This is a genomic window from Comamonas sp. Z1 (assembly GCF_008121555.1).
GTDB lineage: Bacteria > Pseudomonadota > Gammaproteobacteria > Burkholderiales > Burkholderiaceae_C > Comamonas > Comamonas thiooxydans.
In genome coordinates this window covers 1-53,989 of record NZ_VOQT01000016.1, presented here as the reverse complement: position 1 = coordinate 53,989, position 53,989 = coordinate 1, and the positions used below count along the sequence as shown (strand labels likewise).

At 61.8% G+C, this 53,989-nt stretch carries 54 protein-coding genes and 1 riboswitch (1 of these 55 cut by a window edge); of the genes, 25 read left to right on the top strand and 29 right to left on the bottom strand.

What is annotated here, in order from left to right:
• Positions 1 to 877, top strand: the 3' portion of a protein-coding gene (locus FSY45_RS21895) for an SLC13 family permease (protein WP_046461548.1). Its footprint begins 533 nt before the window's first position; the window shows 877 of its 1,410 coding nt (coding positions 534-1,410); the start codon falls outside the window, past its left edge; its stop codon occupies positions 875 to 877.
• Between the two features lie 34 nt (positions 878 to 911).
• Here the strand turns inward: FSY45_RS21895 and kynU are convergent, their stop codons facing one another.
• The 5 genes from kynU to FSY45_RS21870 all read right to left on the bottom strand — a co-directional run bounded on the left by kynU (position 912) and on the right by FSY45_RS21870 (position 6,025).
• The gene (kynU, locus tag FSY45_RS21890; protein WP_046461549.1) at positions 912 to 2,219 is read right to left on the bottom strand and encodes a kynureninase; all 1,308 of its coding nucleotides are present in this window, start codon (positions 2,217 to 2,219) and stop codon (positions 912 to 914) included.
• A 140-nt stretch (positions 2,220 to 2,359) separates the two neighbouring features.
• Entirely contained in the window at positions 2,360 to 2,992 is a 633-nt protein-coding gene (gene kynB, locus FSY45_RS21885) for an arylformamidase (RefSeq protein WP_003067185.1), read from the bottom strand.
• Positions 2,993 to 3,113: 121 nt separating this feature from the next.
• Entirely contained in the window at positions 3,114 to 4,493 is a 1,380-nt protein-coding gene (locus FSY45_RS21880; protein ID WP_046461550.1) for an amino acid permease, read from the bottom strand.
• Positions 4,494 to 4,587: 94 nt separating this feature from the next.
• A complete protein-coding gene (locus tag FSY45_RS21875) occupies positions 4,588 to 5,388 on the bottom strand; it encodes an AraC family transcriptional regulator (protein WP_003067091.1) in 801 nt (266 codons plus the stop codon).
• Between the two features lie 10 nt (positions 5,389 to 5,398).
• Entirely contained in the window at positions 5,399 to 6,025 is a 627-nt protein-coding gene (locus FSY45_RS21870; RefSeq protein WP_003067092.1) for a LysE family translocator, read from the bottom strand.
• Positions 6,026 to 6,253: 228 nt separating this feature from the next.
• On the opposite strand from FSY45_RS21870, the gene FSY45_RS21865 reads away from it, so the two are divergent.
• Entirely contained in the window at positions 6,254 to 6,985 is a 732-nt protein-coding gene (locus tag FSY45_RS21865) for a Stp1/IreP family PP2C-type Ser/Thr phosphatase (protein ID WP_046461551.1), read from the top strand.
• A 22-nt stretch (positions 6,986 to 7,007) separates the two neighbouring features.
• Here FSY45_RS21865 and FSY45_RS21860 read toward each other — a convergent pair whose 3' ends face one another.
• The gene (locus FSY45_RS21860) at positions 7,008 to 7,328 is read right to left on the bottom strand and encodes a YkgJ family cysteine cluster protein (RefSeq protein WP_034353576.1); all 321 of its coding nucleotides are present in this window, start codon (positions 7,326 to 7,328) and stop codon (positions 7,008 to 7,010) included.
• Between the two features lie 257 nt (positions 7,329 to 7,585).
• Between FSY45_RS21860 and FSY45_RS21855 the strand changes: the two genes are divergently transcribed.
• From FSY45_RS21855 to FSY45_RS21845, 3 genes are read left to right on the top strand one after another with little or no spacing between them, the layout of a single operon-like run.
• Entirely contained in the window at positions 7,586 to 7,912 is a 327-nt protein-coding gene (locus FSY45_RS21855) for a FeoA family protein (protein WP_003067096.1), read from the top strand.
• Complete coding sequence (locus FSY45_RS21850; RefSeq protein WP_046461552.1) at positions 7,909 to 9,843, top strand: ferrous iron transporter B; 1,935 nt, start codon at positions 7,909 to 7,911, stop codon at positions 9,841 to 9,843. The genes FSY45_RS21855 and FSY45_RS21850 overlap by 4 nt, the downstream gene beginning before the upstream one ends.
• A gap of 13 nt (positions 9,844 to 9,856) precedes the next feature.
• Complete coding sequence (locus tag FSY45_RS21845) at positions 9,857 to 10,051, top strand: hypothetical protein (protein ID WP_003067100.1); 195 nt, start codon at positions 9,857 to 9,859, stop codon at positions 10,049 to 10,051.
• 153 nt (positions 10,052 to 10,204) lie between these two features.
• Here FSY45_RS21845 and FSY45_RS21840 read toward each other — a convergent pair whose 3' ends face one another.
• The 4 genes from FSY45_RS21840 to FSY45_RS21825 all read right to left on the bottom strand — a co-directional run bounded on the left by FSY45_RS21840 (position 10,205) and on the right by FSY45_RS21825 (position 13,306).
• Positions 10,205 to 10,570, bottom strand: coding sequence for a YkgJ family cysteine cluster protein (locus FSY45_RS21840; RefSeq protein WP_003067102.1), 366 nt, complete (start codon positions 10,568 to 10,570; stop codon positions 10,205 to 10,207).
• A 122-nt stretch (positions 10,571 to 10,692) separates the two neighbouring features.
• The gene (locus FSY45_RS21835) at positions 10,693 to 10,956 is read right to left on the bottom strand and encodes a hypothetical protein (RefSeq protein WP_003067103.1); all 264 of its coding nucleotides are present in this window, start codon (positions 10,954 to 10,956) and stop codon (positions 10,693 to 10,695) included.
• 214 nt (positions 10,957 to 11,170) lie between these two features.
• Positions 11,171 to 12,091, bottom strand: coding sequence for an ornithine carbamoyltransferase (argF, locus tag FSY45_RS21830; protein WP_012839458.1), 921 nt, complete (start codon positions 12,089 to 12,091; stop codon positions 11,171 to 11,173).
• 18 nt (positions 12,092 to 12,109) lie between these two features.
• Positions 12,110 to 13,306, bottom strand: coding sequence for an aspartate aminotransferase family protein (locus FSY45_RS21825; RefSeq protein WP_003067105.1), 1,197 nt, complete (start codon positions 13,304 to 13,306; stop codon positions 12,110 to 12,112).
• Positions 13,307 to 13,542: 236 nt separating this feature from the next.
• On the opposite strand from FSY45_RS21825, the gene FSY45_RS21820 reads away from it, so the two are divergent.
• Positions 13,543 to 13,869 (top strand): DUF3579 domain-containing protein, encoded by a 327-nt coding sequence (locus FSY45_RS21820; protein WP_003052588.1) that lies wholly within the window; start codon positions 13,543 to 13,545, stop codon positions 13,867 to 13,869.
• Positions 13,870 to 14,099: 230 nt separating this feature from the next.
• Here FSY45_RS21820 and FSY45_RS21815 read toward each other — a convergent pair whose 3' ends face one another.
• The 3 genes from FSY45_RS21815 to rpsT all read right to left on the bottom strand — a co-directional run bounded on the left by FSY45_RS21815 (position 14,100) and on the right by rpsT (position 17,753).
• Complete coding sequence (locus FSY45_RS21815; protein WP_223305678.1) at positions 14,100 to 15,329, bottom strand: MATE family efflux transporter; 1,230 nt, start codon at positions 15,327 to 15,329, stop codon at positions 14,100 to 14,102.
• 112 nt (positions 15,330 to 15,441) lie between these two features.
• Positions 15,442 to 17,136, bottom strand: coding sequence for a malate dehydrogenase (quinone) (gene mqo, locus FSY45_RS21810; protein ID WP_046461553.1), 1,695 nt, complete (start codon positions 17,134 to 17,136; stop codon positions 15,442 to 15,444).
• Between the two features lie 323 nt (positions 17,137 to 17,459).
• Entirely contained in the window at positions 17,460 to 17,753 is a 294-nt protein-coding gene (gene rpsT, locus FSY45_RS21805) for a 30S ribosomal protein S20 (RefSeq protein WP_003052598.1), read from the bottom strand.
• Between the two features lie 236 nt (positions 17,754 to 17,989).
• On the opposite strand from rpsT, the gene murJ reads away from it, so the two are divergent.
• Positions 17,990 to 19,555 carry a murein biosynthesis integral membrane protein MurJ gene (gene murJ / locus FSY45_RS21800; protein ID WP_012839454.1) on the top strand — a complete coding sequence of 522 codons (1,566 nt, stop codon included), beginning with the start codon at positions 17,990 to 17,992 and terminating at the stop codon, positions 19,553 to 19,555.
• Between the two features lie 104 nt (positions 19,556 to 19,659).
• Complete coding sequence (locus FSY45_RS21795) at positions 19,660 to 20,508, top strand: SirB1 family protein (RefSeq protein WP_046461554.1); 849 nt, start codon at positions 19,660 to 19,662, stop codon at positions 20,506 to 20,508.
• 24 nt (positions 20,509 to 20,532) lie between these two features.
• Here FSY45_RS21795 and FSY45_RS21790 read toward each other — a convergent pair whose 3' ends face one another.
• Positions 20,533 to 21,591 (bottom strand): AI-2E family transporter, encoded by a 1,059-nt coding sequence (locus tag FSY45_RS21790; RefSeq protein ID WP_046461555.1) that lies wholly within the window; start codon positions 21,589 to 21,591, stop codon positions 20,533 to 20,535.
• A 37-nt stretch (positions 21,592 to 21,628) separates the two neighbouring features.
• Entirely contained in the window at positions 21,629 to 22,681 is a 1,053-nt protein-coding gene (purM, locus tag FSY45_RS21785) for a phosphoribosylformylglycinamidine cyclo-ligase (RefSeq protein ID WP_034380447.1), read from the bottom strand.
• A 357-nt stretch (positions 22,682 to 23,038) separates the two neighbouring features.
• Here purM and hda point away from each other — a divergent pair, with 357 nt between their 5' ends.
• From hda to folK, 4 genes are read left to right on the top strand one after another with little or no spacing between them, the layout of a single operon-like run.
• Complete coding sequence (gene hda, locus FSY45_RS21780) at positions 23,039 to 23,737, top strand: DnaA regulatory inactivator Hda (protein WP_003070849.1); 699 nt, start codon at positions 23,039 to 23,041, stop codon at positions 23,735 to 23,737.
• A 57-nt stretch (positions 23,738 to 23,794) separates the two neighbouring features.
• Positions 23,795 to 24,496 (top strand): HAD family phosphatase, encoded by a 702-nt coding sequence (locus FSY45_RS21775; protein ID WP_046461557.1) that lies wholly within the window; start codon positions 23,795 to 23,797, stop codon positions 24,494 to 24,496.
• Entirely contained in the window at positions 24,493 to 26,058 is a 1,566-nt protein-coding gene (gene pcnB / locus FSY45_RS21770) for a polynucleotide adenylyltransferase PcnB (RefSeq protein ID WP_034353547.1), read from the top strand. Before FSY45_RS21775 ends, pcnB begins: the two co-directional genes overlap by 4 nt.
• Positions 26,051 to 26,563, top strand: coding sequence for a 2-amino-4-hydroxy-6-hydroxymethyldihydropteridine diphosphokinase (gene folK / locus FSY45_RS21765; protein WP_046461558.1), 513 nt, complete (start codon positions 26,051 to 26,053; stop codon positions 26,561 to 26,563). The genes pcnB and folK overlap by 8 nt, the downstream gene beginning before the upstream one ends.
• A gap of 113 nt (positions 26,564 to 26,676) precedes the next feature.
• Here folK and FSY45_RS21760 read toward each other — a convergent pair whose 3' ends face one another.
• The gene (locus tag FSY45_RS21760) at positions 26,677 to 27,645 is read right to left on the bottom strand and encodes a tripartite tricarboxylate transporter substrate binding protein (RefSeq protein WP_012839449.1); all 969 of its coding nucleotides are present in this window, start codon (positions 27,643 to 27,645) and stop codon (positions 26,677 to 26,679) included.
• 120 nt (positions 27,646 to 27,765) lie between these two features.
• Positions 27,766 to 28,812, bottom strand: coding sequence for a CDP-6-deoxy-delta-3,4-glucoseen reductase (locus tag FSY45_RS21755; RefSeq protein WP_012839448.1), 1,047 nt, complete (start codon positions 28,810 to 28,812; stop codon positions 27,766 to 27,768).
• 109 nt (positions 28,813 to 28,921) lie between these two features.
• Here FSY45_RS21755 and FSY45_RS21750 point away from each other — a divergent pair, with 109 nt between their 5' ends.
• A complete protein-coding gene (locus tag FSY45_RS21750) occupies positions 28,922 to 29,869 on the top strand; it encodes an SDR family oxidoreductase (RefSeq protein WP_046461559.1) in 948 nt (315 codons plus the stop codon).
• A 119-nt stretch (positions 29,870 to 29,988) separates the two neighbouring features.
• Here the strand turns inward: FSY45_RS21750 and FSY45_RS21745 are convergent, their stop codons facing one another.
• Complete coding sequence (locus tag FSY45_RS21745; RefSeq protein WP_003069066.1) at positions 29,989 to 30,672, bottom strand: DUF4124 domain-containing protein; 684 nt, start codon at positions 30,670 to 30,672, stop codon at positions 29,989 to 29,991.
• Positions 30,673 to 30,759: 87 nt separating this feature from the next.
• Positions 30,760 to 31,350: a hypothetical protein gene (locus tag FSY45_RS21740; RefSeq protein ID WP_046461560.1), complete on the bottom strand. Its 591-nt coding sequence runs from the start codon at positions 31,348 to 31,350 to the stop codon at positions 30,760 to 30,762.
• 247 nt (positions 31,351 to 31,597) lie between these two features.
• A riboswitch (FMN riboswitch) is annotated at positions 31,598 to 31,766 on the top strand.
• Between the two features lie 90 nt (positions 31,767 to 31,856).
• Between FSY45_RS21740 and FSY45_RS21735 the strand changes: the two genes are divergently transcribed.
• Together FSY45_RS21735 and FSY45_RS21730 are read left to right on the top strand one after the other, a co-directional pair.
• Positions 31,857 to 32,399, top strand: a complete 543-nt coding sequence (locus tag FSY45_RS21735) for a 6,7-dimethyl-8-ribityllumazine synthase (RefSeq protein ID WP_003069072.1) — start codon at positions 31,857 to 31,859, stop codon at positions 32,397 to 32,399.
• A 240-nt stretch (positions 32,400 to 32,639) separates the two neighbouring features.
• Complete coding sequence (locus FSY45_RS21730) at positions 32,640 to 33,776, top strand: branched-chain amino acid ABC transporter substrate-binding protein (protein WP_003069075.1); 1,137 nt, start codon at positions 32,640 to 32,642, stop codon at positions 33,774 to 33,776.
• A gap of 150 nt (positions 33,777 to 33,926) precedes the next feature.
• Here FSY45_RS21730 and FSY45_RS21725 read toward each other — a convergent pair whose 3' ends face one another.
• Positions 33,927 to 34,838 carry a LysR family transcriptional regulator gene (locus tag FSY45_RS21725; RefSeq protein WP_003069076.1) on the bottom strand — a complete coding sequence of 304 codons (912 nt, stop codon included), beginning with the start codon at positions 34,836 to 34,838 and terminating at the stop codon, positions 33,927 to 33,929.
• A 108-nt stretch (positions 34,839 to 34,946) separates the two neighbouring features.
• Here FSY45_RS21725 and FSY45_RS21720 point away from each other — a divergent pair, with 108 nt between their 5' ends.
• The 3 genes from FSY45_RS21720 to FSY45_RS21710 all read left to right on the top strand — a co-directional run bounded on the left by FSY45_RS21720 (position 34,947) and on the right by FSY45_RS21710 (position 38,065).
• Positions 34,947 to 35,606, top strand: coding sequence for an NAD(P)-dependent oxidoreductase (locus tag FSY45_RS21720; RefSeq protein WP_046461561.1), 660 nt, complete (start codon positions 34,947 to 34,949; stop codon positions 35,604 to 35,606).
• 129 nt (positions 35,607 to 35,735) lie between these two features.
• Positions 35,736 to 36,944: a sugar transporter gene (locus FSY45_RS21715; RefSeq protein ID WP_046461562.1), complete on the top strand. Its 1,209-nt coding sequence runs from the start codon at positions 35,736 to 35,738 to the stop codon at positions 36,942 to 36,944.
• 71 nt (positions 36,945 to 37,015) lie between these two features.
• Positions 37,016 to 38,065: a porin gene (locus FSY45_RS21710; protein WP_046461563.1), complete on the top strand. Its 1,050-nt coding sequence runs from the start codon at positions 37,016 to 37,018 to the stop codon at positions 38,063 to 38,065.
• Between the two features lie 121 nt (positions 38,066 to 38,186).
• On the opposite strand, the gene FSY45_RS21705 is transcribed toward FSY45_RS21710, so the two are convergent.
• From FSY45_RS21705 to FSY45_RS21695, 3 genes are all read right to left on the bottom strand, one after another.
• A complete protein-coding gene (locus FSY45_RS21705; RefSeq protein ID WP_003069084.1) occupies positions 38,187 to 39,155 on the bottom strand; it encodes a tripartite tricarboxylate transporter substrate binding protein BugE in 969 nt (322 codons plus the stop codon).
• 112 nt (positions 39,156 to 39,267) lie between these two features.
• Entirely contained in the window at positions 39,268 to 40,530 is a 1,263-nt protein-coding gene (locus tag FSY45_RS21700; protein WP_046461564.1) for a CaiB/BaiF CoA-transferase family protein, read from the bottom strand.
• A 252-nt stretch (positions 40,531 to 40,782) separates the two neighbouring features.
• Entirely contained in the window at positions 40,783 to 41,973 is a 1,191-nt protein-coding gene (locus tag FSY45_RS21695) for an acyl-CoA dehydrogenase (protein WP_003069087.1), read from the bottom strand.
• Positions 41,974 to 42,170: 197 nt separating this feature from the next.
• Here FSY45_RS21695 and FSY45_RS21690 point away from each other — a divergent pair, with 197 nt between their 5' ends.
• From FSY45_RS21690 to FSY45_RS21680, 3 genes are all read left to right on the top strand, one after another.
• Positions 42,171 to 43,136 (top strand): LysR family transcriptional regulator, encoded by a 966-nt coding sequence (locus tag FSY45_RS21690; protein WP_003069089.1) that lies wholly within the window; start codon positions 42,171 to 42,173, stop codon positions 43,134 to 43,136.
• Positions 43,137 to 43,262: 126 nt separating this feature from the next.
• Positions 43,263 to 43,934 carry a thiaminase II gene (gene tenA / locus FSY45_RS21685; RefSeq protein ID WP_003069091.1) on the top strand — a complete coding sequence of 224 codons (672 nt, stop codon included), beginning with the start codon at positions 43,263 to 43,265 and terminating at the stop codon, positions 43,932 to 43,934.
• A 378-nt stretch (positions 43,935 to 44,312) separates the two neighbouring features.
• Positions 44,313 to 44,783, top strand: coding sequence for a hypothetical protein (locus tag FSY45_RS21680; protein ID WP_046461571.1), 471 nt, complete (start codon positions 44,313 to 44,315; stop codon positions 44,781 to 44,783).
• A 9-nt stretch (positions 44,784 to 44,792) separates the two neighbouring features.
• On the opposite strand, the gene FSY45_RS21675 is transcribed toward FSY45_RS21680, so the two are convergent.
• Entirely contained in the window at positions 44,793 to 45,737 is a 945-nt protein-coding gene (locus FSY45_RS21675) for a LysR family transcriptional regulator (RefSeq protein WP_046461565.1), read from the bottom strand.
• A gap of 87 nt (positions 45,738 to 45,824) precedes the next feature.
• Here FSY45_RS21675 and FSY45_RS21670 point away from each other — a divergent pair, with 87 nt between their 5' ends.
• Complete coding sequence (locus FSY45_RS21670; protein ID WP_122975085.1) at positions 45,825 to 46,775, top strand: DMT family transporter; 951 nt, start codon at positions 45,825 to 45,827, stop codon at positions 46,773 to 46,775.
• A 39-nt stretch (positions 46,776 to 46,814) separates the two neighbouring features.
• Here the strand turns inward: FSY45_RS21670 and FSY45_RS21665 are convergent, their stop codons facing one another.
• Positions 46,815 to 47,555: an LrgB family protein gene (locus FSY45_RS21665; RefSeq protein WP_003069102.1), complete on the bottom strand. Its 741-nt coding sequence runs from the start codon at positions 47,553 to 47,555 to the stop codon at positions 46,815 to 46,817.
• On the bottom strand, positions 47,552 to 47,941 hold the full coding sequence (locus tag FSY45_RS21660; RefSeq protein WP_003069103.1) for a CidA/LrgA family protein: 390 nt from the start codon (positions 47,939 to 47,941) through the stop codon (positions 47,552 to 47,554). Before FSY45_RS21660 ends, FSY45_RS21665 begins: the two co-directional genes overlap by 4 nt.
• Before the next feature lie 199 nt (positions 47,942 to 48,140).
• Between FSY45_RS21660 and FSY45_RS21655 the strand changes: the two genes are divergently transcribed.
• Positions 48,141 to 48,359, top strand: a complete 219-nt coding sequence (locus FSY45_RS21655) for a hypothetical protein (RefSeq protein WP_003069105.1) — start codon at positions 48,141 to 48,143, stop codon at positions 48,357 to 48,359.
• A gap of 1,249 nt (positions 48,360 to 49,608) precedes the next feature.
• Here FSY45_RS21655 and FSY45_RS27900 read toward each other — a convergent pair.
• Both FSY45_RS27900 and FSY45_RS28340 read right to left on the bottom strand, forming a co-directional pair.
• Positions 49,609 to 50,349 (bottom strand): hypothetical protein, encoded by a 741-nt coding sequence (locus tag FSY45_RS27900; RefSeq protein ID WP_171832543.1) that lies wholly within the window; start codon positions 50,347 to 50,349, stop codon positions 49,609 to 49,611.
• A gap of 76 nt (positions 50,350 to 50,425) precedes the next feature.
• A complete protein-coding gene (locus FSY45_RS28340) occupies positions 50,426 to 51,049 on the bottom strand; it encodes a hypothetical protein (RefSeq protein WP_223305646.1) in 624 nt (207 codons plus the stop codon).
• Between FSY45_RS28340 and FSY45_RS21635 the strand changes: the two genes are divergently transcribed.
• Complete coding sequence (locus FSY45_RS21635) at positions 50,967 to 51,146, top strand: hypothetical protein (protein WP_223305645.1); 180 nt, start codon at positions 50,967 to 50,969, stop codon at positions 51,144 to 51,146. The two genes, FSY45_RS28340 and FSY45_RS21635, sit on opposite strands and share 83 nt — an antisense overlap.
• A gap of 482 nt (positions 51,147 to 51,628) precedes the next feature.
• A complete protein-coding gene (locus tag FSY45_RS21630; protein ID WP_039049092.1) occupies positions 51,629 to 52,396 on the top strand; it encodes a response regulator transcription factor in 768 nt (255 codons plus the stop codon).
• 434 nt (positions 52,397 to 52,830) lie between these two features.
• Here FSY45_RS21630 and FSY45_RS21625 read toward each other — a convergent pair whose 3' ends face one another.
• On the bottom strand, positions 52,831 to 53,682 hold the full coding sequence (locus tag FSY45_RS21625) for an AlpA family phage regulatory protein (RefSeq protein ID WP_046460927.1): 852 nt from the start codon (positions 53,680 to 53,682) through the stop codon (positions 52,831 to 52,833).
• Between the last annotated feature and the right edge of the window lie 307 nt (positions 53,683 to 53,989).

The window sequence follows — 53,989 nt, the reverse complement described above, 5'->3', positions numbered from 1 at the left end:
CCTGGTCAGCGTGATTCCGTTTGTCATCACTGGCATGGCGGCGGCGGCTCTGGCGAGTGCGCCGGGCCGTCGCTGGCCGGCTCTGCTGCAGGGCCTGCTGTCGGGCTTGTCGCTGACGGCGGCCGTGGCTCTGATGAATACCCTGGCAGGCACGGCGCCAGCGGGGGCACTCGGTGCCTTGCTGGTGGTGGGCTGGCATCTGCTGCGCCTGCGCGTGTCGCAAGCGGACGCGGGCAAGCCGCCCCTGAGCGCACCGGGGCGGCGTGCGCTGGCGGCCTATGCGCTGCTGCTGGGTGGCGTGCTGGCGGCCGCAGCGCTGCTGCGTACCCTGGATCTGCCCGCTGCTTGGCATGGGCTGGCTTCGCCGGGACTGTGGCTGCTGGTGGCGGCGGTTTTTTTCACGCGAGGCCGGCCGGCGCGCCCATCACTGGCAAAGGTCTGGCGCTCCTGGCTGCAGGTGGCGCCGGTCACGGCGCTGTTCATTGTGCTGGGCGTGCTGATGGCGGTTTCGGGCATGGCCGCGCAACTGGCCCAGGCGCTGGCCCGCAGCGGGCCGCTGTATCTGCTGGCCGCACCGTTTGTGGGAGCGCTGGGCGGCTTCGTGACCGGCTCCAATACCGGGGCGAATGCCATGTTCGCGGCCACGCAGGCCGAGATAGCCCATGCGCTGGGCGCGCCGCTGCTGCCATTCATGGCGGTGCACAACGTCAGTGCCTCGCTGCTGCTCATGGCTTCGCCCGGCAAGGTGGAGATGGCGGTGCAGTTGCTGGCGCAGGGGGCTGACCAGCGGCGCTGGGTGCAGCAAAGCGTGCTGATGCTGGACCTGGCCGCCGTGGCGCTGATGGGCGTGCTCAATTGGAGCTGGGCGCGGGCCTGACCGGATGCCGGCCGGCCCGCCCCCGGTGCCTGCCTCAGGTCACGGCGTGCACGGTATTGAACTCGGGCCGTTGCCATTCGCCCGATTCCAGCACCTGGCGCAGATGCTCGACGGCGTTCCAGACATCGGCAAAGCCCACATACAGCGGCGTGAAACCGAAACGCAGAATGTCCTTGTGCCTGCCCGTGCCGCCGTCGCCCTTGCGGAAGTCGCCGATCACGCCGCGTGCAATCAGCGCCTGGACAATGGCGTAAGCGCCGCTGCCCTGGCCATTCACGCCCAGGCCTTCTTCCCGGGTCAGGCAGACCTGGGAGCCGCGTGCCACATGCTCGCGCGGTGTCGCCAGACCCAGGCCGTGGCCCTGGCAGCGCTCTTCCACGAGCTGGATGAACAGATCGGTCAGCGCCAGCGATTTCTTGCGTAGCGCGGCCATGCCGCCGAAAGCCTCGGCCTCGGTGTAGATGTCGATGCCGCATTGCAGCACGCTCATGCTGATCATGGGCTGGGTGCCGCAGAGATAGCGCTGGATGCCATGGGCGGGGTGGTAGTCGGGCACGAACTTGAAGGGCTCGGCGTGGCCGAACCAGCCCGACAGCGGTTGCCAGAAACGGTTGATCAGACGCGGATGCGCCCAGACAAAGGCCGGCGCGCCGGGGCCGCCGTTGAGGTATTTGTAGCTGCAGCCCACGGCGAAGTCGGCATCGGCGCCCTTGAGGTCCACGGGCACGGCACCTGCGCTGTGGCACAGATCCCAGACGCAGAGAATGCCTTTGGCATGGGCGGCGGCCGTGACGGCTGCCATATCGTGCATGGCACCCGTGCGGTAGTTGACATGGGTGAGCATCGAGATCGCCACATCGGTCTGCAGCGCGCCGGCGATTTCCTCGGGCTCGAGCAGCACCAGCTCCAGGCCGTATTCCTGGCAGACGGACTGGGCGATATAGAGATCGGTGGGGAAGTTGCTGCGCTCGCTGATCAGCTTTTTGCGGCCGGGCGCATCTTCGCGGGCGATGCGTGCAGCAGCGCTCAGCACCTTGTAGAGATTGATGGAGGTGGTGTCGGTGAACACCAGCTCGCCCTGGCCCACGCCCAGCCAGGGTGCGAACTGGTTGCCAAGGCGCTCGGGCAGCGTGATCCAGCCCGCCTTGTTCCAGGAGGTGATGAGGTCCTGGCCCCATTCCTGCGTCACCACTTCGGCCGCGCGCGCGGCGGCGGCCTTGGGCTGGGCGCCCAGGGAATTGCCGTCCAGGTAGATCATGCCCTGGGGCAGGGCAAAGCGTTCGCGCAGCGCGCGCAGCGGGTCCTGGGCGTCCAGAGCCTGGCAATCTTGCAAAGTGGTCATTGTCTTCCTTCTCTCATTTTGATAGCTACTGACGATGATTGTGTCTACGCCAGAGCCGGTTCTGATTCAAATATGGCTGGACTCGAATTCGCCCATTGTGTCCGAGACCGGGGCGGCCCCGCTGCCTCGCACCAAGCGCATCAGAGCAGGCTGCGCAACACGGCACGCACCGGCGAGGCATCGGCTTCCGTGAGCTTGAGCGGCAAGGCGATCAGCTCATAGTCGCCTTCGCTCACTGCATCGAGCACCAGGTTCTCGAGCACGCGCAGGCCGCGCTGGCGGATCACCATATGGCTGTCCAGGCTCTTGCTGCTGGCGGGGTCTATGCTGGCAGTGTCTATGCCGATCAGCTTGACGCCGAGGTCGGCCAGCTTTCGCACGGTTTCGGGGGCATAGGCGGCGAGGTCGGCGTCCCAGCCGGTGGGCGCTTTCTCGTAGGTGCGCACCAGCACGCGCGCGGGCAGGCCGGCATCGATGGCGTGCGCTATGTGACGCCATTCGATCAGCGGCCCGCAGCCCATGGCGTGGATCACGCGGCAGGGGCCGAGAAAGGCATCCAGATCGACAACGCCAATGGCCGCGCCCTGCGCATCGTAGTGCAGCGGCGCATCGGCATGCGCGCCCACATGGGGCGAGAGATGAATGGCGCTGACATTGACCGGGCAGCCCGGGCCAATGCTGGCCACCCATTCCTGGCTATAGGGCGTGTCGCCCGGAAACACCGGTGCGGCAGGATGAATGGCAGGAGAAATATCCCAGATCTGACGTGTCATGGTGTGTATGAATGGGTTCGGTCGCTCTTGATCGATAACAGGCCCGAGTGCGGGACAGCCAGCAAGGGCCGCCCCGCAGCAAAGGCTGTCGTCCCCCTTTGGGGGAAGGCGCGCTAGCGCCTCAGGGGGACACCTTCTTCTTCCTATACCAAAGAGCATAGACCAGTACCAGCACGATCAGAAACGGCACGCCCACCAGCACGGTGGTGTGGAACTCCTTGGTAAACAGCGTGGTGACGATCACGCCCGCCATCAGCAAGGCGCCTACCAGGGTCAGCACGGGAAAGCCCCACATGCGGAACTCCAGCCTCTGGCCCGGATGCTCGCGCTGCCAGCGCGGGCGGAAGAACAGATGGGTCACGAACACCATGAACCAGGCAAACATGGCGCCGAACATGGCGATCGACATCATCAGCTCCAGTGACTGCTCGGGCTTGAGCACGTTGAGCACCATGGCCACGGCCATGCCCAGGCAGGAGACGGCAATCGCGCCCAGCGGCACGCCGCTTTTGCTGAGTTTGCTCAGACCCTTGGGGGCATAGCCGCCGCGCGAGAGGCTGAACATCATGCGCGAGGTGACGTAGAGCTGGCTGTTCATGGCCGACAGCGAGGCCAGCAACACCACGAAGTTAAGGGCCGCGGCCGCGCCGGGGATCTGCAAAATCTCCATCACCTTGACGAACGGGCTCTTGTCCGTGCCCGCATGGCTCCAGGGTACGACGGCCAGCATCAGTGCCAGCGACAAGAGATAGAACAGCACCAGGCGCAGCACCGTGGTGCGGAAGGCGCGGGTCACGGCCTGCTTGGGGTTCTGGGCTTCGCCGGCCGCAATGGCAATGGATTCCAAGCTCAGATAGCTGAAGATGGCCACGATCACGCCCACCCAGGTGCCCCACCAGCCGTTGGGGAAGAAGCCGCCATCGACAAAGTAGTTGTCGAAACCCACGCCCTCGGGTCGGGTGCCGAAGACCACATAGGCAGCGATCAGGATGAAGGCCACGATGGCAATCACCTTGACCATGGAGAACCAGTACTCGACCTGGCCGAAGGCCTTGACGCTGGTGGCATTGACGGCGGCCAGCAGGACCGAGAACAGCGCCACCCAGATCCATGGGTCCACCGTGGGGAACCAGTAGGCCATGTACTTGCCCACAGCCGTGACCTCCATGCCCACGGCCAGCACCACGGCCCCCCAGTAGGCATAGCGCACCACAAAGCCGGCCAGCGGACTGATGTAGTGCTCGGCGTAGGCGCCGAAGGAGCCCGAGGTGGGGTGGGCCACGGTCATCTCGGCCAGGCATCCCATGAGCAGCAGGCCGATGAAGGCGCCGATGGCGTAGCTGATGAGCACGCTGGGACCGGCAAAGCCGATGGCAAAGGCGCTGCCCATGAAGAGACCGGTACCGATGGCGCCACCGATGGCGATCATGGTCATCTGGGCCGAGTTCAGGTGCTGCTGCAAGCCTGTCTCGCGTTGCTGAATACTGTCAAAGTTGGCCATTGCTGACTTGCGCGTGCGAAAAATCGAAGCGGCAAGTATCCCGCGAATAACCGGCTGCGGCGGCGTGGCGGCGAATGTCCCTGACCCAGCCGGCTTAGCGCTGCGTGCCGGCGTAGTTGCCGGGCGTCAGCGCATGATGGGCCTTGAAGGCGCGCTGCATATGGGCCTGATCGGCAAAGCCCATCTGGTGAGCGACCGAGGCCAGGGGCTCGCCCTGGGCCAGCAGGTGGCGCACGCCATTGAGGCGCAGGTTGAGGCGGTAGGCCCCGGGCGTGACGCCGGTGACGGCCCTGAAGCGGCGGATGAAACGGCTGGGGCTCATGCCGCAGCGCAGGGCCAGGGCCTGGACGCTGGTTTCGTCTTCGGGGCTGCGGTGCATGTGTTGCAGCGCAGGCAGGACGGCATCGGGCGGCTGGGGCTCTGGGGCAGGGGAGTCGGCGGCACGGCCCAGCAGCTGCAGGAAATCCGTCAGCGATTGCTCGTGCTGCCGCAGCTGCGCATCCGTGGCGCTGCCGGCAAGCGGCTGGCAGAGACGGTCTGCCCAGCGCGAGATTTCTGGCTTGTGCAGCGCGCGCCGTGCAAAGCGCAGGCCGCCGACGCCGAGCCGCTCATGAACCCAGTCGGCCTGCACGAACAGCATGCGGTAAGACCAGGGCTGCAATGTCTCGGGGTTGCAGGCATGCCAGTGGCCGGGCTCGATCAGCACCACGCTGCCAGCACTCAATGCTTCGGGGCCATCGTCATGCAGAAACAGGGTCTCGCCCTCATCCACGATGCCTATGGAGTACTGCGCGTGCGCATGCAGCCGGTAGCTGTAGCAGGACTGGCGGCTGATGCGCAGCTCGGCCCAGGGCAGGGCCGGGTGGCGGTGGAAATGGTGGCTGGGGGCTGGCATGACGGCCTCATCATGCCAGCATGCTGACCACGCTTGCCACCAGCACCATGGCCAGGGCCTGGTTCAGCCGCCGCTGACGCAGGGGCGTGCTCAGCCATTGGGTCAGTGCATGGCCCAGCGCGGCCCAGCAGCCAACGCCGAGCAGGCAGGCCAGCAAGGAGACGGCGCAAAACAGCAGCAATGCAGCAGACAGCGAGACCTGCTGCGCCGCCAGAGGGGCCACAAACATGCCGATGCCCGAAAGCGCCACCAACCAGGCCTTGGGGTTGAGGCTCTGAATGGCAATGCCTTGCACGAACGCTCCGCCTGGACCGGCCGGCAGTGACGAGGGCACGCTTTCCCTGGCTGCCCGGCCATGGGCCCCGGGGGCATTGGCCAGCTGCCAGGCCAGCCAGAGCAGATAGAGAGCACAGACACGCGGCGCCCAGCGCAGCAGCTCGGGCTGCTTGAGCAGCCATTGCCCGCTCTGGCCCATCAGCCAGACGATGACGGCGTAGCTGACGCTGGCTCCCAGTACATAGCAGAAGGCGGCGCCAGCGCGGCCGTTGCCATGGCGCAGGGCCAGCACGTTCACCGGCCCTGGCGTGATGGCGCCGGCGAGTGCAAATCCGGCCATGGCCAGAACAGAAGAAAGCATGGACAAACCTGAAACAAGAGGTCGCCAGTCTGAGTCCTTGGCCTTTCCAGGTATTGAACAAAATTGCGCCTTTGCTTGGTTAACAAGTGCAAAACGGTGTCTTTTTCAGACAAGGAGCGAAGCTAACTTGCGTTACGCTTGAATGCTTTCGCGAACCTGACCCCCGTCCCATCTTCCATGTCATCCGCAGCAGCTTCTAGCCCATCCCGAGTCTGGCCGGCCGTACGCATGGTGGGGCGTGCCGACATGGGTCGCCAGCGCAGCAATAACGAAGACTCGGTGGGGCTGGAGCCGCAGGCCAGGCCCTGGCCGGTTGCAGTGCTGGCCGACGGCATGGGCGGCTATAACGCGGGCGAGGTGGCTAGCGTCATGGCCGTGGAGCTGATCACGACCAGCGTGCAGCACGGTCCGGTCGCCGATGAATCCATGCTGGCAGCACAGTGCGAGCTGACGGACTCTCTGCACATGGCCAATACGGCCATCTATGCCGCCGCGCAGTCCACGCCCGGCTGCAGCGGCATGGGCACCACGGTGGTGGCCGCCCTGGTGCTGGCGAGCGAAGTGCTGATCGCCCATCTGGGCGACTCTAGGGCCTATGCCTGGCGTGCCGGCCGGCTGCAGCGCCTGACGCGCGACCATTCGCTGGTGCAGCAGGATATCGATGCCGGCCTGATCAGCGAGGCCGATGCCAGGACCTCGCGCTACGGCCATCTGGTGACCAGAGCGCTGGGCGTGATGCCCCAGGTGGAGCCGGAGCTGAACCACTGGCCGCTGCAGCAGGGTGACCGCATTCTGCTGTGCTCGGACGGCCTGACCGATATGCTGAGCGACGCCAGCCTTGCCTCCCTGTTCGAGGAAAACCTGCCGCTGGAGCGGTTGCAGGAGGCCTTGATCGAGGCGGCCAATGCCGCGGGAGGCAAGGACAATATCGGCGTGGTGCTGATTGAGCAGGGCGCCTGATCCCCGGATCTGACCGGGACTCTTAGATCAGACCGCTTTCCAGCGGAGGCAGCTGATGGCGCTGGCGCACGCGGTTGCAGGCGTCCGAGCCCGCGGCGAACTCCCGGCAAGGGGAGGGGCGCCATTCATAAATGCCGCAGTACGCCTTCTCTCCCACCTTGCCCACCAGAGCTGCACAGCGTGGCCTGGCCCAGTCCGTGCCACGCATGCGGCAGGTGTAGTCGGTGACTTCCTCAACCAGCCCTGCGGGGACACTGCCCCCATGCTCCTGGGACTCGTGCACGGAAAAATCGACACGAAAGGACGCACAGCAGGCGCCGCAGCTAAGGCAGGGATGGGTCATGGGAAGGCGGAGTTTTTCCGGTGGGGCGGCGATTTTCGCAGCTGTGCAAATCCTTTGGTTGTGCCGGGCCGCAGATTTGTCAACCGCGCCGTTCAATACCCGCCCAAAAGTCCATGCTGCTGGTGCCAATTCGCCACCGTTGTGCACCAATCGCCTACAGTAAATGGAAAATGAGAATCAAAATCAATTAATAATGCGCTATGAGTTCTTTGCAGTCCCCCTCGGCGAGGTCTGAGGCAGTGTCAGTTACTTCGTCCATGAATGCTCTTTCTGTTCAAGCGTCTGAATCCGGCGTGCCATCTTCCAGCGCTGCCGCCACGGCCACCGGGCCCATCATGGGCCTGGATCAGCTGGTGGTGAATCAGCCGGCCCGGGTGGTGGATCTGGCTTCCTCCGAAGGCGAGGATGAAAGCCTGTTGCTCAGACTCATGGAAATCGGCTTTCTGCCCGGTGAGTCCGTGCGCGTCGTTGCCACCGGCTTTCCCGGCCCCGACCCGCTGGCCGTGCGCATAGGCCAGGCGACGTTTGCTCTGCGCCGCCACGAGGCGTCCCAGGTGCTGGTGCAGCTGGAGGCCGCAGCATGAACGCGCGCGAATCCCAGATCACCATGATGAGCCCTCAAGCCGCGGAGCAGGCGCCCCTGCGTGCTGCGCTGCTGGGCAACCCGAATTGCGGCAAGACGGCGCTGTTCAATCTGCTGACCGGCGCGCGCCAGAAGGTGGCCAACTACGCGGGCGTGACCGTGGAGCGCAAGGAAGGCTGGCTGAGCACGCCCGGCAAGCGCCGCGTGCGCGTGCTGGACCTGCCCGGCACCTACAGCCTCGATGCGCACAGTGAGGACGAGCGCATCACGCGCGACATCGTCAAGGGTCTGCATCCGCGCGAAGCGCCGCCCGAGCTGCTGGTCTGCGTGACCGATGCCACCCATCTGCGCCTGAACCTGCGTCTGGTGCTGGAAGCGCGCGCTCTGGGCCTGCCCATGGTGGTGGTGCTCAATATGAGCGATATGGCGCGTCGCCAGGGCCTGGTCATCGACAAGGCCAGGCTCAGCGAGCTGCTGGGCGTGCCCGTGGTGGAGAGCGTGGGCGTGCATCTGTCCGGCGCCAAGGATTTGCTGGCCTGGCTAGACAGCGATCAGGCCAGGCAGCTCAAGGCGCCGACGCTCGAAGGTCAGTTCAAGCCCGTGACGGGCAGCAATTCGCGTGCCCAGCTGCTGGCCCTGCACCAGCAGGTGGCCGAGATCATGCGCCTGACCGTGCAGGAGCCCGCGGCTCCCAAGCAGCGTGACGATCGCATCGACTCCGTGGTGCTGCACCCGCTGTGGGGCACGCTGCTGCTGGTGGTGACGCTGTTCCTGATGTTCCAGGCCGTGTTCAGCTGGGCCGAGCCCCTGATGGACGGCATCGAAGGCCTGGTCAGCGACTTCGGCCAGTGGGTGCATGGCGTGATGCCCGATGGCGTGCTGCGCAGCCTGCTGGTGGACGGCGTGATTGCCGGCACCGGCTCGGTGGTGGTCTTTTTGCCGCAGATCCTGATTCTGTTCTTCTTCATCCTGGTGCTGGAAGACTCGGGCTATCTGCCGCGCGCCGCCTTCTTGCTGGACCGCATCATGGGCAGCGTGGGCCTGTCCGGACGCTCCTTCATCCCGCTGCTGTCCAGCTTTGCCTGTGCCGTGCCCGGCATCATGGCCACGCGTTCGATCTCCAGCTGGCGCGACCGTCTGCTGACCATCATGATCGCGCCGCTGATGACCTGCTCGGCACGCCTGCCCGTCTACACGTTGCTGATCGGAGCCTTCATCCCAGAGCAGACCGTGGCCGGCTTCTTCAATCTGCAGGGCCTGGTGCTGTTTGCCCTCTATGTGGGCGGCATCGTCAGTGCCATGGCCGTGGCCTGGGTGGGCAAGCTGGCCACCAAGGTCAAGACCCGCACGCCGCTGCTGATGGAACTGCCTTCCTACCGCATCCCCAGCCTGCGCAGCCTGGTGCTGGGCCTGTACGAGCGGGCCATGATCTTCCTGCGCCGCGTCGGCGGCATCATCCTGACCGTCAGCATCGTGCTGTGGTTCCTCTCCAGCTACCCAGGTGCTCCGGAGGGCGTGACCGAAGGCGCGATTCGCTACAGCTTCGCGGGCCAGATCGGCCGTGCGCTCGAAGTGGTGCTGGCACCCATCGGCTTCAACTGGCAGATCGCCATTGCGCTGGTGCCCGGCATGGCCGCACGCGAGGTGGCCGTGGGTGCGCTCGGTACGGTGTATGCGCTGTCGGCCGTGGGCGATGACGCCATGGCCCAGCAGCTGAGTCCGCTGATCGCCAGCAGCTGGTCGCTGGCGACCGCGCTGTCGCTGCTGGTCTGGTTTGTGTTTGCGCCCCAGTGCATCTCCACGCTGGCCATGGTCAAGCGCGAAACCAATGGCTGGCGCTATCCACTGCTGATGGCCGGCTATCTGTTTGCTCTGGCCTATCTGGCCAGCTTTGTGACCTATCGCGTCGCCGTGGCCCTGGGCTGGGGCTGAGAAAGGATTGTCTATGTGGCAGGAACTGATAGTGGGCGCCATCGTGCTGGTGGCCGCCGTGTCGCTGGCCTGGCGTTTCATGCCCGCCGGTCTGCGCAGCAAGCTGACTCGGGTTCATCCTTCGCTGGCGCCGGCGGGCAAGAGCGGCAGCTGCGGCGGTTGCAGCGCCTGTGGTGGCGACAGCTGCTCGGATACCCGCAAGGCCTGAACACAGACGAAGCCAGACCGCATCAGCTAAAAATATAGCTGCCTGCGATTGTCATCTATGCATTTCAGATGCTTTTATATCTGAAGTCATTGATTGGAAAGCGCAGGCAGCTTTTTATTTGATAGCAATAGTGCTTTCCGGTTTGTCGAAAGCTCAGGCGGCTTCCAGCCAGGGCTGGACTTCTTCCTCGCTCAGTGCCGACAGGCCGAACTTCTCGCGTGTGTCATGGCAGCCGTAGGAGGCAAACGGAAAGTCGCGGCAGGGGCGCGAGCGCTGCTCGTAAATGCCGCAGCCTATGCAGCCCGCGCCGACCTCGGGCAGCTCGCGCAGCGCCACGCAGCGCACCGGGTGGCGCTCCGTGCCGTTCATGCGTGCGCGATTGCCTTTGCCGGGCACTTCATGGGCAAGCTCATCGGGGACGGTGCCGCCCATGGATTGCAGCTCGTAAATGGAAAACTCAACGCGGTAGTTCTGGCAGCAGGCGCCACAGCTCAGGCAGGGGTGGACGGATTCGGACATCGGGTTTCTTCAAGGGTTCAGGCATCGGGGTCGCGCCGTCCTCCTTGGGCAAGGACGGCTTTTTGAGGTCTGGAGGAGAAGCCGGCACGCAGGGCGGCCTCCGGCTTCCGGTGCCTGGGCCACTAGGTATGGCCTTGAAGAAACTTCAGATAGAAGGTGTGGATGCGTACATAAAGCGCACGCACGCGCGCGGCAAAGGATTTGCGCGGGCCGAAGAAGGAAGGCACGCGCGTGTGGCGTGCCATATGCGGCTGGCGCAGCGCCAGCAGGCCGCCGCGCTGGCCGTAGCGGGCGTCGCCCTGGGTGGGGCGCAGCGGAAACAGAAACACCGCCAGCTGGCGCAGGGCCCGCTGGCGGTGTGGGGATGTGATGTGGCTCAGGTGCATGGGTGTGGTGGTATGCAGATGAGCCCGGACGTGCCGAATCAGCCTGGCTGGCGGCCCAGCAGCAGGTACTCCATGAGCGCCTTTTGCACATGCATGCGATTTTGGCTTTGGCACGTGGCATGCTGCCGCTTCACACCCGCGAAGCGGGTATGAGCCTGCGCCCGAATCGCATGCTGGCTCTGGCGAGCCGTCGCGTGCACCGATGTCTTCGCCATCAGTCCACGCGACCCAGCAAAAGGTACTCCATGAGCGCCTTTTGCACATGCATGCGATTCTCAGCCTCGTCCCAGACCACGGATTGGGGACCGTCTATGACTTCGGCTTCCACTTCCTCGCCGCGGTGGGCGGGCAGGCAGTGCATGAACAGGGCATCGGCCTTGGCCGAGGCCATCATCTCGGCATCCACGCACCAGTCGGCAAAAGCCTTCTTGCGCGCCTCGTTCTCGGCTTCGTAGCCCATGCTGGTCCAGACATCGGTGGTGACCAGATCGGCGCCCTTGCAGGCTTCGAGAGGGTCCTTGAACACCTTGTAGCAGCCGGGGTTGACGGGCTTGCCGTTGAAGGCCAGCTGCTCGTCCACCTCGTAGCCGCCGGGTGTGCTGACATGAACTGTGAAGCCCAGCAGATCGGCGGCCTGCAGCCAGGTGTTGGCCATGTTGTTGCCGTCGCCCACCCAGGCCACTACCTTGCCCTTGATCGAGCCGCGGTGCTCGATGAAGGTGAAGATGTCGGCCAGGATCTGGCAGGGGTGGAACTCGTTGGTCAGTCCGTTGATGACGGGCACGCGCGAGTACTGGGCAAAGCGCTCGATCTTGTCCTGACCGAAGGTGCGGATCATGACCAGATCGGTCATGCGGCTGATGACGCGTGCGCTATCTTCAATCGGCTCGGAGCGGCCCAGCTGGCTGTCGCCCGTGGTCAGGTGGACCACGGAGCCGCCGAGCTGGTACATACCGGCTTCGAAGCTGACGCGGGTGCGCGTGCTGGCCTTCTCGAAGATCATGGCCATGGTGCGGTCGATCAGCGTGTGGTGCTTCTCGTAACCCTTGAACTTTTTCTTGATCAGGGCGGCACGTTCCAGCAGGTAGTCGTATTCATCTGCCGTGAAGTCGCTAAATTGCAGGTAATGCTTCATGCGGAATTCCTTGGAGGATCAGGCAGCCAGAATAGCTTGAACCAGGGGCTTGAGCCTGGCGACGATTTCGTCGGCTTCGGCCTTGCTCAGGATCAGCGGCGGCACCAGGCGAATCACGGTGTCGGCGGTCACGCTCAGCAGCAGGCCGGCTTCTGCGGCCTGGCCAATCAGCTCGCCACAGGGCTTGGTCAGCTCCACGCCAATCATCAGGCCCTGGCCGCGCACTTCGACGAAGCCTTCGAGGCTGCCCAGTTCAGCCTGCAGTTTAGCTTTCAGATATTCACCCACTTCAGTGGTATGAGTCAGCAGGCCGTCTTCCTCCATGATGCGGATGGTTTCCACCCCGGCGCGCATGGACAGAGGGTTGCCGCCAAAGGTGGAGCCATGGTTGCCTGCCTTGAGCACTTCGGCAGCCGCCTTGTGCGCCACTACGGCGCCCACGGGCACGCCAGAGCCCAGTCCCTTGGCCAGGGTCATCACATCGGGCGTAATGCCGGCCCACTGGTGGGCAAACCATTTGCCGGTGCGGCCCATGCCGGCCTGAACTTCGTCCATGATCAGCAGCCAGCCCTTGGCATCGCACAGCTCGCGCACCTTCTTGAGATAGTCGGCGCGCATGGGGTGCAGACCGCCTTCGCCCTGGATGGGCTCCATCATGATGGCGACGATGTTGGGATTGCCTTCGGTCGCGTCGATCAGGGCTTCGTAATCATTGGGTGCGATGCGGGTGAAGCCAGCGAGCAGATCGCCAAAGCCGTTGCGTACCTTGGGGTTGGCTGTGGCGCTCATGGTGGCGATGGAGCGGCCGTGGAAAGCATGGTCATAGACCACGATTTCGGGCTTGGCAATGCCCTTGTCCACGCCGTATTTGCGGGCGATCTTGATCGCGGCCTCGTTGGCTTCCAGGCCGGTGTTGCAGAAGAACACATTGGTCATGCCCGAGCGCTCGGTCAGCAGCTTGGCCAGGGTTTCCTGGCCGGGCACATGGTAGTAGTTGCTGGTGTGGATCAGCTTGGCCACCTGCTCTTGCAGGGCAGGCACCAGCTTGGGGTGGTTGTGCCCCAGGGTGTTGACGGCAATGCCGCCCAGCGCGTCCAGGTATTCCTTGCCGTTCACGTCCCAAACGCGGCAGCCCTGGCCGCGCTCCAGCGCGATGGGTACGCGGCCGTAAGTGGGCATAACGTGGGGCGAAGCTGCCTCGATGAAAGCGGTCATTGCAAGAATCTCCTGAGAAGGAAGGTCAGCGGTGCACGGCGGCACCTGAAAAATGAGAGCTTTGATTCTAGAGTGCCCGGATAACCCCAACATTGCGGATTGCGCATCGCTGCCATGCAATCAACCTACGCCATTGTGGGGTTGACAGCATGGCTCTTATACAAGAGTTAGAATGCTTGTTTAGGCATGTTGGCGGGGATCCCGCCTGGTTGCCGGATCTTTTTGGCGAATATTTGATGGTTACCCCTTCCAGCAAAGAACTGTTCATCATGGGTATGACCCATGCCGGAAAAACCTTTCGACCCAGCGACTGGGCCGAGCGCTTGGCCGGTGTCATGAGTCAGTTTCGCCCTGGTGGTGCCTGCGCCGGAAGCCATCTGAGCTACTCTCCCTGGTGCGTGCCCACGGTGATGAACGGCACCAAATGCGTGGTCATCAACCGGGATCTGCGTGACTACGAGCCCATGGCCTGGGACTTCTGTCTGAATTTTGCCAAGGACAACGATCTGCAAGTGGCCGAGGCCTGCCTGCTTCCTGACAAGCTGCCAGCCGGCAAGAAGTGATTTTTCAGGTGCCAAGGGGCGCCGCGCAAACGACAAAGGCTTCCACGGGAAGCTTTTTTTGTATCTGTGTGCTGTGGGCGGGGCTAGTTCTGCGCTGTCGTGCTGTCCAGCAGCCGTGACCTGCGCCATGGACCCCAGCGGTAGTGGGCGATGGACAGCAGCATGGATGCCAGCGCGCTGAGCGGAAAACTCCACCACAGCGCATCCTGCCCCCACAGCGGCTGCAGCCCCTAGGCCAGAGGCAGGCGCAGGCCCCAGAGCGTCAGGGCCAGGATGGCCAGGGGCGCCAGCACTGCACCCGTGGAGCGCACCACGCCGGCCAGCACGCTGCTCACGCCCAGCAGCATGAACGAGCCCAGCACGATGCGGTTGAGATGGCGTGCAGGCTCCAGGGCCGTGCTGCCCTCGGGCAGGAACAGGGCCAGCACGGATCGGTCGCAGGCCAGAATCAGGGCCACACAGGCGCCGGTCAGCAACAGGTGGCAGGCCACGCCGGCACGCGCCGTACGCGCCACGCGCGGCCAGTGACCGGCGCCCACGTTCTGGGCGGCGATGGTGGTGCAGGCCGAGGCCACGGCAATGGCCGGCATCTGGACATAGGCCCACAGCTGCAGGGCTGCGCCGTAGGCGGCCGAAACCTGGGCGCCATGGGTGTTGATCAGGGCCAGCATCAGCACCAGGGAGAGTGAGACCAGCAGCATCTGCAGGCCCATGGGCAGGCCCTTGATGACCAGGCAGCGCAGCAACTCAGGCACAGGCCGCCAATGGCGGCGCTGGCGCCAGCCTATCCACAGCGGCAGGCGCTGCCAGCGCAGCCAGGCCAGCAGGCCCGCAAGGCCGAGGCTGTTGGCCACCAGAGTGGCCAGGGCCGAGCCCGCCATGCCAAGGCCTGGCAGGGGGCCGGCGCCGAAAATGAACAAGGGGTTGAGCAGGGCATCGCCCAGGGCCACGCCCAGCAGGGCCACGAAAGGCGTGCGACTGTCGCCTGTGCCGCGCAGCACGGCGGCCACGAAGATCAGCAGCAGCATGGGCGGCAGCGCGAGAAAGAGCACGCGCAGATAGTCCACGGCCAGTGCGGCGGTGGCAGGCTCGGCCCCCATGATGCCCAGCATGGGGGCGGCCAGCGGCCAGCCCAGGGTGGCCATCAGCAGGGACATGCCCAGAAACAGGCTGGCACTGGTGCCTGTGATGCGGCGGGCCAGGGCCCAGCGGCCCGCGCCCACGGCCTGAGCCACCAGCAGATTGGCGGCCTGGCTGATGCCGAAGACCAGAGCAATCAGCGCAAACAGCAGATTGTTGGCATGCACGGCTGCAGACAGCGCACTCTCGCCCAGATGGCGTCCGATCCAGAAGGCATTGACCGAGGTATTGAGCGACTGCAGCACATAGCCGCCCCACAAAGGCAGGGAAAAACGCAGCAGGGCGCGGCCTATCGGTGCGTGAGTCAGTGGCTGGTGCATGGGGAAAAGGAAGTTGCAGAGCACCAAGCGGAGGGACTCTGCAAGAAAAAACCCCGCGCGGCACAGGCCGGCGGGGCGGGCACCGGCGGGGCCGGTGCGGGGAGGGCTGGGCTTAGAGCGCCTGCATTTCCTTGTTCAGCTGGGTGGGGTTCTGGGGAGCGGCAGCAGGCGCGGGAGCCGCTTCGGCCTTTTTGCCCAGATCGGCAGGAACATCCACATAGGGCAGCTTCAGGGCCGAGCTGGTCATGCGGCGGATCTCGTTGGTATAGGCGGCATCCTCGTTGATCTTGCGGCCGTAGGAGGGCACGATCTGCTGGATGTGAGCCTTCCACTCGGTGCTGGCCATCTGCTCGGGGAAGGACTTCTTGAGCAGGTTCAGCATGATGTGGGGAGCGGTCGAGGCGCCGGGCGAGGCACCCAGCAGGGCGGCAATGCTGCCGTCTTCCGAGCCCACGATTTCGGTACCGAACTGCAGCACGGCGCCTTTTTCAGGGTCGCGCTTGATGATTTGCACGCGTTGGCCGGCGGTGACCAGCTTCCAGTCCTCGCGCTTGGCTTCGGGGAAGTACTGGGCCAGCACGGCCTGACGGTCGGCGTCGGTCAGCTCGGCCTGCTGCATCAGGTACTGGACCAGGTCCAGGTTGTGGATGCCCACGCGCAGCATGCCCATCAGATTGTCATGGGTGACCGAGGAGAACAGGTCCCACCAGGAGCCGTTCTTGAGGAACTTGGTGGTGGCCAGTGCAAAGGGGCCAAACAGCACCACGGGCTTGCCGTCGAGCTGGCGGGCGTCCAGATGGGGCACGGACATGGGAGGCGAGCCGGTGGAGGCAATGCCGTAGGCCTTGACGTCGTGGCGCTTGGCCAGCTCGGGGTTCTCGATGGCCAGGAACTGGCCGCCCACGGGGAAGCCGGCGTAGTTCTTGGATTCGGGGATGCCCGAGGCCTGCAGCAGCTTGAGTGCGGCACCGCCGGCACCGACGAAGACGAACTTGGCCTTGACAGTCTTTTCCTGGCCGCCCTTGGCCAGATCGGCCACGGTCACGTTCCAGGTCTTGTCGGCGTTCTGGCGCAGGGCCGTGACTTCGCTTTGCAGGTGCAGCTGGAAGTTGGGGCCCTTCTGGAGCGAGGCCATCAGCTGCTCGGTCCAGACGCCATGGTTCACGTCGGTGCCCAGGGGCATATAGGTGGCGGCGATCTTCTGGGCCGGGTCACGGCCTTCGATCATCAGCGGGGCCCACTTCTTGATCTGTGCCTGGTCTTCGGAGTACTCCATGCCGTAGAACAGGGGGTTCTGGACGAGGGCTTGCTGGCGCTTCTTGAGGAAGGCGATGTTGTCATCACCCCAGACGAAGCTCATATGGGGCGTGGCGTTCACGAAAGTCTCGGGCGACTGCAGGTGGCCGCGGCCGACCTGGTGGGCCCAGAACTGGCGCGTCACCTCGAACTGCTCGGCAATGCTCACGGCACGCTTTGTTTCCACGCTGCCGTCGGGCAGCTGGGGCGTGTAGTTGAGCTCGGCAAAGCCGGAGTGGCCGGTGCCGGCGTTGTTCCAGCCGTTGGAGCTTTCCAGGGCCACGCCGTCCAGGCGTTCGAAGACCTCGATCTTCCAGTCGGGCTGCAGTTCCTGCAGATAGGTGGCCAGCGTCGTGCTCATCACGCCGGCGCCTACCATCACCACATCGACGGGCTGCTCGTTCTCGGCCTTGGGCACGGAGCGAGGGAATATTGGCCAAAACAAAAATAACAGCGCGGCCAGGACCAGGGCCGCGACGGCTCCCAGTCCTGCTTTGATCGACTTTTTCATGACTTTTTCTAGACTTGACTATCAAAAAAGCCTGCGGGCAGGCGGCAGGCTTTTTGCGAAGATACGGGGCAAGTCCTATAAAAGACATGAGACTCCCCGACCTGGGGATTGTCCTAGGGAAGTCAAAATCTGACGCTAATCAATTCGTATTAGGGCGCTTTGTGCTAGGTGTGAGGCGCGTCTGTGGATGCCTTGATGAGGCAGTCATGTCGGGTACAGGCAACAAAAAAACCGCCCTGAGGCGGTTTTGATGTTTTTGCTGACAGCGCACCCGTTACAAACGGCAGATGACCGAAGTCATCCGTGCTTGAGGGAGGCTGGTATTAAGCAGCCAGAGCCAGGGTCTTGACCTTGGCGGACAGGCGGCTCTTGTCGCGAGCTGCCTTGTTCTTGTGGAAGATGCCCTTGTCAGCGATCGCGTCGATCACGGACTGAGCCTTGGCAAACAGTTCAGCTGCCTTGGTCTTGTCGCCGGCCACAACAGCCTTCTCGACATTCTTGACAGCAGTACGGTACTTGGAACGCAGCGAAGTGTTCGCAGCGTTCAGCTTGACGTTCTGGCGGGCGCGCTTGCGGCCAGAAGCCAGGCGGGGGTTCTTTTTGGCTTTAGTTGCCATGATTTATTTCCTTGTGTGTCTGAGGATGATGTCAGCAAAACAGTGGATTCTAGCATACCCCCTGAGCGGCTGCGCCGCTTCCCCCCAAAGGGGGACGACAGCTTCGCTGCGAGGCGGCTCTTGCTCGCTGTCCTGGTGTGAGGGTGTGCCTGGTCGAAGAGTGTGGTTTGCTACAGAGTGCAAGGCACCGCGATCTGTGCAAGCAGCGGCTGGCGTGAACGCATACACTTCGCTGCGTGTCACTGTTCAAAGCCGCCTCCACCGTATCCCTGATGACGCTGGCCTCCCGTGTTTCGGGGCTGGTTCGCGATCTGCTCATGGCCTCCATGTTTGGAGCCAATGCCCTCACAGACGCGTTCAATGTCGCCTTCAGAATTCCCAACCTGTTCCGGCGCCTGTTCGCCGAAGGGGCTTTCAGCCAGGCCTTTGTGCCGGTGCTGGCCGCCAGCAAGACCCGGGATGGCGAGGAGGCCACGCGCCACCTGATCAGCCATGTCGCAACCATGCTGTTCTGGGCTCTGCTGGTGGTCTGCGTCTTGGGCGTGATCGGCGCGCCGCTGCTGGTCTGGCTGCTGGCCAGCGGCATGCGCCAGTCACCCGACGGCTATCACGCAGCCGTGGTGATGACGCGCTGGATGTTTCCCTATATCGGCTTTATGTCGCTGGTGGCTCTGTCGGCAGGCATTCTCAATACCTGGAAGAAGTTCGCGGTGTCGGCAGCCACGCCCGTGCTGCTCAATATCAGCATGATAGTGGCGGCTCTGCTGGGAGCCCCCTGGTTCGAGAAGCAGGGCATAGAACCCATCTATGCCATGGCTGGCGGCGTGATGCTGGGCGGCGTGCTGCAACTGGCGGTGCAGATTCCTGCGTTGCGCTCCATGGGGCTGATGCCGCGGATCGGCTTCTCGTACGCAGCCATTCGCGCAGCCTGGGACGAGGCGGGTGTGCGTCGCATCCTGGCACTGATGGGGCCGGCGCTGCTGGGGGTAGGGGTGGCCCAGGTCTCATTGATGATCAACACCCAGATAGCTTCCTATATGGCGCCCGGAAGCGTGACCTGGTTGTTCTATGCCGACCGTCTGATGGAGTTTCCCACGGCCTTGCTGGGCGTGGCTCTGGGGGTGGTGCTGACGCCGCAGCTGGCTTCAGCCAAGGCGGCAGGTGATGGCGAGCGCTATTCCAATATGCTGGACTGGGGTCTGCGCCTGGTTGTGCTGCTGGCCGTGCCCTGCGCCGTGGGGCTGCTGACCTTTGCTACGCCGCTGGTGGCCACGCTATTCCATCGCGGTGCCCTGCATGACAGCGATGTGGGGCAGATTGCCCTGGCGCTGATGGGCTACGGCGCCGGCCTGCTGGGCCTGGTGGCCATCAAGGTGCTGGCGCCCGGCTATTACGCCAGCCAGGACATCCGCACACCCGTGAAGATCGCAATCGTGGTGCTGGTGATTACGCAGTTGCTCAATCTGGTGCTGGTGCCCTGGCTCAAGCACACCGGGCTGGCCCTGTCCATCGGTCTGGCTGCACTGGTCAACGCGAGCTGGCTGCTCACGGGTTTGTTGCGTCGCGGTACCTACAAGCCCAGGCCGGGCTGGTTGAAGTTCATCGTGCAGGTGATTGCGGCCAGTGCCTTGCTGGCGGTGCTGTTGCTCTGGGGCAGTCAGCACTTCGACTGGGTGGGCTTGCGCAGCAATGGCTTGCTGCGCGCAGGTCTGCTGGCTGCCATGATGGTTGGTGCTGCCGTGCTTTACTTTGGCGTGCTGATGCTGTCGGGCCTGAATCTGCGTCAATTGCTGCGCCGTTAAAGCTTGAGCTGCTCATGGAAAAGTGAGCGGTCAGCGCAGGTTTTACAGGCGTATCAAGGGGATTTCGCTTGCATGACCTGCCAAGGCGGCTTACAAATCAGCCTATGAGCTGGACGATAGACGAGTACCCCACGGCCCTGCAGTATTTTGCGTCTTTGGTGCAGAGTGATGAAAACTTTGCCTTGATGGAAGCCGCCATCAGCATTGCTCAGGATGCAGAACCTGATCTTGACCTGCAGACCGTGCTGGCCGAGCTGGACAGGCTGCAAGTGCGTTTGGTGCAGCGTCTGGCCGGCGAGGAGGACGGTTTGCGCAAGCTCGGTGCGCTCAACAAGTTCTTCTATGGCGAGCTGGGCTTTGCCGGCAACCTCAACAACTATTACGACCCTGCCAACAGCTACATCCACCATGTGCTGCAGACAAGGCGCGGCATTCCCATCAGCGTGGCACTGGTCTGGCTGGAGCTGGCTGCCGGCATCGGTCTGACGGTGGAGGGCATAGGCTTTCCAGGGCATTTTCTGGTCAAGGTCATGCTGCCGCAGGGGCAGGTGGTGCAGGATCCGTTGACAGGCGATTCCTACTCCGCAAGCGCCTTGGCAGAGCGCCTGCAGCCGTTTCTCGATCAGGCCGGCATTTCACCCGATGATGCGCCGCCGCTGGGGCTGTATCTGCAGGCCGCTCATCCGCGAGATGTCGTGGCGCGCATGCTGCGCAATCTGCAGGAGATTCATCAGGTCCAGAAAGACTGGCCCATGCTGGTGGCCGTGCTCAATCGCCTGATCCTGCTGCAGCCTGGCCGCGAGGAGCTGTTCCGGGACCGCGGCATGGCGTATGCCCAATGGGGAGTGATTGAAAGAGCGCTATCGGATCTGGAGCGTTATGCGCCTGCCGCACAAGGGCAGGAGGCCGATTACATCGCCAAAACCATTGCCCGGCTGCGCCGCGCAGGTTGAGCGTCTTGGTGGCAAGCAGCTTGCTTACACCAGTTGTGCGGCTTCCAACTCTTTCTTGAGATAGGCATAGAACAGCGGCGCTGCCACCAGGCCTGCTGGGCCGAAGACGGACTCGGCCACAAACATCACGGCCAGCAGCTCCCATACGCCCATATGCGTGCGTGTTCCCACCACCTTGGCGTTGATCACGTATTCAGCCTTGTGAATCAGGATCAGAAAGCCCAGGCAGGCAGCAGCAGCTATGGGTGATACGGACAGGCCGACCAGCGTCAGCACGGCATTGCACAGCAAGTTGCCGACGATGGGGATCAGCCCGGCGATGAAAGTCAGCGTGATCAGCGCGGGGGTGTAAGGTAGTTGCAGCTTCCAGATCGGCAATATGGCCAACAGGAAGACGGACGTCAGCAGCGTGTTGAAGGCTGCAATCCAGAACTGGGCGGCCACGATCTGCTTGAAGGCCAGGGCAAAGTGACCGATGCGCTGCTGCAGGGCCTGCACCAGCGGCGGGTGACGCGTGGCGATGGGGCGAACGGCTGCCAGCGCGCCGATGATCAGGCCCACATAGGCATAGAGCAAGCCAGTGAGCCAGGCTCGGCCTGCAGTGGCCAGCACACCGGCCTTGGCGGCCAGATAGCCGGCCAGCTTGCTTTGAATTTCCTGAGCGCCGTCAGGCAATTGGTCGGCAATGTCCGAAGGCAGTTTTTCTCGCAGCTCAAGCACCGTGGCCGCCAGATAGTCCAGCAGTTCCTTGTACTGGGCGGGGGCTTCGGTGATATAGGTCCGGGTCTGGGAGAGTGCGCCGCTGAGCAGGGCCAGCGGTGCCAGAATCACGATGGTGGTGGCAACCACCTGGGCCCAGCGTGGCAGCTGGTTGCTGGCAAAGGCGCGAGGGTTGGCGCGTGATAGCAGGCGCGACAGCGAGCGGGTAAGCATGAAGCCTACGCACACACACAGCAGGCCGGGGAGTATTCCCTGATGCATGACGAGCAGCAATGCTGCTCCCATCAATATGTAACTGGTCAGTATGACCTTGGGCGAAGGGCCCGGTTGCGTAGTGATGGGGGCGGGCAAATGCTGCGTCATTCAGGCTCGGGGTAGAGGGGCTGTGATGAAGATCTGCTTAGCGCACTTCAACGGGCTTGCCGGAGCCGATTTCCGTGATGGCGCCGATGCTGTAGACCTTCTCGCCCAGCTCGGCCAGTGTGGCTGCCGTGGCTTCTGCGTCTTCAGCGGCAACCACCACCACCATGCCGATACCGTTGTTGAACGTGCGGTTCATCTCGATGTCGTCAATGCCGGCGGTCTTTTGCAGCCAGGCGAACAGCTCGGTCTGGGGCCAGCTGCCGGCCTTCAGATGGGCTGCGGTGCCTTCGGGCAGCACGCGGGGAATGTTCTCCAGCAGGCCGCCGCCCGTGATGTGGGCCAGGGCCTTGATGGGGTGCTTGTCCAGTGCGGCCAGCACGTTCTTCACATACAGACGGGTGGGCTCCATGATGGCTGCCTTGAAGGGCTTGCCGTCCAGAGTCTCGGGCACGCTGCCCTGGGCTTCGGCGCGCTCGATGCACTTGCGTACCAGCGAGAAACCGTTGGAGTGCACGCCGTGCGAGGCCAGACCCAGCACCACATCGCCGGGCTTGACGTTCTGACCGCTGAGGATCTTGGACTTTTCGACCGCACCGACGGCAAAGCCGGCCAGATCGTATTCGCCATCGGGGTACATGCCGGGCATTTCAGCGGTTTCTCCACCGATCAGTGCGCAGCCGGACAGCTCGCAGCCTTTGGCGATACCGCCCACCACGGCAGCGGCCGTGTCCACATGCAGCTTGCCGCAGGCGAAATAGTCGAGGAAGAACAGGGGCTCGGCGCCCTGCACCAGCACATCGTTCACGCTCATGGCCACCAGGTCGATGCCCACGGTGTCGTGCATATTCCACTCGAAGGCCAGCTTGAGCTTGGTGCCCACGCCGTCGGTGCCGGACACCAGAACGGGTTCCTTGTAGCGCTTGGGCACTTCGAACAGGGCGCCGAAGCCGCCGATGCCGGCCATCACGCCTTCGCGCATGGTTTTCTTGGCCAGGGGCTTGATGCGTTCGACCAGGGCGTCGCCTGCGTCGATGTCAACACCGGCGTCTTTGTAGGAAATGGGGGTAGAGGAGGATGCGGAAGAGCTCATCGATGGATCCGGTGCGGGGGCGCCCTGCTGGGCGGAAACCCCGGGATTCTACGGCGCTTGCCCGTGCAGCGGGGGCGCCCGGACATGCGTCAAAGGGTTTTGCTGGAGCATTCATGGCCTGACTACAACAACGGCAGTAGGCAAAATCAGCCCGAAGCCGCTCGGGGGCTGCGAGTGCAGACTAAAATTGGTGCTTTTGTTACCGAGTGATCACGCTAGGGCATATTGCAGGGCCTGATCTAAGTGCGCGTCCGGGCCTTTGTATCTTCCACCATTGATGCTGATGAATCTCCTGCCAGATTTCGCCGCATGGGCTGTTGAATGCCCAGGAAAGGGGGCGCTGCGCGTATGTCGCAGATGAAGCAGCTGGCTCTGGATATCAGCATGGCGCCCGGCCCGACGCTCGCGCGTTTCTTCGTCGGCCCCAATGCTGCGTTGATCGATCACCTGCGTCACTGGGTGGGCGATGGCCAGCTGCAGCAGTCGCGCACGCCGGTGCCCACCTATCTCTGGGGAGAGGCCGGGTCCGGCAAGAGTCATTTGCTCAAGGCGGTGCGTGAAGCCCTGCGCGAGCAAGGAGCCATGGTGGGCTGGATGGATGCATCCACACCGTTCCCGCCTGAGTTCGATGAACGCTGGGCCGCCGTGCTCATGGACGATGTGGACATCTACACCCCGTTCCAGCAGGCGCGTGCCTTCAACTGGTTTGTGAATGCCACCAGCCCAGCCACCGGCCTGCCGCGCTGGGTGCTGGCTGCGGGCCAGCTGCCGGTGGCCGATCTCAAGATGCGTGAGGACTTGCGCACCCGCCTTGGCTGGGGTCATGTCTATCAGCTGCATCTGCTCGACGAGTCGGCACGGCGTGCCGTGCTGCGTCAGGAAGCCGATGCCCGTGGCGTGTTTCTGAGCGACGAAGTGATGGATTACATGCTCAGACGCTTTTCGCGCGATCTGGGCTCGCTGATGCAGCTGCTGGACATGCTGGACGGTTTTGCCTTGCGCAACAAGCGCGCCATCACCATCCCGCTGCTCAAGACCATGCTGGAAACCGAGTGAGGCCTCTGCTCACGCTTTCTGCTTTGGCCATGCCACAGCACTTTTTGTTGGATTTGCATGTCGACTTCTGAATTGGCTATCAAGCCCAGGCTGGCCCTGTTTGACCTGGACCATACGCTGCTGCCGCTGGACTCCGACCATGGCTGGGGCGAGTTTTCCATTGCCATCGGCTGGTGCGACCGGGAGGAGTTCGGGCGCCAGAACGACGCCTTTTTTGACGACTATCTGGCCGGCCGTCTCAACATCCCCGACTATGTGCGCTTTGCCACGGCTGCCGTGGTTCAGCGCGGCGAGGCTGCAGCCACGGCTGCGCACCAGCGCTTCATGGACGAGGTGATTCGCCCGGCGATCAAGCCTGCCGCCCTGGCCCTGGTGCAGCAGCACCTGGATGCGGGCGACACCGTGGTCATCACCTCGGCCACCAACGAGTTTGTGACGCGCCCCATCGCCCAGGCCTTCGGCGTGCAGCATCTGCTGGCGACCGAGCTGGTGCGTGATGGCAGCGGCTGGTTCACGGGCGAGATTGACGGTATTCCCAATATGCGCGAGGGCAAGGTCGTGCGCATGACCGAATGGCTGACCCAGCGCGGCCTGTGCTGGGAGGACGTCGAGGCGACCTTCTACAGCGACTCCATGAACGATGTGCCCCTGCTTGAAAAAGTGGATCACCCGGTGGCCACCAACCCCGATGCGCGCTTGCGTGCCCTGGCCGAGGAACGCGGCTGGCGCATCGTGGACCTATTTAGCGAAGCACCATGATCAAGACCATTATTGACAAGCTGCTGGGCAAGGCGCCCGCAGCCCCCCGCTCGCGCAAGCCCAAGTTCGGCAAGCGTGAGGAAGTGCCGGTTCAGGTGCATGGCATAGACCCGAATCTGGTGGACCGTCGCGCCATCGATGTGGTGCAGACCCTCAAGCGCTCGGGCTACGAAGCCTATATCGTCGGCGGCGCCGTGCGCGACCTGCTGCTGGGCCTGCGTCCCAAGGACTTCGACGTGGCCACCGATGCCACGCCCGAGCAGGTCAAGAACCTGTTTCGCCGCGCCTTCATCATCGGCAAGCGTTTTCGCATCGTGCACGTGGTCTATGGCCGCGGCCGCGAAAACGAAGTCATCGAGGTTTCCACCTTCCGTGCCTTTCTGGACAACAGCGCGGCCGAGCAGGTCAGCGGCAATGAACGTACCAGCAAGAATCAGCTCGCAGGACTGAAGCATGCCGTGGATGCCAGCGGCCGCGTGCTGCGTGACAACGTCTGGGGCCCGCAGGACCAGGACGCCACGCGCCGCGACTTCACCATTAACGCCATGTACTACGACCCCGAGACACAGATCGTGGTCGACTATCACGGCGGCATTGCGGATGCCAAGAAGAAGGTGCTGCGCATGATCGGCGATCCGGCCACGCGCTACCGCGAAGACCCGGTGCGCATCATTCGGGCCGTGCGCTTTGCCGCCAAGCTCAGCGGCAAGGGCTTCAAGCTCGAAGCCAAGACTGCCAAGCCCCTGGTCGAGTGCGAGCCGCTGCTGCAGGAAGTGCCGCAAAGCCGCTTGTTCGACGAAATGCTCAAGCTGCTGCAGACCGGTCACGCGCTGGCCTCGGTGGCTCAGCTCAAGGAATTGGGTCTGTCGCGTGGCATCTATCCGCTGCTGGACGTGGTCATGGAGCGTGCCGACCATCCCTTCGTGCAGGCCGCACTGATGGATACCGACCGCCGTGTGGCCGAAGGCAAGCCCGTGGCGCCCAGTTTCTTGCTGGCCTGCGTGCTGTGGCAGGACGTCAAGCAGGGCTGGGAAAAGCGTCTGGCCAAGAGCTATCACCCTTTCCCTGCGCTGCAGGAGTCTATCGACGAGGTGTTCGATCAGCGCATCGGCGATGTCTCGGGCCGGGGCAAGCTGGCTGCCGATATGCGCGAGATCTGGGTCATGCAGCCGCGCTTTGACAAGCGCACCGGAGCCACCCCGCACTCCATGGTGGCGCAGCCGCGCTTCCGCGCCGGCTTTGACTTCATGCGCCTGCGTGCCGATATCGGCGAGGTCGAGGAAAGCCTGGCCAGCTGGTGGCAGGAGTTCCAACAGGCCGATGATGCCCAGCGCGATGATCTGATTGCCCAGGCCCGCGACGAACAGCGCGCCCGCCAGCGTGCCCAGCAGCAAACGGCGCCCAAGGTGCATCGCGTGACCAAGAAAAAAGCCGAAGGCGAGCAGGACAGCCCGCTGGATCAGGTCGCCTCAGAAGGCGATGCCGCCGCGCCCAAAAAGCGCCGTCGCCGTCGCCGCAAACCATCCGCCGGTGCTGCTCCGGTCGCCGGTGGTAATGAATAAACCGGCCGCGCTGGCGTCCGACACGGTTGCGGTTGGTCTCGGGGCCAACCTCGGCGATGCACGCCGGACCCTGTCCTGGGCCGTGGCGGCGATGGCCGGGCTGGCCCGGACCGAGCTGTTGGCGGTGTCCTCGCTCTACAGCAGCAAACCCATTGATTCGTCCGGGCCTGACTATCTGAATGCGGTGGCGTTGCTGCGTACCGGGCAGGAGCCGCTGGATCTGCTGCATGCGCTGCAGGCGATCGAGCTGCAGGCCGGACGCGAGCGCCCCTACCGCAATGCACCGCGCACGCTGGATCTGGATATCGAGCTATGGGGCGACCGGTACTCGGATGCTACCGAGCTCACCCTTCCCCACCCGCGCATGTGGCAGCGTGCCTTTGTGCTGCTGCCGCTGGCCGAAATTGCGCCCGGCTGCGTGAGTGCCGAACAACTGCAGGCAGTGGCAGACCAGGGCATAGAGCGCAGCCTGGCCCAGGGCTGGTGGATAGAGCAGTCAGCGTAGTTTAGATTTGATAGCTTCTCGCGCTTGCCTGGCAAGCGATTGAGGCTGAAACTAACTAAAAAAGCCCCGGAGCCGTCAGGCTGCCGGGGCTTTTTTATCAGTGCCAGGACTCGTCAGTCGACCTTGGCTCCGGAGGCCTTGACGATGGGCTGGTACTTGGCGCGCTCGGCGGCCATGAACTTGTCGAATTCGGCGGGCGTGGAGCCCACGGGTTCGGCCATCAGGGCGTTGAAGCGGGTCTTGGTTTCCGGTGCTTGCAGAGCATCATTGAAGGCCTTGCTCAGCTTGTCCAGCACGGGCTTGGGGGTGCCGGCCGGGGCAACCAGTCCCCACCAGGTGTCGATGGCAAAACCGGGGTAGCTCTTGGACAGCGCGGGCACGCCGGGCAGCAGCGGCGAGGCATTGAGCGAAGTCACAGCCAGAGCCACCAGCTTGCCGCTCTTGATATTGGGCGCAGCCGCAGCCAGGTTGTCGATATTGAAGTCCACCTCGCCGGACAGCAAGGCCAACTGGGCGGGGTTGGCGCCACGGTAGGGCACGTGCAGCGCAAAGATGCCGGCCTTTTGCTTGAGCATCTCGCCTGCCAGATGGCCTGCGGAGCCATTGCCGCCGCTGCCGTAGTTGAGCTTGCCGGGATGGCTTTTGGCGTAGGCGATCAGATCGGCCACGCTATGGATCTTGAGTTGCTCGGCCTTGGCGGCATTCATCACCAGCACATTGGGCACGCGCACCATCTGGGTGATGCCGGCAAAGTCCTTGCCCGCGTCATAGGGCATCTTGGTGTAGAGCCAGGGGTTGACGGCATGGGTGGCCGTGGCGGCCAGGCCTATGGTCAGGCCGTCGGGTTGTGCCTTGGCAATGGCGTCGGCGCCGATGTTGCCGCCAGCGCCAGCCTTGTTGTCGATGATGACGACGCCCAGGGAATCGCGCACTCGCTCTGCCAGCGCGCGGGAGGTGATGTCCAGCGGACCACCGGGCGCATAGGGCACGATCAGACGGATGGGTTCTTGGGCCTGGGAGAGGGGAGAGGCCAAGGCAGCAACGGCCGCCATGACCGAGAGAAGGCTGTTTCTACGGTTCATAGAGCTCTATTGTGCAAAAAATTGCAGCGGCTCCGGAACTGGCGGTTACTTGTGCAAGAAAATTGCGCGTAAACCCTGATGCGGCATGGAATGCATCGGGGTTTGCGCAAAACAGCGTTCTTACTTGTCCGCTTCGGAGGTAAAGGCGTCGGCGTAGAACTCTTCGGCAGGCAGCGCGCGTTCGCTGGTATAAGCGGCGCGGGCCGAGTCCACGACGATGGGAGCGCCGCAGGCATAGACCTGGTAGCCGGACAGGTCGGCAAAGTCGTCCAGCACGGCCTGGTGGACAAAACCGGTACGGCCCGTCCAGGCATCCTCGGCCAGGGCATCGGAGATCACGGGCACATACCTGAACTGGGGCATGGCGGCCGTGTGCTCGGCAATCCAGCTGGCGTCATACAGGTCGGTGGGGCGGCGGCCACCCCAGTACAGCGTGACGGGGCGGTTGATGCCCTTGTGGCGCATATGCTCGATCAGTGCCTTGATAGGGGCAAAGCCCGTGCCCGAGGCGAGCAGGATGATGGGCTTGTCCGAGTCCTCGCGCAGGAAGAAGCTGCCGAACGGGCCCTCCACACGCAGGATTTCCTTTTCCTTCATGCCGCCGAAGACATGATCGGTGAACTTGCCGCCTTCCATGTGACGGATATGCAGCTCGATGCCGGGCGCCGTCTCCTGCACATGGGGCGCGGTGGCCATGGAATAGGCTCGGCGGGCACCGTCGCGCAGGATGAACTCCACATACTGGCCGGCGTGGTAGCGGAACTTTTCGCTGGCTGGCAACTGCAGGCGCACCTGCATCACGTCATGCGACTTCTTCTCGAGAGCGGCCACGCGCACGGGCATCTTCTTGATGGGGAAGGAGCTGGCGTCCGTGACCTGGCGCGACTCCAGCACCACATCGCTGTGGGGCGTGGCGCAGCAGGTCAGCACATAGCCGCCGGCTTCCTCTTCGGCTGTCAGAGCCTTGTCCGAGTGAGTACCGTGGCTGACTTCGCCGCTGAGCTTCTTGCACTTGCAGGAGCCGCAAGCACCGTCCTTGCAGCCATAGGGCAGGCCGACGCCGGTGCGAATGGCCGCGGCCAGAATGGTTTCAGCGCCCTGAGTGGCAAAAGCACGTCCGCTGGGCTGGACGGTAATTTCAAACGAAGCGTGGGCAATCTCGGTCATGACGTTTTGGTTATCCTTGAAGGCGTATCCGGCAGCCTTTTTGTCGGCGCTGCTGCTGTCGCAGCAACGCCAGTGGCTCCTTAGATCTTGTACGCAGCAGGTCCCGATTTTGCCTTCAAACCAAAGCCCATTGGGCGCGCTGCCAGCGCGCTTTCGTCGTGAACGCTTATTGATCGTCGGCCACGGCGATGTGGGTCAGCGCGTGGCCCGATTGCTGGTCGCTTCAGGCCGTGGCAGGCACGGCATTCAGGTACTGGCCTTGAGCCGCAGCCCAGGTCGGGCCGAGCAACTGCATGCCCATGCCGTGAGGCCTTTGTGGGGGGATCTGGATGATCCGGCAAGCCTGCGCAGGCTGGCAGGCATTGCGACGCGGGTGCTGCACCTGGCGCCGCCTCAGGCACCGGCTGCCGGGGATGAATGCTCGTGGCTGGACTCCCGCACCACGGCTCTCATGCGGGCACTGCGCCTGCGCAGCCTGCCGCGCAGTCTGGTCTATGCATCGACTTCGGGGGTCTATGGCGACTGCGAGGGGCAGTGGGTGGCCGAAACCCGGTCCGTCGCGCCGACGACTGCCAGAGCTCAGCGCCGCGTGAATGCCGAGCTTGCGGTGCGCTTTGCAGGGCGCTTGGGTCTGCGGGCCAGCATATTGCGCATTCCCGGCATCTACGCACCTGATCGTGAGGGCGGTACGCCCCGCGCCCGGCTGCAGCGTGGCACGGCCGTGCTGAAGCCCGAGGACGATGTCTATACCAATCATATTCATGCCGACGATCTGGCGCGTGCCTGCCTGCTTGCGCTGTGGCGCGGCAAGCCGCAGCGCATCTATCACGCCAGCGACGACACGCAGTTGAAGATGGGAGATTACTTCGATCTGGCGGCCGATCTCTACGGCCTGGCCAGGCCGCCGCGCATTTCGCGCGAGCAGGCGCAGACAGAACTGCCCGCAAGTCTGCTGAGTTTCATGAGCGAGTCGCGGCGGCTGTCGAATCAGCGGCTCAAGCACGAATTGCGGCTCAGGCTGCGCTATCCCACGGTGACCGAGGGCCTGCAAAGCTAGGCAAAGCACAGAGCACGATCCTCAAAAATTCACGTGGCCAGGCAATGGGCGGCAAGCAAGCGCCGCCGCGCAGCTAAGCTGTCGCCCCCTGGGGGAAGGCGCACAGCGCCTCAGGGGGATTACGGTATCGGATGCACGCCGCCGCGGTTGTCATAGCAGCGAAAGACATTGCAGTTGACGATCTTGGCGGGCGGCTGCGATGGCGTGGGACGTGCCGGCGGGTAGCGGTTGGGATAGCCATAGCCCCACTGCGGGCGGTTGATGGCATTGGGCTGCAGCGCCCGGCTTTGCTGCAACTGCTGGTAGGCGGCTGCGCCCAGGCAGCTCATCTCCATCTGGGCCTGAGCCGCCTGGCTGCGCTCACCCCAGGTGGCCGGGTCGGGGCTGGCTTCGGCCAGTATGGCGTTGTAGCGCTCGCGGGCCTGGCGGCAGGCGGGCGTGTTTTCCAGATTGGCTACGGCCCGGGCCTGGGCTTTCTCGGCGGCCTCGCGTTCCTTGCGCTCCTGCTCTTCACGCTGGCGGCGCTGGGCTTCGTCGCGCGCCATCTGGGCCTTGCTGCGTTCCCGCGCCTGGCTGGCATTGGCACGCTCGGCCGCAATTTCCTCGGCGCTTTGCGCCGCCTGAATCTGTGTGCTCATTTCGCCCGAGATGCAGCGGCCGTTGGTATAGGTTACCTCGCCGGTCTTGGCATCGACACAGCGCATGACCTGAGCCTGGGCCGTGCCTGCGATCAGCACCCAGCCCAGCAGCAAGCCCAGCGGCAGTTTGCGCATGGTGACGGCGGGAGATAGGGGCTCTGGCATGACCGCTCCTTCAAAGGCGTTTGAGTGCCTGCAAATTATGAAGTGGCGGCAAGAAAAGCAGAAGCGGCGCCGTGCCGCAGCATCCGGTCAGCGCCAGTCACCGCGAGGAGGAAAGCCTTGCTGCTGACCTTCGCGCTGGCGTTGCTGCTGGCGCTGATCGCGCTCACGTTCGCGGTCTTGCTGCTGGCGGTCGCGGGCCTGTTGCTGGCGATCACGTTCGGCCTGCATGCGGTCACGCTCGCGTTGCTGCGACTGCTGCTGTTGTTCGCGCTCCTGCTGGCGGCGCATCTGGTCCTGATCGCGGCGATTCTGGGATTGCTGACGATCCCATTCGCGGCGCTGCTGGTCCCGGTCGCGCTCCATCTGACGCTGCCATTGCTCGCGATCACGCATGTTCTGGGCGCGCTCGCGTTCCAGCTCGCGCTGGCGCTCCCATTGACGGCGCTCACGCTCGCGCCATGCCCAGTCATTGCGGTCCTGACCCTGGTAGACCGGGTAGGCGGGATAAGCGGGCTGGGTGCTGTAGATGGTGGTGGAGCCATAGCTGCCACCGTAGCCGCCGCCATAGCCGGAGTCGTACTCGCCGGGAACCGCGCAGGCAGTGCACAGCACAGCCAAAGCCCCCATGCTGGCCCAGCGCGTGGAGGTGGACATCATTGCCTGCAGGGATGGTTTCATGGCGTGTCTGGTGAGGTGTGGGTGGGCGTAATGCCCTGTGCTCTTAACGTCCGGCAATTGTTCCGGGTTGACTTCGCTACGTTGTATGCTCATTAAATGAGAGCTAGTTTCGCTTTGTGGCTGTGCGTTAAGAGTGGTTTTTTCTTGATTTTTCAGATTGACGCCATAGTGACCCTTTTGGCAAAAGCGCAGCCAAAGCCTCGCTAGAATGACTTCGTCTTGCGGTGAATTCCGGTTCACTGCAAAGCAGCGTTCTCAGGGCGGGGTGCAATTCCCCACCGGCGGTATCTGCGGCAATGCCTTGCATTGACTGCAGCAGCCCGCGAGCGCCTGCAGTCTCGCCAGAGCCTGCAGGGTCAGCAGATCTGGTGAGATGCCAGAGCCGACGGTCATAGTCCGGATGAAAGAGATCGCGCAGCATCGGTCCGTGATGCAGCTATCGCTGCCGCATGGGCGGGTGTATCAGCGCACGCCCTGATTCATTGGAATTTTCTGGAAATACCACCATGAATCAGACCCCCATCTCCATGAACTTTGCCACTCACGCGACTTCCGAGGGGACACCCTGGAAGGCTGTGGCCGGCCGCAGCCGCATTGCCATCATCAGCGCCAGCTGGCACACCGAAGTGGTCTATCAGGCCCGCGATGCCGCTCAGGCCGAACTCCTGGCACAGGGCGTGCAGGCCGGCAACATCACGCATTTCAGCGTGCCCGGTGCCTTTGAAATCCCGCTGCTGGCCAAGAAGCTGGCGCAAAGCGGTCGTTTCGATGCAGTGATCGCCACGGCACTGATCGTCAACGGCGGCATCTATCGCCATGAATTCGTGACCACGGCCGTGATCGACGGCCTGATGCGCGTGCAGATGGACTCCGAAGTGCCCGTGTTCTCCGCCGTGCTGACGCCGCGCGATTTCCACGAGCATGGTGATCATGTGGAGTTCTTCCGCCAGCACTTCGTGAAGAAGGGTGTGGAAGTGGCCCATGCCTGCCTGAGCACGCTGGACCAGCATGCCAAGGTGGATGCGCTCCTGCAGGCCAAGGCTGCCTGAGCGGCAGGTGTCAATGAAGGAACGCCCCAGTCTGGGGCGTTTTTCTTTGGCGCTGCTGCCATTTCGCGAGCAAGGGCTTGCGGCGGGTTTTTCCAGCACAGCCCGGGGCGCTTGCCGATCCCTGAAAACACTGATTGTTGTGCCGGTGTAGCACTCGCTGCACCTATGTGATTGCCTCATTGCCAATTGCCTGTCGCGGGGCATAAGGTTGGGTCTTGTCTCAACCGAGTGGAGTGCGCAATGAAGAATTTTGGCAAGTTGTGTATCGCGACAGTCGTAGCAGGTATGGCTGGGGGCGTGATGGCCCAGGAGCAGATCATCAAGATCGGTCATATCGGCCCGACCTCCGGCCCTCAGGCTCACTTCGGCAAGGACGATGAAAACGGCGTGCGCATGGCCATTGAGGACCTGAACGCCAAGGCCATGGAAATCGGAGGCAAGAAGGTCAAGTTCGTGCTGGTGGCCGAGGACGATGTGGCCGATCCCAAGCAGGGCACGGCGGCTTCGCAAAAACTGTGCGATGACAAGGTGGCCGGTGCAGTGGCCTTTGTGAACTCCGGTGTGGCGATTCCTTCTTCCAAGGTGTTCCAGGACTGCGGCATTCCCATGATCACGGGCGCTGCGACCAATCCCGATCTGACCAAGCCCGGCTGGAACACCACCTACCGCGTGATTGCCAACGACAACGCCCTGGGCGCGGCGCTGGCTAGCTATGCGGCCAAGAATCTCAAGCTCAAGAATGTGGCCGTGATCGACGACCGCACGGCCTATGGCCAGGGCCTGGCCAATGTGTTCAAGAAGGATGCCGCAAAGCATGGCATCAAGATCGTGGCCAACGAGTTCACCAACGACAAGGCCACGGACTTCATGGCCATTCTGACCTCCATCAAGGCCAAGAAGCCCGATGCCATCTTCTACGGCGGCATGTATGGTCAGGCCGGCCCCATGCTGCGTCAGATGGCCCAGCTGGGCATGAACGACGTCAAGATGTTTGGCGGTGACGGCATTTGCGTGACCGAGCTGGCCAAGGTGGCTGCCGGCGCCAAGCCGCTGGAGAACGTGGTCTGCGCCGATGGCGGAGCCTCCATTGCCAAGATGCCTGGCGGCACGGAGTGGAAGAAGCGCTATGACGCCAAGTATCCGGGCCAGTTCCAGGTCTACAGCCCCTACTTCTATGACGGCACCATGCTGCTGGCCGACGCCATGAAGCGTGCCAATTCATGGGACCCCAAGGTCTATATCCCCTTCCTGCAGAAGTCCGACTATTCGGGTGTGACCTCCAAGATCCAGTTCGAGAAGAATGGCGAGATGAAGAACCCCAGCTATACGCTGAGCCGCTATGTGAACGGCAACAAGACGCCTATCGATCTGAACTGATTGCCTTGAGTGCACCAGGCCATGTGGTGTGGCCTGTTTTGCAAAGCCTGCGGATGCCTCGCATTTGCAGGCTTTTTTGCTTTCGGTCTTTGGGGGGGCAGGCAGGCATGGATTGCTGCTGGCTGGGGCGTTGCACGCGAAAGGATTGCGCTAGTTCTGCATGCCCTCTAGCTGCGCGAAATACTGGCGCAGCACCTCGATGGCCTCGCGCACCTTGGCGGGCAGGCTGTCGCGGCTGGCGGTGACGGCCCAGATATCCAGCATGCCCATGTCCCAGTCAGGCAGCAGGCGCACCAGGCTGCCCGTCTCCAGACTTGCCGCCACGTCATGGGCCGAGAGCAATGCAAGTCCCAGGCCTGCTTCACAGAACTGCTGCACCGCGCTGCGATGGTTGCTGACCATGAGCGGTCGCACCTGCAGCCGGTACTCCTGCGCCGTGTCCTGCTGGCGCCATAGGAAGTCGGCCTGGGCGTCGTCACTGCGGCTCATTTCCAGCCAGGGCAGCTGTGCCAGCTCGCTGGGGTGTCGAGGCGTGCTGCCGTGGGCCTTGATCCAATGCGGCGAGGCGCAGAGCAGGGTGGCGCTGCGTCCCAGATGACGGGCCACCCAGCTGGAGTCCTGCAGATTGCCGAAGCGCAGCGCCAGATCCACGCGCGCCTGGATCAGGTCTATGGGAGCGTCATCCATGAGCAGGCGCAGCCGCAGCTCAGGATGCATGGCCAGCCACCGGCCCAGCGCCGGGGCAGCATGCTGGGTGAAACCTGCCGGGGCAGCCAGACGCAGCTCGCCGCTGGGGCGCTGATGCTCGGCGGCCAGCTCGGCGCGCGCCCGGCTGGCGGCCTCGCACATGGCGGCGCACTGGATGTAGAAGCGCTGGCCGGCATCGGTCAGCGTGAGTTGGCGCGTGGAGCGGTGCAGCAGCGTCAGGCCGGCCTCCTGCTCCAGTTGACGGATATGCTGGCTGACGGCCGAGGGCGTCATGTCGAGCTGGCGGGCGGCCGCGCTCATGCTGCCGCGCTCCACCACGGCGGCAAAAATGGCCATGCGTCTGAAATCTTCCATGAGGCTATTTTAAAGTGCTGCTTCAAGGTCATGGTGGCTGAAAGGGGTTTTTCTCGCAATTAATGGCGATTAATCTTTAGCTCTGTTGAAGATATAAGGAGTTTTCCAATGAAAGTCGCATTGATTGGCGCCACGGGTTTTGTCGGTGCCGGGTTGCTGGATGAGTTGCTGCGTCGCGGTCACGAAGTCGTGGCCCTGGTACGCAAGCCCGAGGCCGCTGCAGCGCGCGAGCATGTGCAGTTCGTCAAGGCTGACGTGCTCAAGGCCGACGAGGTGCAGCGCGCCGTGACTGGCTGCGATGCGGTGGTCAGCGCCTATAACGCAGGTTGGAGCAATCCCAATATCTATGACGATTTCATGCGGGGCTCGCGTGCCATCGTGCAAGGTGTCAAGGCTGCGGGCATCAAGCGTTATCTGGTCGTTGGCGGAGCCGGCAGCCTGTATGTGAATGGCCAGCAACTAGTGGATTCGCCCGATTTTCCGGCCTTCATCAAGCCCGGCGCCTCGGCGGCGCGCGACATGTTTGCCGAGCTGCAAAAGGAAGCCGCTCTGGACTGGACCATGCTGAGCCCGGCCGTGGGTTTTCATGGCGGCTCCGATGCGCAGTCCAGGGGCCGTACCGGTCACTACCGTACAGGCAAGGACGAACCTTTGGTGCAGGCCGACGGCCAGCCCGGCGATATTTCGGTTCAGGACCTGGCCGTGGCATTGGTCGATGCCCTGGACAGGAACGAACACGTCAAGGCTCGTTTCACCGTCGCGTATTGATCAAGCCCTGCCGTCGCCCGGTCCGACCCCATTGATTGATGGGGAAAGGTCGGGCTGTCTGTCTGCTGTCATGCTGCAAGCGCACAATTTCGGGTTTTGCGGCGCCAGACGCCTGCACGCCTTGATTGCATGACAGAAACCTTGACTGCCCCTATCGAATCGACCCGATCTCCCGCCCAGGCCTGGCTCAGCGTGATTGCGCTGGCGCTGGGTGCTTTTGTCTTCAATACCAGCGAGTTTGTGCCGGTCGGTCTGCTCAGCAGCATTGGCGCCAGCTTTGACATGCAGGTGGAACAGGTGGGGCTGATGCTCACCATCTATGCCTGGGTGGTGGCGCTGGCTTCGCTGCCCTTCATGCTGCTCACGCGCACGGTGGAGCGGCGCAAGCTGCTGATGGGCGTGTTTGCGGTGTTCGTGCTCAGCCATCTGCTCTCGGGCGTGGCCTGGAGCTATGCGTCCCTGGTCATCAGCCGCATCGGCATTGCGCTGTCGCATGCGGTGTTCTGGTCCATCACGGCCTCACTGGCCGTGCGGGTGGCGCCTCCGGGCAAGAAGGCCATGGCGCTAAGCCTGCTGGCCACGGGTACTTCCGTGGCCATGGTGCTGGGTATTCCGCTGGGCCGCATCGTGGGTGAATGGCTGGGCTGGCGCATGACGTTTCTGGCCATTGGCGCGGTGGCGGCGGCGGTGATGCTGGTGCTGGGCAAGCTCTTGCCTCGGCTGCCCAGCGAGAACGCAGGCTCCCTGTCCAGTGTGCCCATGCTGTTCAGGCGCCCGGCCCTGGTCGGCATCTATGTGCTGCTGGTGGTGGTGATTACCGGCCAGTTCACGGCGTATAGCTATATCGAGCCCTTTGTGCAGGACATTGCCGGCCACGCCGGCGATGTGACCACAGCTGTGCTGCTGCTGTATGGCGGCATGGGTATTGTGGGCAGCGTGCTGTTCGGCTGGTTCGGTCTGCGCTTTCCGCGCGGCTTTCTGCTGGCATCCATCGGCGTGCTGGCGCTGAGCCTGTTGCTGCTGGTCATGAGCAGCACGCATGTCTGGAGCCTGTATCTGCAAAGCTCGGTCTGGGGCATTGCCATGATCTGCTTTGCGCTGTCCATGCAGTCCAAGGTGCTGAATCTGGCGCCCGATGCCACCGATGTGGCCATGTCCATGTTTTCGGGCATTTTCAATATCGGCATTGGCGGCGGCGCACTGCTGGGCAGCATCGTCAGCCAGCAATGGGGCATGACGCATATCGGCTTGGTGGGCGGCCTGCTGATTGCCATGGGCGGCGCGCTCTGGTTGTACATGATGCTCAAGCTGGCCGACAGCTTTCGTTTGAAGTCCTAGTTTTGTATACAAAACTGGCCTGACTCTTGCATGGGTGGTTTGTCTCAAACTTTTTAGAGAGGAAACCACCCATGAAAGCGTTTGCCGCTACCTTCACCACCATCGCCCTGGCTGCGGCCAGCCTGTCGGCTCAGGCCCAGAGTTCCGTGCAGCTCACCGGCACCATCGATAGCTATGCGGGCTCCATGAAGCTGGCAGGGCAAGAACGCGTGGCCTCGGTCGGCTCCGGCGGTCTGACCACTTCCTGGTGGGGTGTGAAGGGCGTGGAGGATCTGGGCGGCGGTCTCAAGGCCGACTTCAATATCACCAGCTTTTTTCGTGCCGATACCGGTACCCCCGGCCGCTTTGATGCCGACCCCTTTTTCTCGCGTGATGCCAATGTGGGTCTGGCTGGCAGCTTTGGCCGTGTGAGCCTGGGTCGTGGCCTGGCGCCTAACTTCCTGCCCACGGTGCTGACCAATCCGTTTGGCGACTCCTTCACGGTCTCGCCGCTGGTGCTGCATGCCAATATGACGACCGCGGCCTGGGGAGCGGACAGCCTGACCACGGCCTCCAACACCGGCTGGAGCAACCAGATCCTGTATTCCACGCCCAGCTTCGGCGGTCTCAGGGCCAATGTGCATTACCAGTTCGGCGAGCAGACCACCAGCGGCAACAAGGGCAAGAAGAATGTGGGCCTGAACCTGATGTACTCGGGCGGACCGCTGAGCCTGACTGCGTTCTACGAGCGTGCGCAGATCAGCAATCCGGTATCGCTGGCGGTGATGCCGACCAAGAGCAACTGGATGGTGGGCGGCAGCTACGACTTCAGCGTGGCCAAGCTCTATGCCACTTACGGCCAGGCCAGGATCGACGCCCAGGACCGCGAGAACACCACGTACTCGCTGGGCCTGGACATCCCCGTCAGCGGCACGCCCGGCACCTTCAAGGCAGCGGCTGCTCGCACCAATTCGGAAGTGGGCAGCGTCAGCGGCACACGCACCACCGTCAGCCTGGGCTACGACCATTTCCTGTCCAAGCGCACCGACGTCTATGCCGTGGCCATGTATGACCGCGTGAGCATGGACATTCCCAACAAGTCCGGCACCAGCGCCCTGGTGGGCATCCGTCACCGTTTCTGAGAACAGGTCTTGTACTGCACCAGTTTCATGCATGAGCACCTGGCTTGTGCATGAGGCGGGGCAAAGAAAAAGCCCTCGCCGGTATGTGCCGGCGAAGGCTTTTTTCATGTGCAGCAGACGCTTATTCGTCCATCTTCAGATTCTGCTTTTGCACCACGTTCTTGTAGACGGCCAGCTCTTCGGCCATCTGCTTGGCAAAGGCTTCGGGGGTGTCGGCCATGATGATGGAGCCGCTTTCCTCGATGCGCTTTTTCACATTGGGGTCCTGCACGGCCTTGCGCACGGCGGCATTGATCTTGGCCACGACATCCTTGGGCAGGTTCTTGGGGCCGACGATGCCGTAGTACGCCATGCGGTTGACCTGGGGCAGACCGATTTCCTTGAAGGTGGGCACATCAGGCAGGGCGGCCACGCGCTGAGGGGCGGCGACGACCAGGGCCGTGAGGCGCTTTTCCTTCACAAAGGGCAGGGTGGAGGGCAGGTTGTCGAAAATCAGCGGCACCTGGCCGGCCACGGTGTCGTTCAGCGCAGGGCCGGAGCCACGGTAGGGAACGTGGGTCATCTCGGTCTTGGTTTCCAGCTTGAACATTTCCATCATCAGGTGGGTGATGGAGCCCAGGCCGGGCGATGCGTAGGAGTACTTGGCGGGATGGTTCTTGATCTCGGCCAGGAAGCTCTTGTAGTCCTTGCCGGCAAACTTGGGATTGGCCGCAATGATGTTGGGCGTGGCCGCAATGTTCACGATGGGCGTGAAGTCGGTGGCCACGTTGTAGGGAATCTTGGGATTGATGGCCGGGTTGGTTGCCGTGGTGGACACGGTGGCAATGCCGAGGTTGTAGCCATCGGGCGCAGCTCGGGCGGTTTCAGAGGCACCGATGCTGCCGCCGCCGCCGCCCTTGTTTTCCACCACCACGGACTGGCCCAGTTCGCGGCTCAGCGGCTCGGCAATGATGCGGGCGATCAGGTCGGTCGTGCCGCCAGCAGCAAAGGGAACCAGCAGGCGGATGGGCTTGTTGGGATAGGCGCTTTGTGCCTGTGCAGCGCCGCAAAAAGCCATGGCAGCCAGAACGGTGGCTGTGAACTTGAACATCAATGTCTCCTTGGAAAGTGTGATTGGCAGTGCATCTCTGGTGAAATTGCCTGCAGTTTTCGGGGCTGGGGCCCTCTTTTGTTGTCAGGAGTTTGCTTTGGCCGTGAAGGCTTCAAACCACTCCTTGCTCATGCAACGCAGCAATGGCGTTGTCATCAAGTCCGAATTCGCGCAGCACCTCATCGGTGTGCTGGCCGAGGGCTGGCGGGGCGTTGCGGTAAGTCACCGGCGTGGCCGACAGACGTATGGGGTTGGCGACGGTGGCGATATGGCCAATGCCGTCACTGGCGTTGCGCGGCAAGCTTTGCTGAATGCCGCGTGCCTTGACCTGAGGGTCTTCAAAGGCCTGGGCAATGGTGTTGATGGGGCCGCATGGCACGGCTTTGTCTTCCAGCAGCGCAATCCAGTCAGCCGTGCTGCGCTGAAGCATCTGTGGCTTCATCAACTCCAGCAGTGCCGCACGGTTCTGTACACGGGCGGTATTGGTGGCAAAGCGTGCATCCAGGGCCCAGCCGTCCTGGCCGATGGCTGCGCAAAAGCGCGCGAACTGACCGTCATTGCCTATGGCCAGCAGCACATTGCCGTCCAATGTCGGAAAGTCCTGATACGGCGCCAAGCTGGGGTGGATATTGCCGGCGCGGCTCGGCGCCTGGCCGGTGGCCAGAAAGCCTGCAGCCTGGTTGGCCAGCACGGCCATGCCCACGTCCAGCAGCGCCATATCGATGTACTGGCCCTGGCCGGTGCCGTTTCTCGCATTGTCGCGGGCGTTGAGTGCAGCCAGGATGGCATTGCTGGCATAGAGCCCCGTGAACACGTCGATCACGGCCACGCCAACCTTGAGAGGGCCTCCGCCGGGTTCGCCATCTGCATGGCCGGTGATGCTCATTAGGCCGCACATGGCCTGCACCATGAGGTCATAGCCGGCGCGCTCGGCATAAGGGCCGTCCTGGCCAAAACCCGTGATGGAGCAGTACACGAGGCGCGGGTTCAGCGCCTTGAGACTCTTATAGTCCAGACCATATTGAGCGAGCCCCCCGGTCTTGAAGTTCTCCACCACCACATCGGCCTCTTGCGCCATGCGCTGCAACAGGGCCCGGCCCTCGGGGTGTGCCATGTCCACGGTGAGGCTGCGCTTGTTGCGGTTGCAGGCCGTGAAGTAGCTGGCCTCGCGCGTATCGTTGCCCGCATCGTCCCTGAGGAATGGAGGGCCCCAGTGGCGCGTATCGTCGCCGGCAACCGGGCGCTCCACCTTGACCACGTCGGCCCCCAGATCGGCCAGCATCTGAGTGGCCCAGGGGCCCGCCAGCACGCGCGACAGATCCAGCACCTTGATGCCTGTCAGTGCGCCTGTGGGAGTGGTGGAGCTTGCGTTCATGTCGGATGATCCCGTAAAGCGAAACAATGAAATAAATAGCTGCTTGCGCTTTATTTGTCTGGGTTCTGAGCTGAAAACTATTCAAAGCCCAGACAAATCAAACGGTACTAGCTAACAAATGAATAGCGGTGGTTGCCACCCCCTTCGCAAGAGGAAACGAGCAAGGGCCGCCCCGCAGCGAGGTTTCCGTCCCCCTCCCATAGCGCAAAGCGCGTAGAGAGAGGGGGAAGCCGCGTAGCGGCTCAGGGGGTGTCAGTTAAATGCAGCGATGCCGGTCTGGGCACGACCCAGAATCAGTGCGTGCACATCGTGAGTGCCTTCGTAGGTGTTCACCACTTCCAGGTTCACCAGGTGGCGAGCCACACCGAACTCGTCGCTGATGCCGTTGCCGCCCAGCATGTCGCGCGCCATGCGGGCGATGTCCAGCGACTTGCCGCAGTTGTTGCGTTTGACCAGAGAGGTGATCTCGATCACGTTCTGGTGTTCGTCCTTCATGCGGCCCACGCGCAGCGCGGCTTGCAGGCCCAGCGTGATTTCGGTCTGCATATCGGCCAGCTTCTTCTGGATCAGCTGGTTGGCGGCCAGGGGACGGCCGAACTGCTTGCGGTCCAGTGTGTACTGGCGGGCGGTGTGCCAGCAGTCTTCTGCCGCACCCAGCGCGCCCCAGGCAATGCCGAAGCGGGCGCTGTTCAGGCAGGTGAACGGGCCCTTGAGGCCGCGCACGTCGGGGAAGGCGTTTTCTTCGGGGCAGAACACATCGTCCATCACGATTTCACCAGTGATGGAGGCGCGCAGACCCACCTTGCCGTGAATGGCAGGGGCGGACAGACCCTTCATGCCCTTTTCCAGCACAAAGCCGCGGATCTGGCCCACAGTGCCGTCCTCGGAGACTTCCTTGGCCCAGACCACGAACACGTCGGCCACAGGGCTGTTGGTGATCCACATCTTGTTGCCCTTGAGGCGATAGCCGCCGTCGACCTTGTAGGCGCGTGTAGCCATGGAGCCGGGGTCGGAGCCGTGGTCGGGCTCGGTCAGGCCGAAGCAGCCGATGAACTCGCCCGAAGCCAGCTTGGGCAGGTATTTCATCTTCTGCGCTTCGGTGCCGAACTCGTTGATGGGCACCATCACCAGCGATGATTGCACGGAGGCCATGGAACGATAGCCCGAATCAACACGCTCGATCTCGCGCGCCACCAGGCCGTAGCTCACATAGTTCAGACCCGCGCCACCGTATTGCGTGGGGATGGTGGGGCCCAGCAGGCCCAGCTCGCCCATCTCGCGGAAGATGCTGACGTCCACGGACTCGTTGCGGAACATGGCTTGCACGCGAGGCTTGAGCTTGTCCTGGCAGTACTCGCGCGCTGCGTCGCGGATCATGCGCTCGTCTTCGGTCAGTTGCTGGTCGAGCTGGAAGCAGTCGTCCCACTGGTAGCCATTGGCCATGTTCATCTCCTGAATGCAAGGTGTCGGGTTGCAGGCGCATTTCCGCCTGAGTGCTTGCACACATATTAGATTTGCAGAACAGGGGCTGGCAAACGATGAATAATCATCTATGGATGAGTAAAACGCATGTATAAGCGAATTATTCAGGGTTTCCCCTTTGTTTTGAGATTGATTGATGCGTTCTAAGCACAAAAGATATGCGTAGAGTTCTCCCTTCCACCCAGGCCCTGGCCTGCTTTGAATCGGCCGCCCGCCATGTCAGCTACACCAAGGCTGCGCAGGAGCTGTCGCTGACGCAAAGTGCCGTCTCGCGCCAGATCATTGCGCTGGAGGAGTTTGTGGGCGTGGCGCTGTTCAAGCGCACACGCCACGGCGTGCTGCTCACCGATGCGGGGCTGCATTATGCCAAGCAGGTGGGACGCTGGCTGCAGGGGCTGGAGCGCGACACGCTGGATCTGATGAGCCATCAGGGTGAGGGCGGCCCCATCAATCTGGCGGCCGTGCCCACCTTTGCCACGCGCTGGCTGCTGCCGCGCCTGCCGCAACTGGCACAGCAGCACCCCGACATCACTGTGCATATCGATGTGCAGACCCGGCCTTTCCTGTTTGCCGACACGGTGTTCGATGCCGCTCTCTACGCGGGCACGCCCGAGCAGGTGGCCCGCTGGCCCGGCGTGCAGGCGCAGTGGCTGATGGACGAGGAAGTCGTGCCCGTGTGCAGCCCGCAACTGCTGGCCACGGCCCAGCAGCGTGATCCAGGCCGTGCCTGGCTGCCGGTCGGCCCCGAGGTGATTGCGCGCCTGCCGTTGCTGCAGCAAAGCACGCGCCCCCAGGGCTGGCGTCAGTGGTTCGACGCGATGCATGTCGATGCACCGCGCGCGCTCGACGGCATGCGGCTTGAGCTGTTTTCCATGCTGGCCGTGGCTGCCAGCCAGGGTCTGGGCGTGGCGCTGATCCCGCCCATGCTGATCGAGCAGGAGATTGCGCGCGGCGATCTCATCGTCGCCTGTCCCCAGCCGCTGCGCGGCAACCGCGCCTATTACCTGGTCACGCCCGAGCTGGCGGCCGAGGCACAACCGTCGCCGGCGCTGCGGGTGTTCAGCCAGTGGTTGCAGCACAAGGCGCAGGAGGCTGCAGGTCGCAAGCCAGAGCGCCATCCTTGAAATACAGCTTTGACCGCATGGCCGCCGGGCTTTGGGCCTTCGATGCAGGTATCTAGGCAAGAATGATTGCTTGCCTGGCCAGTAAAACGCTGGCTGCTATGAATTCTTGCAGTGGAGAGTCGAATCATGTCATTCAGCCAAAGCCTGTGGAACGCCAACCAGGCACTGTTTCAAAGTACCCTGGAGCTGCCCTTCAACCAGGAGCTGGCGTCCGGCACGCTGAGCCGGGAGCGCTTTCGCCACTACATGATTCAGGATGCGCACTACCTTGTCGCCTATGGCCGAGCGCTGGCCGTGACGGCGGCCAAATCCGATAACGCCGAAGGCGTGGTGCAGTTTGCCAATGCCGCCAATGAGGCCGTGGTGGTGGAGCGCGCCCTGCATGGTGGCTTTATGCGCGATTTCGGCGTGACGCCCGAGCAGTTCGCGGCTACGCCGCTGACGCCGGCCTGTCATCACTACACCAGCTATCTGCTGGCCACGGCCTGGAGCACCACTTACCCGGTGGCCGTGGCCGCGCTGCTGCCCTGCTTCTGGATTTATGCCGAGGTGGGGCGCGACATTCACGCGCGCTCGGCCAAGGACAATCCGTATCAGGCCTGGGTGGACACCTATGCCAGCGAGGAGTTTCATGCGGCGGTGCGCGGCGTCTGCGCCACGGCGGATCGCCTGGCCGAGGAGGCCACCGAGGCCACGCGCGCGGCAATGCATGCGGCCTACAAGGATGCGGCCCGGCTGGAATGGATGTTCTGGGACAGTGCCTACCGCCTGGGAGATTGGCAAGGGCCGCTGCGCTGAGTCGCTGAGTTTTAGTGCATAAACGGGGTGCTGATTAAAAAATAATCAGCACCCCGTTTTCCCTAATGTGACAAGGAGTTAAGTCGCTTATTCAAGTGCTTGCTCCGGTTTGTCCACAAGCTTGTAATGATTTAGTGGGGAAAACTGGGCTACAGCCCAAGTTGAGTAGGCGTGAGCTGCTATGAAATGCGGAGTTTGTAGGCTTTAAGAGCCGTATAGTGTGATTTGCTTAAAAATTAAGCGGGCATTGAAAAGTCTTTGCAGAACAATGGCTTGATACGCTTATCCCGTTGAGTGGTTGGTATTGTCCACAAGCTTGTAGCGGGCGAATGGGGATATCCCGATACGATGCGCGGTAGAGCATCGAGGGAGAGGGAAGTGAAGAAATCAACATACCGGGCCATTGTTCTTGCCTCCATGCTCATCCCTGTGGCGGGCCTGTGCCTGGATTCCTTTTGTCCGCTGATCCCGGCGAGTCTGAAGTCGGTGTATGACAGCATGGTGCAGTTTGGCGGCATCAAGAGTTATCCGCCAGGGGTATGGCTGGCCATGGTGGTGGTGGTTGTGACTACGCTGGCTTCTTTTTACGGGCAACTGCGCTTCAGGAGCTGGGCGCCGAGTCTGGCTGTGAGCTCGACGCTAGTCGGCTTGCTGTTGTCCTGCTTTACGGGGCCGATTTTGCAATCGGGTGTGGGTGATGCTGCTGCTGGTGCGGGCGCCATGTTGAGCGGGATGGCGCTGATCCTGCCTTATGCCAGCGCCGAAGTGCGGGCTCTTTTCTGGCCACAGGCCGCCGCAGCGACTGTCGATACGGCTGGCCATCAGGCGGCTGCGATTGGGCCAGTTTGAGTCATGGGTTTAATGCTTTCCGGCATCGACTAGGTGATCAATCAGCGCCCGCACCTTGAGCGGCAGGTGGCGCGATGGCATATACAGTGCATAAGCGGTGCGCGGCGCGTAGTTGCCCGTCAGCAGCCAGTCGGGCAGTACCTGTACCAGTGCGCCGCTGCTCAGCACGGCCTGGGCGGCAAAGTCTGCCACCAGGCCTATGCCCTGGTGCTGCAGCGCCAGATTGATGATGCCCGTGCTGCTGTCCATGGATAAAGGAGAGTGAACGGCGACTTCGGTCACGGCAGCCTCTGGGCTGCGGGTTTGGCCGTGCACCCATTGCAGCCGGCTCTGAAAGTCGCCATAGCCCAGCGTGATGCATGCCACGCCATGCTCGCGTCCCAGCTCCAGTGGATGCTCGGGCGGCTTGATCAGACCCCTGAGGTAGGCCGGCGAGGCCACGGCGATGTAGCGCACCTGGCGCAGCTCGCGCGCCACCATATGCGGTGGTAGCTGTTCTGGCCGGGTCAGGCGGATGGCCAGATCCAGACCTTGCTGCGCCAGGTCCTGCATCTGGTCGCTGAGGCTGACGGCGACCTCAAGCTCGGGCCATTGGCGGCGCAGCGCAGGCAGCTGTGCACTGAGCCATATTTCACCAAAGATGGTCGGTGCCGTCAGTCGCACCGTGCCGCGCGGCACGCCGCTGTAATGGCCGGCAATGGCGTGGATATCGCTGGCCGTCTGTGCCAGCTGGCTGCAGGCGGCATAGACCTCGGCGCCCAGCTCGGTCAGGGACAGGGAGCGGGTTGTGCGGTGCAGCAGCTGCACGCCCCAATGGGCTTCGAGCCGGCCCACGCTGCGGCTGACGGCCGAGGTGGTCAGATCCAGTTGCCGTGCGGCGGCGGCAAAGCTGCGCTGCTCCACCACCTTGGCGAAAACCAGCATTTCAGGAAGCAGGCCGGACTCTGTGCTCATGGTTCAGCTTGATTGTTGATCTTTGGGTAATAGTAAGTGGAATAGAGCTGTATTGATGCTTAGAAGTGATTGAAGGACCATGCCATCATGACTTCCCAGACATCTTCCTCTTTACAAGTGCTGGCTTCCAAGCCGGCTTTGGCAGCCACCTCGCCGCCCAAGGCTGCAGCCGGCGGTAGCTGGCGCATGGTGCTGGCCATGGCGCTTTCCGGAACCATCGGCCTGCTGGTGGTGGAGAGCGGCCTGCCCGTGCTGTGGGTGGTGTGGTTGCGTTGTTTGCTTGGCGGACTCGGGCTGGCGGCCTGGGTGCTTTGGTCGGGCCAGTGGTCCCGGCCGACCTGGCGCGAGAGCGGCTGGCTGCTGCTGGGGGCTGTGGCGCTCATCGTCAATTGGCTGTGCCTGTTTCGTGCCTATGAATACAGCGGCATTGCCATTGCCACGGTGGTCTATCACGTACAGCCCTTCTTGCTGTTGCTGCTGGCAGCTCTGCTGCAGGGCGAGCCTCTGCCGCTCAATCGGCTGCCCTGGCTGCTGCTGGCGCTGGTAGGCGTGGGCTTGAGCAGCGGCCTGGTAGGGCTGACTGATCAGCAGGCGTCGCAAGGGCAATCCTTGGGCATTGTGCTGGCACTGCTGGCAGCCAGTCTTTATGCCCTGGCCACCTTGGCCACTCAGCGGCTCAGGCGGCTTGCGCCGGCGCAGATCGCCATGCTGCAGATGCTGCTTGGTGCGCTGAGCTTGCTGCCCTGGGTGTGGGAGCTGCGTGCCCAGGCACTCTTCAGCCCCAAGGTCTGGGCTGCGGTGCTGGTGCTGGGCCTGGTGCACACGGCCTGGATGTACACACTGATGTACACGGCATTTCAAAGACTGCAGGCGCAGGCGATCGCCGGCTTGTCCTTTATCTACCCCGTCATGGCTTTGCTGGTGGATCTGCTCTGGTTTGGTGCCAAGCCGCAGCCGGCGCAGTGGCTGGGGATGGCGCTGATTCTGGGGGCGCTTGCAGCTTACCGGCGTAGCGAGCGAAAGCCTAATCAAAAATAGCTGCCAGCGGTTATGCATCAAGCGCCAGCAGCTATTGTTTTAAATCCAGGGGGTAATGGCCAGCACCAGTGGCATCAGCACCGCCGTGGCCACGCCGTTCAAGCCCATGGCCAGAGCGGAGAACGCAGCGGCTGTGGGGTTGAGCTGGATGGCGCGTGCCGTGCCAATCGCATGGGCCGTAAGTCCGATGGCAAAGCCTTGAACCGCTGGATCCTTGAGACGCAGGACGCGGCACAGCAGCGGTGCCATCATGGTGCCGCTGATGCCGGTAATGGCCACGGCCACGGCGGCCAGCGAGGGTGTTCCTCCAAAACGCTCGGCCATGGGCAGGGCGATGGGAATGGTGGCCGATTTGGGTGCCACGGCGATCAGCGTAGCTTGCGAGCCGCCAAAGGCCCAGGCGATGCCCAGCGCCGAAAACAGAGCGACCAGACAGCCCACCAGCAGCGCCACGCTGATGGGCAACCACAGCTGACGGATGCGCTCGCGTTGGGCGTAGAGCGGGATGGCCAGTGCCACGGTAGCCGGGCCTATCATCAGACCCAGCAGGGATACGCCGCTGCGATAGGTTTCATACGGCGTGCCTGTGAGCAACAGAATCGCGACGATGACGACCACGCCGGTAAACACCGGAATCAGCATGGGGCGGTTGCCGCTTTTCCTGTAGATGGCCATGGCCGCCAGATAGACCAGCATGGTCAGCACCAGCCAGGGCAGGGGCGAGCCTTGGGCCAGGCTCAGCCAGGCGGTGTGCAGGCGTTCAAGCAGGGGTGTGCTCATAAGCTCTGCTCCTGTCTTGCCGCGGGCTCGTCATCCGACTTGAGAGTGCGCTGGCGCTGCAGGCAGAAGCGGAAGGTGAGGGCGGTTGCGGTGAATGTGATGGCAGCTCCGGCAATGCAGGCCAGCACAAACGGCAGCCATTCGCGGCGCAGGTGGTCGAATTCCAGCATTACGCCTGCAATGACGGGGATGAAAAGCAGCATCATGTTCTGCAACAGAACCTGAGCAGTATCTTCCAGTGTCTTGGGTAGGCGTTTGTAAAACAGCAGGCCCAGCAGCAAAAGCAGGATGCCGATCAGCGCGCCGGGCAGAGGCAAGCCCGTGACGCGGGCCAGGAACTCCCCCAGTAGCTGAAAGGCAAAAAGTACGGCAAGCGCATACAGCATAAAGGTGGTCAGCTCCTGAATAATGAGTTGGCAGCCTGTTGTCAGGCTGCCAACTCTGTAAGGGTGGGGTATGGCTTGGGTGAATAAAGGTAAAGCAGGCGGGTAACTATTGCGTGTCGCGGATGACAGGTTTATCTTGGATCTCAGGCGCTTCGGAGCCGAAGCGGCCAGTCATCGCACGAGCTTAGGAGAAGTCACCATGCAAACCGCAGTCTATCGCGCACCTGTGTATGAACCTACGGTCGATGAATTGGAAACACTCAAGAAGCTGGAGCTGGGCGAGGATGTCTCCCTGTGGTCTGCCGCCAAGGAATATCTTTCCAAGCGCCTGCTGGAGCGGGGCCTCGTGGAGCAGGATGCAGAAAAGCACTGGCATATCACCGAGTCGGGGCGTATGGTGATCCGGCGCCAGCTCTGAAATGCTCGGGGTTAACCCTTGAGTTGCAATTGCCTGATTTGGAGGCAACCTACCTTTCAACCCGCAAGTACAAGGGCTTGTGTGCTGTTATCACCAGGATTTCACTGGATATCCACAATCATGTCCACATGATCTGTGGAAAAAAGCGCTGTCATGGACAGCGCTTTTTTTGTGGCTTGACTCAAGCCAGGGTTGCTCGGATTGACAGCAAAGGCTCTCGTTGACAGTACAAGTGCAGCGATGCTCAAAAGGCATTTTCCAGAGAGAAATGTCCCATGTGACCTGCTGTGTGCTATGGGCTTGAAGCGAGTGGATGTTTGACAGATGGGCGATGCTGCCGGTGCCTGGCATGGTATTGCAAGGCATAGATCCGCACCAGATTGTGCAAAGTTATGCACAGTGACTGTGCAACTTCGAAAAGATGAGCGAGCAAGAGAGATCCTGCCTTATCCCGGCAAAGGAAAGGCATGGGGCTGTGGCGTAATTGATGCGCCGGCTTTTCGCGTGGAGAACGGAAGGCTGGATGGCAGCGAAGCTGCCTTTTCGGCTTGGGTATGTAGTGCCGGATTGGACCGGAACGCCCTGCTGCGGGGATTTCAATTCCCAGCACTCACCCTGGAGGGATGCGGATTGTATTCGATATTCAGGCGCAAAAAATTGTCGCAGCGTTCCTTTGGACAAAAACGCGTTGCGCCCATGATGCCGACATGAGGTCGAAGCTGGGTCGATTTGTCAGCAGGTACTTCGCTTGGTGTTGCTATCAGTGCTGAGTGGCTGCATATTTGCAGAGCACAAATCAACAAGGGCGGGTTGAAGCCCGCCCTTGTTAGGTGAGTTGCTGTCAGCACCAAAGAAGTGCTGCCGTCCTGTTATGCCTTTGACCAGTCTATTCGCTTGTAGGCACGAAAAACAGGTACTCACCTGGCCCCATCTGCGGGGTAATCACATAGCCTTCGCATTGTCTGTCCTTGCATTTCACAGGGATAGCGCGGGGCCAGATAGTTGCTGCAGTAGGGTAACCAGGCAGGTACTGCGGCACATGCCATACCCCATAGTCCCCCACTGGCTCTGCTTGCTGCGAGCCTGCTGCACCTTGCTCGCCACTTCCGAAGATCTGGCGTTGAATGCTCAACGGTTCATTGATGGCCCTGGAGTCGGGTGCAGCCAAAGACGAAGCGCTGCATAGTGCAATCGCTAAAAGAGCTAGAGTCTTGCCCATAGCGGCCTCCTAGATTAGGAATCACGCCCACTAATTGTCATACAGCTGTGCTGTACGTGGATCTTCCATCACAGATGTTACAAGCGAGGGGCGAGGGGCTTCAGGTGTCAAACTTGACTGAACCTCTGTGGGCGCTGAAGCGGGAGTGGGGCTACCTTGTGCCGAAGCATCCGGCCCGTAGTTGTTGCGGCGCTCGTCTGCAGTCATGGATTGCGGGCATTTAGAACCCGTGATCTCCAGTGCCACGCGAGCGGCGGGATCCATGCAGTCCATTGCCAGCGAGGCTGCCTTCATGCCCTTGTTCCAGAGCTCACGGCTCATTTTCAGGCGCTTGCAATGCTCGTCCGTCCAGGTTGTGCCGAAGCTCACGCCAAAGCCAGGTCCGTTGGCACTGCCGCTGCTGCTGCCCATGCAGGTGTCATTGCTGGTAGTGAGATTGGGGCCGTTCACGCTGGGAACGTTTTTCATGGTGTAAGTACCTGTGTACTCCACAATGTTCTTGGACGTCCCGGATACCGTGCTGTTCAGGTTCTGGGTGGTCGTGCCGTTCGTTGTGATGTTTTGATCGGAGGTTGAAGTGGATCTGCTGTCCATCGTGGATACAGATCGACTTTCCGCCGGGGCAACGACCGGATTGACAATGGTGACCGACTGATTCTGTTGCGCCCCCACGGAAGAGGAGCTAGAGGAGCTTTGCGCGCTGCTGTCGGCACTTTGCGCATAACTGCACAAAGGAACGCAAAGACTTAACAGAGCTATTGAGAATTTCATGCTTTGCTCCTACGTTGCCCGAGCCCGGCCAGGCAGCCAGGCCCGGGACAAACACAACTATCTTGGGACAGCTGCCTTAGTTGGCATTGGCAGCGGAGCCTGCACCGGCAGTACCGGAGGTGCCACCACCGTTGGAGAAGTAGCCAGCATTGCCAAATGCTCCAGCGTTCTGATGGACGGTACCCACCGAGGTTGCGCCCGATCCGGTGTTGGTCCACGCGCCGCTAGGCCCAGAGATAGCAGCCGAAGTTGCGCCATAACCGGAAGTGGTACCAGCATTGCTGTTCACATAGGACAGTCCGCCACCAGGGCCAGCGCCAGTGGCAACTTGGTTGGCTGTGTGCGAAGTGGCCACACCAGCTGCTCCGCCGCTGACGGGGCCTGCGCTGTAACCAGCCAGGGCCGCAGAACCTGCGTTAGCGTTGGTCGCAGCACCGCCACCCGCAACAGCGTTGCCCGAAGTTGCAGAAAGGCTCTTCACGTTACCGTAGGTAGTTGCGCCACCACTGACCGCAGCACCACCGGCGCCGTAAGGGCCTACAGCAATGCCGCCACCAGCGGCATTGGCGTTGGAGGTTGCACCGGAGGTTGCACTATTCATGCTCAGCGCAGCACCGTTGCCCGAGCTGGCAGCACCCGACACCGTAGCTGAAGATGCGCTCGACGTCGTGTTTGTGGCAGCGATGCTTGAGCCGCTCACCGCAGCAGATGCAACACCAGCCAACGCAATAACCGCCATGGCAATCAGAGACTTTTTCATGATCATTCCTTTGAATAGCGAGTTCTCAGACAACTGAGAGTGTGTGAGCGAAAGACCGATGCAATTTCGCAAAGGCCAGTGTTAACCGTCAACAAGTTATGGAGTGCTTTGTTACGTTCCAAAACTGCTTTCGGTGAAGGCAGTTTCAGAAAACGACGGAGAAACAGTAATACCCCATTCAAAGATATTTTTTGAAGAATTTAAAATGATGAGAAAAATGAATGATTTGTTGTGGCTTGTGGATGTTGTGCTATTGAAAGAATAGTCCTTGTTGGAAAATTCTTACAATGCTAAAAAATGTAATATGTATTTCTTTTTATTTTATATGTCCATTGTTTCAAAAATAAAGGGTTTACATCTATTTTTCTGATGAAAAGAAGTTAATACCTCGTATTCCAGTATTAATTTGTAAAAATCTAAACCTTATTTTTCTTTATTTGTTTTTTGTAGATTTTCAATGGAATGAATTCTATTTTTCGCGAGATTCCAAAGAAATCGACCCATCAAATGGAGTGTCACATGTATCTATCCGACGCATTTATGAGCTCACGGTTTGATGATGCTGGCAGTACAGAAGTCACATCTACTGTCTTTGGGCGCATGTGGCCGTCCGACATGAAGGGTCAGCAGAACCAGCCGGTGCGAGTCTTTCTGGTTGACGAAGACAGCCATGTCAGGAATGTGATCTCGCAGGAGCTCATGCGTGATCCGCGCACTCTTCTGGTAGGGCAGGCCTCCAGCTATAGAGAGGCTCGTAAGAACATCTTTTTGCAAGATTTCGATGTGCTCCTCATTGACCTGTCTCTTGGTGAAGGCCAAGGAATCGAGTTGCTGGAATCGATCCAACTAAAGAGGCCTGACGTGCTGAGCATTGCAATTTCTGCAAGTGAAAACGACGACGCGGCCATGAATGCTCTTAAAAGAGGCGCTGTTGGGTACCTAGTGAAGAACTCATGGTTTGGAAGCTACTCGCAAGCTGTGCTGGAAGTTGCGAATGGTGGAGCCGCTATATCTCCAGTAGTGGCAAAGAAAATCATTCCAAAAATATTCAAGGCCAATTTTCATGAGGAAAGTATCTTCAAACACAAGAGCTTTGAGTCGCTGACTGAAAGAGAAGTGGAAATATTGAAATTGATAGCCCAAGGAAAAAGCTCTCTCGAGGTCGCGTCCTACTTGCAAATAAGCCCTTTGACAGTGTCAACGCATATAAAAAATATTTACGGAAAGATGCAAGTAAGAACCAGGGCGCAAGCCGTCAGATGTGCAATATTGATAGGTATTATTTGAATACTGTTGTTCACTGTGCTCTAGGTCTTAAATGTAAAAATACTCTGTCTTAAATCTCATATTGAAATGATATTTGATTCTGAAATATTTTTTGCAGATTTCTTTATAGAGAAATTTCTTTCATGAGGTGGAAGGAGCTTTTACCTGGTCACTTTCAAGCATGTGCTCCTTGTTGGGCAAAGCGTGCGTGCTGTTTTCACATGGCTGCGATCCAGCAGCTTTGATGCTTCATCGATGTCATGGATGGGCCGGCCGCGAAGTTGCGTATGTCGCACATAGGCATGGCGCGCATTCGTTTGCCAGCCTCTTTATTGCCGGTGACAAGAGTGAGGTTGCCCCGTTGCAAGAGCTGTTCGATACATTCAACGAGTGGGCGGGACGGGAGGTTGTGAGGCAGCCTCCTTATGAAGCAAATATGAGCTGACCACTGCACTCTATTCGGCGGCACTGGGAGGGGGAGTCAATGAATGGGGATACCACTCCGAAATGACCGATGCTGCATGCGCATGTGCTGATCGCCAGAGGTCGTTCTGGCTGGAGCCAGGATGGTCTGGTAGTTCGATGTGTCTATCAGCCGCGCGAATAGCGAACCAAATGCCATGCTCCCAGTCCTGGTCTCGTTGCAGTTTCTTGAGGGCAGGTGCAGTAATCACGATCACTCTCTTATTGCCCGCTCTTGCATAGCCGATCTCAACCAGCGTTCCAAAAGCCTCCAGGTCTTCGAGATAGGCGACAACAACGTCGGCCCGTGAGATGCCTTGAAGAGCTCCGCGATAGGCAGCGCTTTGTGGATTGGAGGGAGAGTAAGAATTCGCGCCATGCATGTGTCCATGGCTGCCATTTTTCGCTTTCCATGGACCTGAATACATGAACCTCGTACGAGTTCCGTGAAATAGCATTTCTTCCGGCGGCGCGATCAGCACATCGGTATCTGAATTCTCGATCCCTAGATCACCAAGTGCCTTGGATCTGGATACGTCGAAGATTCGCCAACAGGAAAACTCTCTGCCCGGGTCCTCATTGTCTAAATCTGTCCCCATTTTTCCCGCCATGTAGACGACAGGTAGAGCCAGTTTCGCTTGGCGGATTGCTTTGCTCGCCTGCAGCCAGTTTTCGACATCCGTTTCAAACCAGCCAATGGCTCTGTTGCTCATCGGTGTGGGATGAGGAAACTTGTCCTTGCGCAACAGCTTGTAGAGCATCGATCTTGATAACCCAGTCCGTGTCAGAACCTCATCCATAGGGATGACATTCTTCGTGAAGCGTGATTCGCTATCCGTAGGCATGTGGTTTCTTGAGCTCGTGTGCTAGGTGGATGAGCTGGCGTTAATTAATGCAATAAGTATTAATTTCTGATAGCCATACCCAATGTAGGATTGGCTCTGACATTGTTGTCGAATACGAACGATTTGTATTAATTTTGTATTTTGATCTGCTTTCACTCTTCGGAGGGACATGACGTTACCTGTCGGGTCCCGGACGATTGGCTGCTTAAAAACAAGCGTCCGTTGCTGCATGGCCGAGAGGTACTGCAAGCAGTTCTGGCAACATGGCAATCCCGTGCCAAGGAGTTGCCATGCTGATCAGCCTTCA

What these genes read in the sequence shown, in the direction of transcription:
- kynU (WP_046461549.1), bottom strand. Translation starts at nt 2,219, where the DNA reads ATGACCACTTTGCAAGATTGCCAGGCTCTGGACGCCCAGGACCCGCTG.
- kynB (WP_003067185.1), bottom strand. Translation starts at nt 2,992, where the DNA reads ATGACACGTCAGATCTGGGATATTTCTCCTGCCATTCATCCTGCCGCA.
- FSY45_RS21880 (WP_046461550.1), bottom strand. Translation starts at nt 4,493, where the DNA reads ATGGCCAACTTTGACAGTATTCAGCAACGCGAGACAGGCTTGCAGCAG.
- FSY45_RS21875 (WP_003067091.1), bottom strand. Translation starts at nt 5,388, where the DNA reads ATGCCAGCCCCCAGCCACCATTTCCACCGCCACCCGGCCCTGCCCTGG.
- FSY45_RS21870 (WP_003067092.1), bottom strand. Translation starts at nt 6,025, where the DNA reads ATGCTTTCTTCTGTTCTGGCCATGGCCGGATTTGCACTCGCCGGCGCC.
- FSY45_RS21865 (WP_046461551.1), top strand. Translation starts at nt 6,254, where the DNA reads ATGGTGGGGCGTGCCGACATGGGTCGCCAGCGCAGCAATAACGAAGAC.
- FSY45_RS21860 (WP_034353576.1), bottom strand. Translation starts at nt 7,328, where the DNA reads ATGACCCATCCCTGCCTTAGCTGCGGCGCCTGCTGTGCGTCCTTTCGT.
- FSY45_RS21855 (WP_003067096.1), top strand. Translation starts at nt 7,586, where the DNA reads ATGAATGCTCTTTCTGTTCAAGCGTCTGAATCCGGCGTGCCATCTTCC.
- FSY45_RS21850 (WP_046461552.1), top strand. Translation starts at nt 7,909, where the DNA reads ATGAACGCGCGCGAATCCCAGATCACCATGATGAGCCCTCAAGCCGCG.
- FSY45_RS21845 (WP_003067100.1), top strand. Translation starts at nt 9,857, where the DNA reads ATGTGGCAGGAACTGATAGTGGGCGCCATCGTGCTGGTGGCCGCCGTG.
- FSY45_RS21840 (WP_003067102.1), bottom strand. Translation starts at nt 10,570, where the DNA reads ATGTCCGAATCCGTCCACCCCTGCCTGAGCTGTGGCGCCTGCTGCCAG.
- FSY45_RS21835 (WP_003067103.1), bottom strand. Translation starts at nt 10,956, where the DNA reads ATGCACCTGAGCCACATCACATCCCCACACCGCCAGCGGGCCCTGCGC.
- argF (WP_012839458.1), bottom strand. Translation starts at nt 12,091, where the DNA reads ATGAAGCATTACCTGCAATTTAGCGACTTCACGGCAGATGAATACGAC.
- FSY45_RS21825 (WP_003067105.1), bottom strand. Translation starts at nt 13,306, where the DNA reads ATGACCGCTTTCATCGAGGCAGCTTCGCCCCACGTTATGCCCACTTAC.
- FSY45_RS21820 (WP_003052588.1), top strand. Translation starts at nt 13,543, where the DNA reads ATGGTTACCCCTTCCAGCAAAGAACTGTTCATCATGGGTATGACCCAT.
- FSY45_RS21815 (WP_223305678.1), bottom strand. Translation starts at nt 15,329, where the DNA reads ATGCACCAGCCACTGACTCACGCACCGATAGGCCGCGCCCTGCTGCGT.
- mqo (WP_046461553.1), bottom strand. Translation starts at nt 17,136, where the DNA reads ATGAAAAAGTCGATCAAAGCAGGACTGGGAGCCGTCGCGGCCCTGGTC.
- rpsT (WP_003052598.1), bottom strand. Translation starts at nt 17,753, where the DNA reads ATGGCAACTAAAGCCAAAAAGAACCCCCGCCTGGCTTCTGGCCGCAAG.
- FSY45_RS21795 (WP_046461554.1), top strand. Translation starts at nt 19,660, where the DNA reads ATGAGCTGGACGATAGACGAGTACCCCACGGCCCTGCAGTATTTTGCG.
- FSY45_RS21790 (WP_046461555.1), bottom strand. Translation starts at nt 21,591, where the DNA reads ATGACGCAGCATTTGCCCGCCCCCATCACTACGCAACCGGGCCCTTCG.
- purM (WP_034380447.1), bottom strand. Translation starts at nt 22,681, where the DNA reads ATGAGCTCTTCCGCATCCTCCTCTACCCCCATTTCCTACAAAGACGCC.
- hda (WP_003070849.1), top strand. Translation starts at nt 23,039, where the DNA reads ATGAAGCAGCTGGCTCTGGATATCAGCATGGCGCCCGGCCCGACGCTC.
- FSY45_RS21775 (WP_046461557.1), top strand. Translation starts at nt 23,795, where the DNA reads ATGTCGACTTCTGAATTGGCTATCAAGCCCAGGCTGGCCCTGTTTGAC.
- pcnB (WP_034353547.1), top strand. Translation starts at nt 24,493, where the DNA reads ATGATCAAGACCATTATTGACAAGCTGCTGGGCAAGGCGCCCGCAGCC.
- folK (WP_046461558.1), top strand. Translation starts at nt 26,051, where the DNA reads ATGAATAAACCGGCCGCGCTGGCGTCCGACACGGTTGCGGTTGGTCTC.
- FSY45_RS21760 (WP_012839449.1), bottom strand. Translation starts at nt 27,645, where the DNA reads ATGAACCGTAGAAACAGCCTTCTCTCGGTCATGGCGGCCGTTGCTGCC.
- FSY45_RS21755 (WP_012839448.1), bottom strand. Translation starts at nt 28,812, where the DNA reads ATGACCGAGATTGCCCACGCTTCGTTTGAAATTACCGTCCAGCCCAGC.
- FSY45_RS21745 (WP_003069066.1), bottom strand. Translation starts at nt 30,672, where the DNA reads ATGCCAGAGCCCCTATCTCCCGCCGTCACCATGCGCAAACTGCCGCTG.
- FSY45_RS21740 (WP_046461560.1), bottom strand. Translation starts at nt 31,350, where the DNA reads ATGAAACCATCCCTGCAGGCAATGATGTCCACCTCCACGCGCTGGGCC.
- FSY45_RS21735 (WP_003069072.1), top strand. Translation starts at nt 31,857, where the DNA reads ATGAATCAGACCCCCATCTCCATGAACTTTGCCACTCACGCGACTTCC.
- FSY45_RS21730 (WP_003069075.1), top strand. Translation starts at nt 32,640, where the DNA reads ATGAAGAATTTTGGCAAGTTGTGTATCGCGACAGTCGTAGCAGGTATG.
- FSY45_RS21725 (WP_003069076.1), bottom strand. Translation starts at nt 34,838, where the DNA reads ATGGAAGATTTCAGACGCATGGCCATTTTTGCCGCCGTGGTGGAGCGC.
- FSY45_RS21720 (WP_046461561.1), top strand. Translation starts at nt 34,947, where the DNA reads ATGAAAGTCGCATTGATTGGCGCCACGGGTTTTGTCGGTGCCGGGTTG.
- FSY45_RS21715 (WP_046461562.1), top strand. Translation starts at nt 35,736, where the DNA reads ATGACAGAAACCTTGACTGCCCCTATCGAATCGACCCGATCTCCCGCC.
- FSY45_RS21710 (WP_046461563.1), top strand. Translation starts at nt 37,016, where the DNA reads ATGAAAGCGTTTGCCGCTACCTTCACCACCATCGCCCTGGCTGCGGCC.
- FSY45_RS21705 (WP_003069084.1), bottom strand. Translation starts at nt 39,155, where the DNA reads ATGTTCAAGTTCACAGCCACCGTTCTGGCTGCCATGGCTTTTTGCGGC.
- FSY45_RS21700 (WP_046461564.1), bottom strand. Translation starts at nt 40,530, where the DNA reads ATGAACGCAAGCTCCACCACTCCCACAGGCGCACTGACAGGCATCAAG.
- FSY45_RS21695 (WP_003069087.1), bottom strand. Translation starts at nt 41,973, where the DNA reads ATGGCCAATGGCTACCAGTGGGACGACTGCTTCCAGCTCGACCAGCAA.
- FSY45_RS21690 (WP_003069089.1), top strand. Translation starts at nt 42,171, where the DNA reads ATGCGTAGAGTTCTCCCTTCCACCCAGGCCCTGGCCTGCTTTGAATCG.
- tenA (WP_003069091.1), top strand. Translation starts at nt 43,263, where the DNA reads ATGTCATTCAGCCAAAGCCTGTGGAACGCCAACCAGGCACTGTTTCAA.
- FSY45_RS21675 (WP_046461565.1), bottom strand. Translation starts at nt 45,737, where the DNA reads ATGAGCACAGAGTCCGGCCTGCTTCCTGAAATGCTGGTTTTCGCCAAG.
- FSY45_RS21670 (WP_122975085.1), top strand. Translation starts at nt 45,825, where the DNA reads ATGACTTCCCAGACATCTTCCTCTTTACAAGTGCTGGCTTCCAAGCCG.
- FSY45_RS21665 (WP_003069102.1), bottom strand. Translation starts at nt 47,555, where the DNA reads ATGAGCACACCCCTGCTTGAACGCCTGCACACCGCCTGGCTGAGCCTG.
- FSY45_RS21660 (WP_003069103.1), bottom strand. Translation starts at nt 47,941, where the DNA reads ATGCTGTATGCGCTTGCCGTACTTTTTGCCTTTCAGCTACTGGGGGAG.
- FSY45_RS21655 (WP_003069105.1), top strand. Translation starts at nt 48,141, where the DNA reads ATGCAAACCGCAGTCTATCGCGCACCTGTGTATGAACCTACGGTCGAT.
- FSY45_RS27900 (WP_171832543.1), bottom strand. Translation starts at nt 50,349, where the DNA reads ATGAAATTCTCAATAGCTCTGTTAAGTCTTTGCGTTCCTTTGTGCAGT.
- FSY45_RS21630 (WP_039049092.1), top strand. Translation starts at nt 51,629, where the DNA reads ATGTATCTATCCGACGCATTTATGAGCTCACGGTTTGATGATGCTGGC.
- FSY45_RS21625 (WP_046460927.1), bottom strand. Translation starts at nt 53,682, where the DNA reads ATGCCTACGGATAGCGAATCACGCTTCACGAAGAATGTCATCCCTATG.